The following is a 54,674-nucleotide window of genomic DNA, read 5'->3' on the forward strand; positions in this document are numbered from 1 at the left end:
TTCAATGAATCGAGGCATGCCATCTCCTGAAACCGAGATGAATTGACTTTATTCAGGTCATGGGTTGGCTACGAGAGGGTTTTCACACAGCCTCGGTCGATCTCCGCCATTGCGTCTGCCTTGCAGAAAGCGCCCTTGCAAATAAGCGGGCGCCTTCTTTTTGCAGCATGCCGCTCAGGCCTTGTGCAGCTCAGCCGTCTGCGCCAGGTTCAGCAGCGCGGCCTCCATCCTTCATGATTACGAAGGACAAGTTGGGAGGGCTGATGCAGATAGTGAATAAGGCATAGCGCAGCCTCCTGATCATAGAGCGTCCACTTCTAACGCTGCTCCAGTACATAACGCGATAGCGTCTCATTTTACTTGTTTTAAATAGCATGAAGTCAGTTATGGAAAAATCAGATGGAATAAATCCATGATTTATTCATCGATGGGTATAAAAAATAGATATTCACCAGGCCCCATTTCCGGTTTTATGGTGTACCCTTCGCAGTGCTTGTTTTTGCATTTGACCACTACAGCGCGGGGCCAGATGGTTGCGGACGTCGGATAGCCTGGCAAATACTGAGGTACATGCCATACGCCATAATCACCAACCGGCTGTGCGGTTTCTTCCCCTGGAATACCCTGTTGGCCGCTTCCTAGTGGCATGCGGTTAATGCTAAGAGGCGCGTTACTGATAGCCATCTGCGCCGGCCATGTCGGCAGTACGTAGGAACAGGATATCAGGACTATCAGATGGACAAGATATTTTGGCATGGTGGCCTCCGCATGAGCAAATAGGCCAGTTATCAATTGTCATAGAGTTTCGAAGTGCGAGGATCTTCCGTCACGGACGTAATACCTGCGCTGCGAGAACTCACCGGAGTGGATATTGCAATCGAAGAGGGTGCAGGCCGTACGCTGACAGTGGGCGCACCTTCACCAGAAACATCCGCTCCATAATTCGCCCGCCGCTCTTCCAATGTCATGGATTGCGGGCACTTAGTACCTGTGATTTCAAGTGCAAGCCGAGCTGATGGATCCATGCAGTCCATGGCCAAGGAGGCTGCTTTCATCCCTTTGTTCCAAAGTTCCCGGCTCATTTTAAGCCGTTTGCAATGTTCATCAGTCCAGGTACTTCCGAAGCTGACGCCAAAACCTGGGCCATTGGCACTTCCACTACTGCTACCCATGCAGGTGTCATTACTGGTAGTTAGATTCGGCCCATTTACGCTGGGTACGTTCTTCATCGTATAGCTACCTGTATATTCGACTATATTTTTTGATGTGCCACCTAAAGTGGTATTCAGATTTTGCGTAGTGGTGCCACTTGTTGTGGTATTGAGATTCTGTGTCGTGGTTCCGCTAGTAGTCGTGTTGATATTCTGTGTACTTGTTCCAGTGGTATTGATATTTTGGGTTGTGGTACCACTTGTATTTATATTCTGTGTAGTCGTTCCGCTCATCGTGACATGTTGGTCCGAGAAAGTGCTAAGCGTCTGTGGTGCAGCTGCTGCTTGTGGAGTCACGATCGTCACTGTCTGCTGGTTTCCAACTGCAGAGGTATATGCAGAACTCTGGGCGTTACTGCCATTGGTATTCGCATAACTTTCGGTGTTGCTGCTAGAGGTTTGAGCAAAGCTACCCGATATGGCGCAAAGACCAAGCAGACCTATTAGTACTTTCATAGCTCTCTCCTCATCCCCTTGACCGACTTCTTTGCCGGTCAAGGGGAAGGCGTGGCAGCAGAACTTTTTCAGTGAGCGTTTGCGCCCGAGACCGCACCTGCAGATCCCGATGTGCCGCCTCCGTTGGTCCAACCTCCGGCGTTGCCCAGGGCGATGCCGTTCTGAACGACATTGCCGGTAGAACCGGCGCCCGATGTAGTGTTGGTCCAGGTGCCGCCGGGGCCGGAAACTGCTCCAGAGGCGGCGCCATAGCCCGACTGGGTTCCTGCAGTGCTATTGACCGCGGCAAAACCGCCGCCAGGGCCGGCTGCAGTGCCTGCAGCATCCGCTGTATGGGAGGTTGCCTGCCCTGCCGCACCGCCGCTTACCGAAGCGCCGGGAGCGCTCGCGCCATAGCCCACAGCTGCACCGGAACTTGCATTCGCATTGGTGCCTGCAGCGCCTGCGGCCATGCCGTTGCCGGACGTGGCGGCCAAGCTATGGACTGAACCGGATGTACTGGCGGTTCCGCCAACGCTTGCGCCACCTGCGGCAAACCCAGGAACAGCAAATGCACCTCCACTACCATTTGCCGTTGCGTTTGCTGCAGACGTAGCGCTGTTGATACTTAGGGCACTACCGTTGCCGGCACTCGATGCAGAAGACACAGTTCCAGAAGAGGCACTGGAAGATGTGTTCGTTGCCGCGATGCTGGAGCTGCTGACGGCGGCAGAAGCCATGCCAGCCAGAGCAATAACGGCCATAGCGATCAGAGATTTTTTCATGATGGTCCCTTTAAATGCCGATTCCCAGTTTTTTGGGAGTTAAGGTGGCAGAGCGCTCTTACTACCTGTACAGAGCGATCCCTATTCAACCGCCAGCAAAAATGAAGAGCTTGGATGTTTTCAAAATCGCCTTTGGTCGGTGCCAGTTTCGGCAGACACATCAAAAATAAAAATCCCGCATTTAATCAATATTCATTGACCGACTCATTGGGTAAATATCTCGGGGAAGGGCCTGCCAAGAAACAAGTTAATGCTATAGTTTTTGCAATACTTTAAAGATGCAAGATAGGTGAAATTAAATGTAAATTTATTCATTTATTGTGTTTCTTATGAAAGAAAGAAAATATGTTTCATTTAGCTGCTTCTTGTTATTGCATAGGCAATTAAGAATTATATTTTTTAGGGCAATGAAAAAATTGAGACTTATTGTTGAGTACACCAATAAAAATACCCCATTTAAATGTTGTAAAATGTAATTTATGTAATACAAGCAAGGTTGTTGACATTTTTTATAGATTTCTTCTTGCTTTCAGTTAGCTTGGTGGCACTCGTGAAAAATCCTCTTTCAGGAGGCCGCATGTCGCTCCTAGCTAACACGTTGCAAGCCAACCCTGGTTCTCAACCCGGTCCATTGCGCTTTACCAGCAAGGCGCTATGGCCTTTGGATATGGTAGGTCAGGAGAACAAGCCTGTCAGAGTATTTGTTGTAGACGATGACTCACATATCCGGCGCGTCATTACGCAAGGGTTGATGGCGGATTCGCGCACCCTTCTTGTCGGACAAGCGGGGAGTCTGCGGGAAGCACGAAAGAGCATATGCCTACAAGAATTCGATGTATTGCTTGTCGATTTGAACTTGGGCGACGGCGAAGGCTTGGAGTTACTGGAGTTCACTCGTAATATCTATCCACATGCGCTAGCGATCGTTATATCTGTGACAGAGCGCGACGATGAAGTGATGCGGGCCTTTGAACAAGGAGCCGTCGGATATTTGCTTAAGAACTCTTGGTTTGATGATTATCCTCAAGCGGTCCTAGAAGTTGCCAATGGGGGGGGCATCGATCACTCCTGTGCTGGCCAAAAAATTATTATCACGTCTAGGCAAGTGTCTTGAAAAGCGTCAGCTTTCCGAATTTTCGTTAAAAAAAGAGCAGCTTACCGAGCGAGAGATAGAAGTTTTAAGATTCATTGCCTGCGGTTACACAAATCCAGAAGTTGCCAAGGCACTTAATATTGGTGTGATGACAGTTAATACCCACATTAAAAGCATCTATCGAAAGCTTCAAACCCATACAAGAGCTCAAGCTGTACGTGCAGCCTCTTCACGCGGATGGATCTAAAAATTCCATTTTGTAATTCCACTATCTAGTTTCCTTATTTTGGAGACTATTATGGAAAAGCTCTACAGGTTGAGCTTTAGCTTAGGAAAAAATATTTTCCAAGCCGCCATTTTGCTTTTCTTATGCTTTGATCTCTTTTGGAAAATCAATCCATGGATGCAAATGATAACCTTGCTAGCGGCAACGGGGAACTTGGTAAGCATAATAAGAGATATTCCGCCATTTTACTATTGCATTAGATCGGAAATCAGGTCTAAGAAAAAAGAAAATTCCCAGGTACAAGCGGAACGGAATCGCATTGCATCTGATTTGCATGACATGTTGGGGGGGCAATTGGTGTATGCATTGAGCTTAATAGATTCAGATGATCAAAGAGGACGCAGTCTTGCAAAAGAAGTGTTGGAGCAATCGCTGCTCAATCTCAGACTAATAGTCGATTCGATGGATGCGCACGACGATGGTTTTGTCACTGGCTTGGCTAGATTAAGACATCGCTTGGAACCCGTTATGCGGCGTAAGGGCGTTGCATTGTGGTGGCACGTGAACGCGCCGGATTTGACGGGAAAAGTAGGTGCATGCTCGCCTTTGCCAGTAGGGAGAATGGCCACACAATTACTTGCCGTGGTCCAAGAGGCCTTGTGCAACGCACTTTCTCATGCTGATGCGACCGAGATCTGGGTTACGCTGGAACCGTATGAGAAGGGCGATGTTCAAGGCCTAGACTGGAATTGGAGCCTTAGCATTGAGGATAATGGGAAAGGATTTGATCTCAATTCCGTCTTAGCTGATGCGTCGAAATGTGGCCATGGGATGGCAAGCATGTTTCGCCGTATGAAAGACGTAGGTGGTGATTTACACCTTCATCCCCGACAAGGCGGGGGCACACGAGTGCAACTTAGATGGCAAAACAGTTAAGAGTGTCTAACACACTGGCTGAAATTGGCTGCGGCAATCACCTGTGCTTGCCTCGTGAACAGATGGTGTTAATTGCTCCACCGGGAATATACCCTCACCGCAAGAAAGAGCCTTTCATACAAGGACTTTTTTCTTTTTGCAGGAAGCTCAAGCCTTGTGAATGCCCGCCGTCTGCGCCAGGTTCAGCAGCGCGGCCTCCATTGCCGCGGCCGTGGCTTCGGGCCGCTCCATGGGGAACAGGTGGCCGCCGTCCAGCATCATGATGCGCCCGCGCGTGACGCGTTCGGTCAGTTCCATGCCCACCTGGCGCATCTCCACCGAGGCACGCCCGCCGATGAAGGCGGCCGGGCAGCGCAGCGGGTGGCGGCGCAGCTGGCTGGCGAAGTTGCTCGGCAGGGTGTTGTAGATGGCGGTTTCCACTTCGCGCGTGAACAGCAGCGTGCGCTTGCCGCTGGCATCGGCCAGGCCGTTTTCCACATAGTCCTGCAGTACCTGCGGATGCCATTGGGCAAAGGCCTTCTTGCTGCGAAAGTGCTCCAGCGCCTCCTGCGTGCTGGCCCAGGTGGTGCGGCGGCGCTGGCTGATCTTGCCGGGCGAGATGGAGCCCACGAGCTGGGTGCGCTTGGCCAGGTCCAGCGCGTTGGCCTTCCAGCCGCCGATCAGCGGCGAATCAAGCATGAGCACGCCGCGCACCAGCTCGGGGTGGCGAGAGGCTGTCATCACGCTGAGCAGCCCGCCCAGCGAGTGGCCGGCCAGGAATACGGGCTGGCCCAGGCGCTCGAACTCGGCGCGCACGAACTGGTGGAGCTGCTCCACCAGATGGGGCCAGTTGTTGCTGACCGGGTAGCGCGGGTCGTGGCCGAAGCGCTCCACGCCGCGCACTTCCATGCCGCGCTGCTGCAGCAGTGAGATCAGCAGCCGGTAGGTGGGCAGCGGAAAACTGTTGGCATGGGAGAACACCAGCGGCAGCGGCTTGCCATGCAGGAATGCAGGAGGGTCTGCAGGTGTGCGGGTACGGAGCTTGGTCATGGCAGGAAATGGCTTTGCAAGCGCGCAGGAAGGCCGGCGGTGCCGGTCAGTGCCCACCCTGGCGCTGCAGGCGCGCCTGCTCTTCCTGGTCGTGCAGGCGCTGGTAGGCCTGGGCCGTGCTCAGGCCCTGCTGCACGGGCTGGCGGGGCTGGCGCAGGGCGGCGGGTGGCAGGGCGCCCGCGCGGCGGTCGACGGCCTCGGTATCGCCCTGCCGCGGCGAGGCCGGCGGCGCGCCCACCTTGGTCAGCGGGCGCGCGCGCATGCTGTGCACGCGTATCGGTGTCTGGGTGTCGCCTCCGCTCCAGGCGGGGTCCTCGATGCTGTCGAACACGTTGCGCAGGCGTTGGCCCCAGCTGTCATGCAGCATGCGCAGATAGGGGTTGGATTCGTCCAGGCAGACGATCTTGTCGGTGGCAAAGCGGTTGTTCTCATAGACGATCAGGTCCAGCGGCAGGCCTACCGAGAGATTGGACTTGAGCGTGCTGTCCATGGAGACCAGCGCACATTTGGCGGCTTCGTCCAGCGGGGTTTCGGCGGTGATCACGCGGTCAAGCACAGGCTTGCCGTACTTGGATTCGCCGATCTGGAAATAGGGCGTCTCGCTCGTGGCCTCGATGAAATTGCCGGCCGAGTACACCTGGAACAGGCGCATGCCTTCGCCCTGGATCTGGCCGCCGAAGATCAGCGAGACATTGAAGTCCACGCCCGCGCGCTGCAGCGCAGCTGCCTCGCGGTCATGCACATGGCGCACGGCCGCGCCCAGCACGCGCGCGGCGTCGAACATGCTGCGCACGTTCCAGATGGTCAGGGCCTCGCCCGTGGCGCTGTCCTGCAGCTGGAAGCTCTCGAGCAGCTCGCGCACCGACTGGGTGATGGACAGGTTGCCCGCCGACTGCAGCACCATGAAGCGGTCGCCCGGGTTCTCGTAGATCATGACCTTGCGGTAGCAACTGATCTGGTCCAGCCCCGCATTGGTACGCGAGTCGGACAGGAACACGAGACCGGCGTTGAGCTTGAGGGCGACGCAGTATGTCATGGGTGATAACAACAATAATGAAAAACGTATGAAGGCCAGGCGCAGCAAGCGCTTGATGCTTTCATTTGAGTAGCAATAAACGCTGGCTGCAACGCGATTCTAGAAGGGTTTGAATATTGGCGGCGGCGGCTCTGGAACTGCCGGCGCTGCCTAGTCTGTTCCCTGCGCCGGATGCAGGCTGAGGAAGTCCCTGAGACAGGCTGCCTGGAGGCGTGAGAAGATGCCGCCCCTTGTTGGAACACTTGCTTACAGTCGGTTGGAGGAGGGAGCCCATGCACGCATTTCGCAATCTGTCGATACGGACCAAGCTCATGGCCAGCATGGTGGCCTGCCTGCTGCTGTTCGTGGGCATTTCCACGGCGCTGGGTTTTGTGCTGACGGGCGTCAGCCTGCGCGAGCGCGTGGTGGGCCAGGAGCTGCCGGCCGTGGTGGGCGAGATCCGCAACGACATCCTGCGCCAGATCGGCACGCCGCTGGCCGTAGCCCGGTCGATAGCCGGCAACAGCTTTGTATTGGACTGGGAAGCCGCGGGAGAGCTGGAAGAAGGCAACGCGGCCTGGGCCCAGTACGCCCACGCGGTCAAACAGCAGGCCGGGGCCTCCTCGGTGTTCTGGGTCTCGGGCTCCACGGGCCGGTATTTCGGCGAGCAGGGGCCGGTGCGCAGGCTGGCGCCCAAGGGCGAGGGGGACCAATGGTTCTACGACCTGCTGGCCAGCGGCAAGCAGCAGGTGCTGGAGATCGACAAGGACGTGAGCTCCAGCGTCTACATGCTGTTCATCAATGTCAGGTTCGACGCGGGCCAGGGCCGGCAGGGCATTGCGGGCCTGGGCCTGTCGGTGGATGGACTGGCCCAGGCTGTGCGCGGATACAAGGTGGGCGAATCCGGCTCGGTCTCCCTGGTGCGTGGCAACGGCAGCATCCTCGTGCACCGCGATCCGGCCCTGGTGGACGGCAAGCACTGGCTCAAGGACCGGCCCGGCTTCAGTGCCGATCGCAGCGCCGCGCTGCTGAATCGCGAGCGCTTTGCCCATGCCATGTACGAGGCGCCTTCGGGCCGCCAGATCATCGCTTCCTCCTACGTGCCCGAACTCGATGTCTATGTCATCGCCGAGCTGCCCGAGGCCCAGGTGCTGGGCGGCGTGCGCCGCACGATTGCGCTGACCTCGGCCGTGGCCGGCGTGGTGGGCGGTGGCATCGGCCTGCTGGTGATCTGGCTGGTGAGCCGGGCCATTGCGGCACCCGTGGGCCGTGCGGCGCGGATGCTCGAAGAGATTGCCGACGGCCATGGCGACCTGAGCCGGCGCATGCCCGTGGAAAGCCATGACGAGGTGGGCGCGCTGGCTGCGGCCTTCAACCGCTTTGTCTCCTCGCTGGAGCGCATGGTGGGCGCGGTGCGCCAGGCGGCCGATTCGATTTCCGTGGCCAGCTCCGAGGTGGCCCAGGGCAACCAGGACCTGAGCCAGCGCACCGAGCAGGCGGCCAGCGCCCTGCAGCAGACGGCGGCATCGCTGTCGGTGCTGACGAACAGCGTGCAAGCCAATACCGAGGCCACGCGCAGCGCGGGGCAGCTGGCGCAGTCGGCGCGCGGCGTGGCCGAGCGTGGCGGCGCGGCCTTCCAGCAGGTGGTGGTGACCATGGAGGGCATCCACCATGCGTCGCGCAAGATCGCCGACATCATCGGCGTGATCGACGGCATTGCCTTCCAGACCAATATCCTGGCGCTCAACGCGGCCGTGGAGGCCGCGCGCGCCGGCGAGCAGGGCCGCGGCTTTGCCGTGGTGGCGGCCGAGGTGCGCAGCCTGGCCCAGCGCTCGGCCGAGGCGGCCAAGGAAGTGCGCCAGCTCATCACCGATTCCGTGACCCAGGTGGGTAGCGGCTCGCAGCAGGTCGAGCATGCGGGCGCCACCATGCATGAATTGCTGGATGCCGTGGCCAAGGTGGCGCGCATCATCGAAGAGATCAGCGATGCCTCGCAGACGCAGGGGCGCGGCATTGCCGAGATCAACCAGTCCGTGGCCGGCCTGGACGACGCCACGCAGCAGAACTCCGCGCTGGTCGAGCAGTCGGCCGCCGCCGCGGCCAGCCTGCGCGAGCAGGCCGCGCGCCTGATGGGCGAAGTCTCGGCCTTCAAGCTGGGCGAAGGGCCCCAGCGGAGCCAGTCCTCACAGCATCGGCAGAAACTGCTGGACGCCTGAGGATCAGGCGGCGCTGGCGCTCAGCTTCTTGAGCTGATACAGCGCCTCCAGCGCCTCGCGCGGGGAAAGCTGGTCGGGGTTGATGTCGGCCAGGGCCTGGGCCAGCGGGTTGTGGGCCGGAGTCTCTTCCACCAGCTCCGGCGCGTCGAACAGATTGACCTGCAGGTCGTCCTCGCCGGCCTTGGCCTCCAGGGCTTCGAGCGCATGGCGCGCATGGTGCAGCACGGCGGCCGGCATGCCGGCCAGCTTGGCCACCTGGATGCCGTAGCTGCGGCTGGCAGGGCCGGCCTGGATCTCGTGCAGGAACACGATGTCGTGCCCGGCTTCGACCGCGCCCACGTGCACGTTGACGGCGGCCCTGGCCCGGGCGGGCAGCTCGGTCAGCTCGAAGTAGTGGGTGGCGAACAGCGTGAAGGCCTTGGTCTTGTCGTGCAGCTGGGTGGCAATGCCGCTGGCAAGCGCCAGGCCGTCGAAGGTGCTGGTGCCGCGGCCGATCTCGTCCATCAGCACCAGGGAGTGGGGCGTGGCCGCGTGCAGGATCTGTGCGGCCTCGGTCATCTCCATCATGAAGGTGGACTGGGCATTGGCCAGGTCGTCGGCCGCGCCGATGCGGGTGTGGATGGCATCGATGGGCCCCAGGCGGCAACTGGCCGCCGGCACATAGCTGCCCATGCTGGCCAGCAACACGATCAAGGCTACCTGGCGCATATAGGTCGACTTGCCGCCCATGTTCGGGCCGGTGATGATCTGCATGCGCGTGTTGGCGTTCATGCGCGTGTGGTTGGCGATAAAGCTGCCGCTGGAGGTCTCGGCCATGCGCGCCTCCACCACGGGGTGGCGGCCGGACTCGATCTCTATGCAGGGCTGGCTCACGAACTCGGGCTCGGCCCAGTTCAGCGTGAGCGAGCGCTCGGCCAGCGTGCAGAGGACGTCGAGCGCGGCAATGGCCTGGGCCACGCGCGAAAGCGCGGGCACATGGGGCTGGAGCTGGTCCAGCACCTGCTCGTACAGCCATTTCTCGCGCTGCAGCGCGCGCTCCTGGGCCGACAGGGCCTTGTCCTCGAAGGCCTTGAGCTCGGGCGTGATGTAGCGCTCGGCGTTCTTCAGCGTCTGGCGGCGGCGGTAGCGCTCTGGCACCGCATCCTTGTAGCTGTTGGTGATCTCGATGTAGAAGCCGTGCACTTTGTTGAACTGCACGCGCAGGTTCGGAATGCCGGTGAGCAGTTTTTCCTTGGCTTCCAGCTCCAGCAGGAATTCGTCGCAGTTGTTCTGGATGGCGCGCAGTTCGTCGAGCTCGGTGTCGAAGCCCGAGGCGATCACGCCGCCGTCGCGCACCAGGGCCGCGGGCTCTTCCATGATGGCCCGGGCCAGCAGCTCGGCGCAGCCTTCGGGCGGCACCAGATCGGTGAAAATCTGCGTCAAATAGGCCACAGGCGCTTGCCCGGACTGCGCCAGCAGCTTCGCTTTCTGTAGCGTCTTGCCCAGGCCCACCAGCTCGCGCGGGCGCACCTGGCGCAGCGCCGTGCGCGCCGTGATGCGCTCCACGTCGCTCACGCCCTTGAGCTCGGCGCGCAGCGCCTGCCAGGGGGCGGCCACGGCGTTGCCCGCGCCGCGCAGCACGCGAATGGCTTCCAGCCGCTGCATGGCGCTCCTGCGGCTGCGCTCGGGCTCCAGCAACCAGGTCTTGAGCAAACGGCTGCCCATGCCCGTCATGCAGGTGTCCAGCAGCGAGAACAGCGTGGGCGAATCCTCGCCGCGCAGCGTCTTGACCAGCTCCAGATTGCGGCGCGTGGCCAGCGGCAGCGCGATCAGTTCATCGTCGCGCTGGACTTGAATGGCGTGGATGTGCGTGAGATTGCGCCCCTGCGTGTGCTCCGCATACGAGAGCAGGGCGGCGCTGGCGGCGTGGGCCAGCGCCAGGCCCTCGGCCTCCCAGGCCTTGAGGCTGGCGGCGCCCAGCAGCTCCAGCAGCTTGCGCTCGCCCAGGCCCGCGTCGAACTGCCAGTCCGGGCGGGGCGACAGCGGGCATGCGATGGAGCCGGCATGCTTGATGGCAAACAGGCTCTGCTCGAAACGCTCGGTCACGCCGGCGCTGTAGATCACCTCGCTGGGCGCGATGCGCGACAGCCAGGCACCCAGTTCGTCGGCCGCGCATTCGGCCATGTGGATGCGGCCTTGCGTCACGGCCATCCAGGCCAGGCCCACGCGCTGGCGTCCCGCCGTGTGCAGGGCCAGCAAGATGGCTTCGCTCTTGTCCGACAGCAGCTCGCTGTCCGTCAGCGTGCCGGGCGTGACCACGCGCACCACCTTGCGCTCCACCGGGCCCTTGCCCACGCCGATCTCGCCGACCTGCTCGCAGATCGCCACCGATTCGCCCATCTTGATCAGGCGGCCCAGGTAGTTCTCCAGCGCATGGAAGGGCACGCCGGCCATGGGAATCGGCATGCCGGCCGTCTGGCCGCGCGTGGTGAGCGTGATGTCCAGCAGGCGCGTGACCTTTTCTGCATCGCCGAAGAACAGCTCGTAGAAGTCGCCCATGCGGTAGAACACCAGCGTGTCGGGATGCTGGGCCTTGAGCTGCAGATATTGCTGCATCATGGGCGTGTGCTGCTCAAGGGGGACTGCGCTAAGTGTTTGATTTATCCAGGAATCACTCATAACAAAAACTCAAATCAATCACTTAGTTGGATTTGTCGGGGATCGCCAGCCCTGTGGCCCGGATCGCCCGCGGCACGGGCTGGCCGAGGCCGCGCCGGGCACTGGCAGGGAGGCAGTGCAGCGGCTGGCAGAGGGTGAGCATTATTGTCCATGCACGGGCTGCGGTCGGCTTGCGGGGTGTTGCGGGCAGGTGGCTGTTACGGTGCTAGTTCTGGGCCGGCATGGCGGATCGGGATGGCACCGTGGCAGGCCGTGCTGTGATCGGTGGGATCGGCCCCGGCGGTTCCTGCATCTCCTGCCGCGCGATCATGCGCAGCCCCTGGCGGGCGCGCGATAGTGCTTCCTCGTCGTGCTCGGCCGCATAGACCGCGCAGACCGAATGGGAGAACTGCGGCGCATGGTGAACGGCGAACAGCTGGCCGCTTGCGATGAAGGGCGCCACCGTGCCCGAGCGGAAATAGCCGGCGCCGCCCACGGTCAGCAGATAGGTCAGGGCCAGCGGGCCCAGCGAAATGGTGACCGGCGCATGGGGCAGGTCGGGAAAGGCTGCACGGTGGCTGGCCGCAAAGCCCGGGCCCCAGTCCACATGGATATAGCGTGCGGGGTCGAGCCGGCCGTCGGCGCTGCTGGTGACCATGACCAGCTTTTCCTCCAGCAGCAGCTCGCAGACCAGGCGCGGCCGCTGCGGCGGGCTGTAGAGCACGGCCATGTCGAGCGAGCCGTCCTCCACGCGGTCCAGCAGCCGGGCCGGCACATCGACATCGGCGCGCAGCGCGACCTCGGGGCAGACATGGTGCATCCAGACCAGCCAGTCGGCCAGCAGCGGGTGCCAGATGCTGGGCTCGCCGCCCACGCTGATGACCTGCTCGCGCCCCGGCGGCAGCGCCACATGCTGGCGTGCGCGCTCCCAGCCCTGCACCAGGCTGGCGGCATGGCGCACGAAGCGCTCGCCGGCCGGCGTCAGCCGGGCGCCGGCCTTGTTGCGCACGAACAGCGGCCGCCCCAGCTGCTGCTCCAGCGTGCGCACGCGGGCACTGATGGCGGTCTGGGTCAGGTGCAGGCGCCCGGCGGCCGCCACGAAGCTGCCGCTGTCGGCGATTTCGAGAAAGGTGCGGGCCAGGTCGATGTCCATGAAATCAGAGCAAAAAAATTGATTTGAAATCAAATAATAATTTGTTTGTGTGCATTGAAGCGAGGGTCCATCATGGGGCTGTCTCCGTTTTTTCCGCAGGAGCCCGTCCATGCACCGATCTTCACCACAAGCTTCACCCTTGCCGCGCACGGCGCTGTGCGAGCTGCTGGGCTGCCGCCATCCCGTGCTGCTGGCGGGCATGGGCGGTGTTTCGCGCGCGGAACTGGTGGCCGCGGTGACCGAGGCCGGTGGCTTCGGCTTTCTGGGCATGGTGCGCGAGCCGCTGGCGCTGATCCGCACCGAGGTGGAGCACGTGCGTCGGCGCACGGACCGGCCCTTCGGCGTGAACCTGATTCCCGCGGCCACCGATCCGCAGCTGTTGCATGAGCAGGTGGCGCTGTGCATTGCGCTGCGGGTGCCGGTGGTGGGGCTGTTCTGGGATGTGCATCATGCGGTGATCGCCCGGCTGCGCGAGGCAGGCACCGTGGTCGTCCACCAGGTCGGCTCGGCGGGCGAGGCGCTGCTGGCGCAGGAGGCGGGAGCCCAGGCATTGATTGCCCAGGGCGTGGAAGCCGGCGGCCATGTGCGCGGGCGCCTGCCGCTGGCGCAGCTGCTGTCCCAGGTGCTGTCGGTGACCGGCGTGCCCGTGGCGGCGGCGGGCGGCCTGGCCGACGGGCGCGATATGGCGCGCGTGCTGGCCCAGGGAGCGCAGGCTGCCGTGCTGGGCACGGCCCTGCTGGCCACGCAGGAGTCCTTTGCGCACGACTACCACAAGCAGCGCGTGGTGCAGGCCCGTGCGGGGGACACGGTGCTGACCGAGGATTTCCACATCAACTGGCCGCCGCATGCGGCCGTGCGGGTGCTGGCCAACAGCGTGACGCGCTGCGAGCGCGGCGATCCTTGCGCGGCCGGGCGCACCGTGATCGGCGAGGAAGAGGGGCGGCCCATCTATCTGTTCAGCACCGATTCGCCGCTGCGCTCCATGACCGGCAACTTTGAAGCCATGGCCTTGTATGCGGGCAAAGGGGTGGACCGCATCACCTCGGTCGAGCCAGCAGGCGAACGCGTGTCGCGAATCGTGGCCGAGGCGGCCCGGCACTGGCGGCTGCTGGAAGGCGAGCCGGTGGAAGTGGCCTCGCCGGTCTGCTATGCGGCCGATGTGGAGCGCGACCGCCATGCGCCCGTCATCGCGCGGCTGGACGAGCTGCTGGAGGCCGAACGCGCCGGCGCGCGCGTGACGCTGCGCAGCGCCGCCCAGGCGCAGGACGGTGAGATGCGCGAACTGATCGAGGCCGTGCACCGCGACGAGGTCCAGTGGTGCGCCATGCTGATGCGCGCCATCCGCAGCCTGCAGGGCACGCCCAGCTCGCGCACCGGCGATTTCTACGACAAGGCCATGGCCTTCGAGAAGCTGGACGAGCGCCTGGCCTTTCTGAACCGCGGCCAGGGCTGGGTGGTCAAGAAGCTGCGCGAGCTGCTGCCCATGGTGGACGATGCGTCCATACGCGAAGGCCTGGCCGAGATGCTGCGGGCCCACGAGGCCAACCTGGACAAGGTCAACCGTCGCCTGGGACTGGTGCGTCCTGCACATTGACGCGGTTCCGTCACAGGCGGGTGCAAGACTTGAATGAATCGGGGGTGGGCTTGGCATCAAGGAGGTTCCGGATGTTCTGGGAGAAAAAGCTTGCGCAATGGGCGCAGCAGGTGAGGGCGCAGACCAATGTGCCGGCCCGGCTGGTGCTGTGGAACGGGCAGCAGCTCGACTTCGGCCAGTTCGCCGCGCCCCGGGTCACGATCAAGGTCCGCAGCGCGACCGCGCTGCCCATGCTGCTGGCTCCCAGCCTGGACCACCTCGGCGAAGCCTACGTCAAGGGCCTGCTCGACATCGACGGGAGCCTGGCCGACATCATCCACGTCAGCTATGCGCTGGCGCGCAGCTCGGTTGCGGGGACGTCGGGGGCCACGGGCCGGCTGGCGCGCGTGGCGCGGCATTGGAGCCACAGCAAGGCCAGCGACCGCAAGGCCATCCAGTACCACTACGACGTCTCCAACGACTTCTACCAGCTCTGGCTCGACGAGAGCATGGTGTATTCCTGCGCCTATTTCGAAAACGGCGACGAGGACCTGGCAACCGCCCAGCGCAAGAAGATCGACCACATCCTGACCAAGATCCGGTTGCAACCCGGTCAGCGTCTGCTGGACATAGGCTGCGGCTGGGGGGCGCTGGTGCTGCGCGCGGCCAGCTGCTTCGGCGCGCAGTGCGTGGGCGTGACGCTGTCGCGCAATCAGTTCGAGCTGGCGACCGAGCGCGTGAAGGCCGCGGACCTGCAGGACCGCGTCGAGATCCGCCTGCAGGACTACCGCGACGTGCCGGGACAGTTCGACCGCATCACCAGCGTCGGCATGTTCGAGCATGTGGGGCGCGAGCACCTGCCGCTGTATTTCTCGCGCATGCATGACCTGCTGGCCGACGACGGCATGGCGCTCAACCACGGCATCACCCTCACCGATGCGGACAGCGGCGCAGTCGTGCCGGAAGGCGGCGATTTCATCGACCGCTATGTGTTTCCCGACGGCGAGCTGCCGCATATCAGCCTGGCTCTGGAATGCATGCAGCGCGGCGGCCTGGAAGTGCTGGACGTGGAAAACCTGCGCCGGCACTATGTGCGCACGCTGTCGATCTGGTCCGGGAATTTCGAGTCGCATGCGCAGCAGATCCGCGCGCTGGTGGATGAGCAGAGGTTCCGCATCTGGCGCGTGTACCTGGCCGGCTGCGCCCATGCGTTCGAGAACGACGATGTGTCCATCTTCCAGGTCCTGTGCCGCAAGGCCGGGCGCAGCGCGCAGCAGATTCCCTGGTCGCGCCGCTACATGTACGACAGCGGCAGGCCGCCGGGCCAGCCTTGAGGGCGGGATTGTTCGCGCTTGCTGGATGATCCATCCCGGCACCGGCGGTTTATCGCCGGGGCCCGTCTGCCTAAGCTGGGAGCCGTCTTCAACAGTTCCCATCGACATGCAAGGAGCATCCATGGCAGACCATTCCATCCGCAACAAGGTCGTATTGATTGCCGGCGGCGCCAAGAACCTGGGCGGGCTGGTTGCCCGCGATCTGGCGGCCCAGGGCGCCAAGGCCGTAGCCATCCACTACAACAGCGCGTCCTCCCGGGCCGATGCCGAGGCCACGGTGGCCGCCGTGCAGGCTGCCGGTGCGAAGGCCGTGGCGCTGCAGGGCGACCTGACAAGCGCGGCTGCGGTCGAGAAGCTGTTTGCCGACGCCGTGGCAGCCGTGGGCCGTCCCGACATCGCCATCAACACGGTGGGCAAGGTGCTCAAGAAGCCGCTGGTGGAGATTTCCGAGGCCGAGTACGACGAGATGACAGCCGTCAACAGCAAGACGGCCTTCTTCTTTCTCAAGGAAGCCGGCAGGCATGTGAACGACAACGGCAAGATCGTGACGCTGGTGACCTCGCTGCTGGGCGCGTTCACGCCGTTCTATTCCTCGTATGCGGGCACCAAGGCCCCGGTCGAGCATTTCACGCGCGCGGCGGCCAAGGAGTTCGGCGCGCGCGGCATTTCGGTCACGGCCGTGGGGCCGGGCCCCATGGACACGCCGTTCTTCTACGGCCAGGAAGGCGCGGATGCCGTGGCCTACCACCGGACGGCTGCGGCGCTGTCGCCGTTTTCGCCCTCGGGCCTCACGCACATCGAGGACGTGGTGCCTTTCATCCGCCACCTGGTCAGCGACGGCTGGTGGATCACCGGGCAGACGATCCTGATCAATGGCGGCTACACCACCAAGTAGGAACGTGCTGCAGCGGACCGGTGCCGGTTATGCTGCATTGCCATGGACAGAATCGACCGGTATCGCATCTTCGTGCAGGTGGCAGAGATGGGCAGCTTCATCAAGGCGGCCCATGCGCTGGAGCTGCCGCGCGCCACCGTATCGGCGGCCGTGCAGCAGCTGGAGGCCCAGGTCGGCGCACGGCTGCTGCACCGGACCACGCGCCAGGTCAGCCTGACGGCCGACGGCGCGCTGCTGCTGGCGCGGGCGCGCGCCCTGCTGGCCGAGGCCGAGGACATGGAGCAGATGTTCCATGCGCGCGTGCGCCAGGCCGCGGGCCGGCTGCGCGTGGATGTGCCCAGCCGCATTGCGCGCCGCCTGCTGGCTCCCGCATTGCCGGGCCTGCTGCGTGCGCATCCGGCGCTGCGGCTGGTGCTGGGCTCCAGCGACCGGGCGGTGGACTTGGTCCAGGAGGGCGTGGACTGCGTGGTGCGCATAGGCGCTTTGCAGGACAGCAGTCTGGTCGTGCGCCCGCTGGGCCGCATCGCGCTGATCAACTGCGCAAGCCCCGCCTATCTGCGCGAGCATGGCCGCCCCGATGCACCTGCCGATCTGGCGCATGGCCACTGGAGCGTGGGCTATGCATCGCCGCATACGGGGCGCGAACTGCCCTGGAGCTATGTGGAGCACGGCTGCGGGCCCGAGGGCGAGCAGACGCTGGCCCTGCCAAGCCGCGTGGTGGTCAACAATGCCGAAAGCTATATCGCCTGCTGCGAGGCCGGGCTGGGGCTGATCCAGATCCCGCGCTACGACGTGCAGCATCTGCTCGATGCGGGCCGCCTCGTCGAAGTCATGCCGGCCTGCCGCTGCGCGCCCATGCCCGTGGCTCTGCTGTATCCCCATCGCCACCAGCGTTCGCGGCGGCTGGCGGTATTCATCGAATGGTTCGAGGCGCTGATGCGCCCCCACCTGGAACCCTGAAGGCTCCGGCTCACGGCCCTATTGCAGTTCGGGGCGCGATCCCGCAGGAGAGGGCGCGGGCTGGACGGGGTCCTCGTCGTGGATGGGCCGGTAGCCGGGCCCGAACGACACATCGCCCAGGCGCCAGCCCGCGCGGCAGGTGAAGGCGCCCCAGAAGCGGCGCAGCGTGTACCACTGCATGCCGATCAGGCCGCGTTCATTGTCGGCATCCACCTCGGGATCGCTCACGCCCGTGGGGCGCAGTTTCTCTCCATGGTAGAGCGCGGTGCCGAACAGCTGGTCCCACCATGGCAGCACCTGGCCGAAGTTGCAGTTGTGGCGCTCGGGCCGGTCGGGGTCGCGCAGCATGTGGTGGTTGCGGTGAAAGCGCGGTCCCACCAGCAGGCGCTCGCCGAGCCGGCCCAGCCAGCCCAGGCGCAGTGCCACGTTGGCATGCGAGAAGTTCTGCACCAGTTCGCTGAGCAGGCCCAGCAGCGCGAACTCCGAGGGCTCCACGCCCATTGCCAGGCCCACGGTGGCGAGGATGAACGATTGCAGCATGCCGTCCAGGTAGTTGCTGCGGTCGTTGCTCCAGCAGCTCATCTGGCGCTGGCTGTGGTGCATGCTGTGCATGGCCCACCACCAGGGAATGGCGTGCTGGGCGCGGTGCATCCAGTAGTACACGCAGTCGTAGACCACGTAGTACACGGCAAACAGCACATAGGGATGCTGCTCGAACCAGGGAAACCAGGCCTTGAGGCCGCTGGCTTCCTCGGTGGACGGCCCACCGCCGAGCAGATGGGCAAAGGGCATGAGCACCAGGAAACTGAACAACGGAAACAGCCCCAGCAGCATGAGCAGGGTGTAGTGGCGGTCCACCGTGGTGTGGCGGCGGTCGGCCCAGCGCTCGGCCGGCATCAGGCTCTCCAGCGGGCGCATCACGCCGGCGATCAGCAGCAGCTGCAGCGCCGCGATCAGCACCGCCTCAGCGATCTCGCGCGGATCGCCTGCGGCCTGCGCGATGTCCAGCGCGGAAACCACGGGAATCACTGCGTGCGTGGAAATCCAGTGGATGGCCGAAGCCCAATGCTGGCTGAAGAAATCGGTCATGAACCCCATACCTGTCGCGTATTTCAAGAATGGCCCGCCATGCTTGCGCACTGGCGTGCAGCCGCAGTCCCTGTGCGGCCCCCGACGGGGCGCTTTTGCCCTGGGGCGGCCCGGCGGCAAAAACAGCGGCGCCGCCCGGGGCGGCAAGAGCGCAATTCTTGCCGGGGTTTTTGCGGATTGTGTGGAGATGGCGGTGCGCTGCCGCAACAAAAAAGCCCAGTCCGGGGACTGGGCTGGGCGGCCGTGGGCGACCTTGTCCTTATTCGGCGTCGCCGTCCGGGCCTTCGGCTTCAGCGGGTTCGGCAGCGGCGTCCAGGGACTGGCGCACCTCGGCCTTTTCGCCGGCACTGGCGAATTTGCTGTACTTGCCGATCACGGGAATCAGGGCACCGTAGATGCGCGGGTTGGCGGCCAGGCATTCCTTCTGTTCCAGGAAGTCGGCTTCGCCCGTGAAATTGCCCACCAGGCCGCCGGCCTCGGTCACCAGCAGCGAGCCGGCGGCCACGTCCCAGATCGACAGGCCGGACTCGAAGAAGCCGTCGGCAAAGCCGGCGGCCACATAGGCCAGGTCCAGCGCCGCGGCGCCGGGACGGCGCACGCCGGCGGTGCGCTGCATCACGTCGCCCAGCATCTGCATGTACTGCTTGAAGTTGTCGCCGCGGCGGAAGGGGAAGCCCGTGGAGATCAGGCAGTCCTTGAGCTGGGTGCGCTTGGAGACGCGGATGCGGCGCTCGTTGAGGAAGGCGCCGCGACCGCGCGTGGCCGTGAACAGGTCGTTGCGCGAGGGGTCGTACACCACGGCGTGCTCGATCTTGCCCTTGTAGGCCAGCGCAATGCTCACGCAGTACACGGGGAAGCCGTGGATGAAGTTGGTGGTGCCGTCCAGCGGATCGATGATCCAGACGTAGTCGGAGTTCCGGGAGCCATGCTCGCTGCCCGATTCCTCGGCCAGGATGGCGTGCTGGGGATAGGCGCCCAGCAGCGTCTCGATGATGACGCGTTCGGAAGCCTGGTCCACCTCGGTCACAAAGTCGTTCACCTGCTTTTGCGCAACGCGCACCGATTCCACATCGAGTGCGGCACGGTTGATAAGGGCGCCAGCGGCGCGTGCAGCCTTGATGGCCACGTTGAGCATGGGGTGCAGGTTGGACGACATAAATTGTGAGGGCGTTGGCGGGGCAGCCCGCGGCAAAGGCGGGCCGTACTACGCGGGTAAGAGCGGGAAACGCCACCACCGGCGATGCGGGGCGGCGACAATAGGGCGCAATTGTAGCCAGAGTGCGATTTTTTTGCTGCGCTGGCCGCATGCCCATGAGCGTCGCACAAAAGGCTTGCCCGGCAGGCCGTTTTTTTGCTAGGCGCCATTCTGCCCGAGGGCCGCAGCGGCCCTGCCTCGATTCCTACTTTGATGAAAACCCGATTCGTACTGATTGAAACCAGCCACGCCGGCAATGTGGGCGCTGCGGCGCGCGCGCTCAAGACCATGGGCTTTGACGACATGGTGCTGGTGCGCCCGCGCTACGGCAACGTGCTGCGCAAGGAGGAAACCATACAGCGCGCCAGCGGCGCCCTCGATGTGCTGGGCAATGCCCGCGTGGTGGAGACGCTGGACGAGGCCCTGGACGGCGTCAGCCACCTGTGCGCCACGGCCATGACGCCGCGCGATTTCGGCCCGCCCACGCGCACGCCGCGCGAGCATTTCGAGCTGCTCCTCAAAGGGGAGCTGGATACGCGCTCCACGCCTGAGGTTGAGGGCGATTCGACCGATAACCAGCCCACGGCCGGTGCGGCCTGCAACCAGAAGGGCGTGGCCTTTCTCTTCGGCTGCGAGCGCTTCGGCATGAGCAACGACGACGTGTACCGCTGCGACGTGGCGCTGTCGATTCCCTCCAATCCGCAGTTCGGCTCGCTGAACCTGGGCGCGGCCATCCAGGTCGTGGCCTACGAATGGCGCCAGGCACTGGGCGGCTTTCCCGTGGTGGAGCACACGCCAGAGGCACACCGCGCCGACGCGGCCCAGGTGCAGGGCATGCTGGGCCACTGGCAGGAGGCGCTCACGCATATCGGCTTTCTCGATCCGGCCGCGCCCAAGAAGCTCATGCCGCGCCTGAACCAGCTTTTCAACCGCGCGCAGCTGACGCAGGAGGAAATCCACATTCTTCGCGGTGTTGCCAAAGCCATGCTGCAGAGCCAGCCGCCAACCCGCTAGACTTCACAAGCTAAACATTTCCTCACGTTGTTATTTGATGCTTGATCGCCTGCGCTCCGACATCCAGTGCATTCTCGACCGCGACCCCGCGGCCCGCAGCACCTGGGAGGTCATCACCTGTTATCCGGGGCTGCATGCGATCTGGCTGCAGCGGCCCGCGCACTGGTGCTGGACGCACGGCCTCAAATGGCTGGGGCGCTTCATCTCCCACATGGGCCGCTGGCTGACCGGCATCGAGATCCACCCCGGCGCGGTCATTGGCCGCCAGGTCTTCATCGACCACGGCATGGGCGTCGTGATCGGCGAGACGGCCGTTGTCGGCGACGGCTGCACCATCTACCACGGCGTCACGCTGGGCGGCACTTCGCTGTACAAGGGTGCCAAGCGCCATCCCACGCTGGGCAAGAACGTGGTGGTCAGCGCCGGCGCCAAGGTGCTGGGCGGATTCGAGGTGGGCGACAACGCCAAGATCGGCAGCAATGCCGTGGTCATCAAGCCCGTGCCCGAAGGTGCGACGGCCGTAGGCATTCCCGCGCGCATCATCCCGAGCAAGAACGGCCACAGCGCCGATGTGACCGAGCACGACCACGCGAAGGCCGAAGGCGGGCAGTCCGTGCCCAAGGCTGAGGGCTTCACCGCCTACGGCGTGACGGCCGAAGTCGACCCCGTGGCCCAGGCCATGCGCAGCCTTTCCGAGGGCGCGGCCTGCCATGAAAAGCAGATCGCGTTGCTGTGGGAGGCGCTGGAGAAGCTCTCGGCGCGCAGCAAGATGGACGATTGCGTGCCCTGCGAGTCCGAACGGCCCCAGGCCTTCGAGAAGGACAAGATCGACCAGATCATGGGCAAGTAAGCAAGGACCACCCGAAATGGACGTCAGCCAGGCATTGCAGCAGCGCCGCTCGGTGCGCGCATTCCTTTCCTGGCCCGTGGACGCGGCCCTGGTGCGCGAGTTGCTGGAGGGCGCCGCGCAGGCACCGTCCGGCGGCAATCTCCAGCCCTGGCGCGTGACCGCGTTGGGCGGCAGCGCGCTCGAAGAACTCAACGAGCAGGCGCGCGTGGCCGAGCCCCGGCCGCGTCCCGGCCTGTCCTATCCGCCCCAGCTCTGGGACCCGTACCGCACGCGCCGTTATGCCAATGGGGAGGACCTGTACCGCTCACTGGGCATCTCGCGCGAGGACAAGGCCGCGCGGCTCGCGCAATTCGCCAAGAACGGCGAGCTGTTCGGTGCGCCCGTGGGCGTGTTCGTGGCCGTGGAGGAACGCATGGGCCATGCGCAGTGGGTGGATCTGGGCATCTATCTGCAATCGCTGATGCTGCTGGCCTGCGAAAAAGGCTTGGCCACCTGCGCCCAGGGCTTCTGGCGCATGTACAACGACCTGCTGGTCAGGCACCTGGACCTGCCCGAGGGCTACCAGATCGCCTTCGGCATCGCACTCGGCTACGAGGACACCGCGGCGCCCATCAACCAGTGGCGCTCCACGCGCGCGCCGGCGGCCGAATGGTGCGTGCTGCGCGGCTTCGATTGAAGCGCCGCAGGTCAGGAGTGTTGCAACACCGCCACCCGATGCCGGCCGGCGCGGCCGTGGCCTATACTGGCGGCTGCTCCGGGGTGTGCGCAAGCACTGAGATGCCTGTGGCGGCGAAAGCCGCTGCATGAGGCGAACCCGACGAACTTGATCCGGTTCATACCGGCGGAAGAAGAGCGGGACCCTGCAGCAGGGCCCATGTGGAAGAAGAGGGCGCAGGCCGTTTTCCCCCGCATGTGCCGTGCCACCCCAGGCAACTCGCGCTTCGGGGAGGGTCCATGGACGGCCACCCCGGGGCGTGGCTATCCAGGGCGAAACCCCCAGCGGTTTCGGGCCAGGAGGATGACGGCGGCAAGCCGCTCAGGCCTCGGGCAGTGAAGGAGGCCAAAGGCCTCGGCACAAGGGCAGCGAATTCCTCGGAGCGTTTATCCACGCACAGCTCTTGAGGAGACCGCCATGAACGCCCCCGATCCCATCTTCACCCCGGCTGCCGGCAATGCGCCCGACTCCGCGCGCTTCGCAGAACTGCTGGCCCAGTCGCGCCAGCCCTTTCCGGCTTCCACCAAGAGCTACCTGACCGGCAGCCTGCATCCGAATGTGCGTGTGCCCGTGCGCGACATCGCGCTCACCAACGGCGAGCAGGTCAGCGTGTACGACACTTCGGGCCCCTACACAGATCCCTCGGTGACCATCGACGTGCGCCAGGGCCTGCCCAGCGTGCGCAGCACCTGGATCGAGCTGCGCGGCGACAGCGAGTACTACAGCGGCCGCCAGCGCGTGGCGCTGGACGACGGCGGCAAGCGCGGCGAGGAGGATGCGCGCGTGGCCCAGCTGCGCGCCGAGGCGGCCGCGCTGCAGCGCCAGCCGCGCCGCGCCAAGAGCGGCGGCAATGTGACCCAGATGCACTACGCCCGCCGCGGCATCATCACGCCCGAGATGGAATATGTGGCGCTGCGCGAGAACGGCCGCCGCGAATGGATGGCCGAGTACCAGAGGGATGCGGCCCGCGAGGCGCGCCTGGCCGGCAACGGCATGGGCGCCGCCATCCCCAGGATCATCACGCCCGAATTCGTGCGCGACGAAGTGGCGCGCGGCCGCGCCATCATCCCGGCCAACATCAACCACCCCGAGATCGAGCCCATGGCCATCGGGCGCAACTTCAAGGTCAAGATCAACGCCAACATCGGCAACTCGGCCGTCACCTCCAGCATCGAGGAGGAAGTCGAGAAGCTGGTCTGGGCGATCCGCTGGGGTGCCGACAACGTGATGGACCTGTCGACGGGCAAGAACATCCACACCACGCGCGACTGGATCATTCGCAACTCGCCCGTGCCCATCGGCACCGTGCCCATCTACCAGGCGCTGGAGAAGGTCGGCGGCATCGCCGAGGACCTGACCTGGGAGATCTTCCGCGACACGCTGATCGAGCAGGCCGAGCAGGGCGTGGACTACTTCACCATCCACGCCGGCGTGCGCCTGGCCTACATCCACCTCACGGCCCAGCGCCGCACCGGCATCGTCTCGCGCGGCGGCTCCATCATGGCCAAGTGGTGCATGGCCCACCACCGCGAGAGCTTCCTGTACGAGCACTTCGAAGACATCTGCGACATCATGAAGCAGTACGACGTGAGCTTCTCGCTGGGCGACGGCCTGCGCCCCGGCTGCGCGTCCGACGCCAACGACGAGGCCCAGTTCGCCGAACTGCGCACGCTGGGCGAGCTGACCCAGACGGCCTGGAAGCACGACGTGCAGACCATGATCGAAGGCCCCGGCCACGTGCCCATGCACATGATCCAGGCCAACATGACCGAGCAGCTCAAGCACTGCCACGAGGCGCCGTTCTACACCCTGGGCCCGCTGACCATCGACATCGCGCCCGGCTACGACCACATCGCATCGGCCATCGGCGCGGCCATGATCGGCTGGTTCGGCACCGCCATGCTGTGCTACGTGACGCCCAAGGAGCATCTGGGCCTGCCCGACCGCGACGACGTCAAGCAGGGCATCATCGCCTACAAGATCGCGGCCCACGCCGCCGACGTGGCCAAGGGCCACCCGGGCGCGCGCTCGCGCGACGATGCACTGAGTCAGGCGCGCTTCGACTTCCGCTGGGAAGACCAGTTCAACCTGGGCCTGGACCCCGACACGGCGCGGGAATTCCACGACGAGACCCTGCCCAAGGACAGCGCCAAGGTGGCGCACTTTTGCTCCATGTGCGGGCCCAAGTTCTGCTCGATGAAGATCACGCAGGAAGTGCGCGACTTCGCCAAGGCCAGGGGCGTGGCCGAAGAGCAGGGCATTGCCGTGGGCATGCAGGCCAAGGCCGAGGAATTCAACAAGGCGGGCGGAGATTTCTATATCCCGATCGTGTCGGATACCACGGCGCGTTAATCGATATCTGCTATTGGGTAAATATGGATTCTGTAAGGAAATATTTCAATTAAATTGGCTGCCAAGTACAGGCACGCTCATCAAGCCGCAGGCCTATCGAAGGCTTGCGGCTTTTTTACTTATTCATGACTGATTTCTTTGCGCATTCCACGAAGGACTTATCCCGATCCGATTGGCAAACTCTTTCCGGACATTTGCATGCAGTAGGTTCGCTGGCTGGGAAAAATGCCAAGGTATTCGGGGCAGAAATGTTGGCCCAGGTACAGGGCTGGCTGCATGACCTTGGTAAATACACCTTGCCGTTTCAGGCACGTTTGAATGGAAGCCCTTTGCGGGTGGATCACTCCACCCATGGGGCGCGCATTGCGTTGCAGCGTTATGGATTGGAGGGCCAAGTGCTTGCCTATGGCATTGCCGGACACCATGCAGGACTGGCCAATGGCGCGGGAGAGGGTGAGCGCACATCGCTTGCCGACCGGCTGGAGGCCGACTTACCAACCCTGGAGGCGGCATGGGAGAGGGAAATTGACCTGCCGGAGAAACTGTCCATGCCTGCGGGATTCAAGCCCTATGGCGAAAACAGGCTGCAAGCCAGGGAGCGTAAGCCCTTTCAGTTGGCATTCCTGACACGCATGCTGTTTTCCTGCCTGGTAGATGCGGACTTCATCGACACCGAGCGTTTCTATAACCAGGTGGAAAATCGCTCTGACCACCGCCAGGCTGGCGAGACGCCATCGTTGCCGCAGCTGCGTGAGCAGCTCGACATTTATCTGGGCCAGTTCAAGGCCGATAGCGATGTAAACCGCCTGCGCGCCGGGATTCTGAGCCATGTGCGTGCGCAGGCCGGGCATGTGCCGGGACTTTTCTCGCTCACGGTGCCCACGGGCGGCGGCAAGACCCTGGCATCGCTGGCCTTTGCGCTGGACCATGCAATCCGGCATGGCCTGCGGCGCGTGATCTTTGTGATTCCGTTCACCAGCATCGTCGAACAGAACGCGGCCGTATTTCGCAAAGCTCTGGGGCCATTGGGTGAGGCGGCCGTGCTCGAACACCACAGCGCCTTTGTCCAGCCTGAGCCGCCGCGCGACGACCCGGAGCGCTATCAGTCTGTCGAAAAGCTCAAGCTGGCCATGGAAAACTGGGACGCCCCCATCATCGTCACGACGGCTGTGCAGTTCTTTGAAAGCCTGTTCGCGGCCAAGCCTGCGCAGTGCCGCAAGCTGCACAACATCGCGGGCAGCGTGGTGGTGCTGGACGAGGCGCAGACCATGCCGCTCAAGCTGCTGCGGCCCTGCGTGGCCGCTATCGACGAACTGGCGCGCAACTACCGTGCCAGCGTGGTGCTGTGCACGGCAACCCAGCCCGCGCTGAAGGCACCCGATTTCGAGGGCGGACTCATGCAGGTGCATGAATTGGCTCCCGAGGTCGGCCAACTGTTCAAGCAACTGGAGCGTGTGCGTGTGCGGCATCTTGGCGTTCTCGACGACGAAGCGCTGGCCGAACATATGCGCTCGCGTGAACAGGTGCTGTGCATTGTCAACAACCGCCGCCATGCGCGCGCCGTCTACCAGGCCATGGCCGATCTGCCAGGCGCGCGCCATCTGACCACTCTGATGTGTGCCAAACACCGCAGCGCGGTATTGGCCGAGGTGCGGCAGATGCTCAAGAGTGGGCAGCCCTGCCGGCTGGTCTCCACGAGTTTGATTGAAGCTGGTGTCGATGTTGATTTTCCAACAGTGCTGCGAGCAGAAGCAGGTCTGGATTCCATTGCCCAGGCTGCAGGGCGCTGTAATCGCGAAGGTTTGCGAGCGCTTGCTTCTAGTGAGGTGCTGATATTTGGGACAAAAAACAGTGATTGGGCGCCACCGAAGGAAATCGAACAATATGCAAACAAGGCGCGTGAGATGTTGCGCAAGTTTGAAAATGATCCTTTGTCGCCCGAGGCGATTTATCACTATTTTTCAGGGCTGTATTGGCAAAAGGGAAGCGACGAGTTTGATAAGCCCGCTCTTATGGGACAACTCAAGGATAGCCGGCCCGAAAACCTGCCCATGGAAATGCTGGCGGCCAAATTCCGCATGATCGACAACGTGCAGATGCCGGTCATCGTGCCTTATGACGAGACGGCCAAGAAGGCATTGGAATGCTTGAAACATGCCCAAGGTTGCAAGAGCTTGGCGCGCGAACTCCAGCCTTATCTGGTGCAACTGCCGCCCCAGGGCTTCGACGCTTTGTACAAGGTGAGAGCTGTTGAACCTGTGGAGCCCGAAAAGTGGGGGGATCAGTTCATGGTGCTGGTAAACGAAGACTTGTACAACAACATGTACGGTTTGACTTGGGATGATCCAACCTTCATAGAGGTGAGTAGAACGATACTCTAAAAAATTAAACAGTCCTTTTTCTTGGAACTAATCTAATGTATGCTTGTGCCTGCCATCAGAGCAGGAGCAAGCAATGGACGATCACAACAAGCAGTCGAGTGACTTTGACCTAGAACTGAAGTTGCGCATTAGGCGTCGTCGGATGCTCTTACCCTGGGTGGCTGTCGCTGGCTTGACACTTATCAGCTCGTCTAAATTTTGGGGCGTAGTTGAAAAGCTTCTAGGTGGCGTGGGTTGAAACCAAGAGAAAGGCCTGTTGGCTGGAGAGAGTAGGCACCCCGAGGGTTCGCCTTCGGGGTGCTCATATGGGAGAAAAGTACATGGCTTTTGGAATTCGCCTTTTTATTAAGGGACAGCGTGCCTGCTTTACAAGACCTGAGTCCAAGGTTGAACGTTATTCATACGATGTGATCACTCCCTCTGCAGCGCGAGGCATTCTGAGCGCAATTCACTGGAAACCTGCTATAGCCTGGAGCATCGACCGTATCCATGTGCTGCGGCCCATCCGGTTTGAATCGCTGCGCCGCAATGAGGTCGGCAGCAAGATTTCTCCAGCCAGCGTGACCAAGGCTATCAAGGCTCAATCCACTGCGGGGCTGGCCAATTATGTGGATGAAGACCGCCAGCAGCGCGCAGCCACCATACTGCGCGATGTGGCCTATGTGATCGAGGCGCACTTCGAGTTGACGGCCAAGGCGGGCGCTGAAGATTCCGTGGGCAAGCATCTGGATATCTTCAACCGGCGTGCGCGCAAGGGGCAGTGCTTTCAGATGCCGTGCATGGGCGTGCGGGAGTTTCCGGCGGATTTTTCGTTGTTGGAGGATGGGGAACCCATTCCGGAAAAGCATGCCAGCCTGAACGGCGAGCGCGATCTGGGCTGGATGCTGCATGACATCGACTTCGACCGCAACATGACGCCGCGATTCTTTCGTGCGCGCATGGTTGATGGCGTGATCGAGGTTCCGCCCTGGCACAGCGAGGAGGTGAGGGCATGATCCTCCTGGCGCTGAACCATTACTACCAGCGTCTGCTGGCGCGCGGTGAAGAAGGGCTGGCGCCGTTCGGCTACAGCCCCGAAAAGATCAGCTACGAAATTCTGCTGGCGCCCGATGGCCGAGTGGTGGATGTGAACGATATCCGCGACAACACGGGCAAGAAACCCATGCCGCGCCTGATGAACGTGCCGCAGCCGGAAAAGCGCACGGTGGGCATCAAGTCCAATTTCCTCTGGGACAAGACCAGTTATGTGCTGGGAGTGAGCAGTACCAGCAAGCGCGCCGACAAGGAACATGAAGCCTTCAAGGCGCTGCATCAGCAGGCTTTGGGCGGTACGCAAGACGCGGGATTGAAAGCGCTGTTGGCATTTCTTGCGGACTGGGTGCCCGAGCGTTTTGCGCAATTTCCATTCAAGGAGGACATGCTCGACACCAATATGGTGTTCCGCCTGGATGGTGAACAAGCCTATCTGCATGAACGCCCGGCGGCGCAGTCCATCCGCGCGAAATTGCTGGCGGGCGACGAAGGCGGCGAAGTGGCGCAGGCCACTTGCCTGGTGACCGGAGAGCGCCTGCCGGTGGCACGCTTGCACCCGGCCATCAAGGGCGTGAGCGGTGCGCAAAGCTCGGGTGCGTCCATCGTGTCGTTCAATCTGGAGTCATTCACGTCCTATGGCAAAAGCCAGGGCGAGAACGCGCCCGTATCCGAGCAAGCCGCATTTGCCTACACCACGGTGCTCAACCATCTGCTGCGACGCGGCGAGCACAACCGCCAGCGCTTGCAGATCGGCGATACCAGCGTGGTGTTTTGGGCCGAGGCAGCCAGCGATGATGAAGCTACGGCCGCTGAAGATTGGATGGCGGATGTATGGGCCTGGGACGACGGCCCCACCGATGGCCAGGAAACCCAGTCCATGCGCCAGGCACTCGAAAAACTGGTGCAGGGCAAACCGTTGAAGGACATCGATCCACGCCTGGATCCCGCGACACGGATTTATGTGCTGGGTCTGGCGCCGAATGCTTCGCGCATTTCCATCCGCTTCTGGCATGTCGACACCCTGGGGGCGTTGGCGGACAACGTGGCCTGGCATGCACGCGACATGCAGTTGGAGCCGGCGCCGTGGAAGCTGATGCCGGCGCTGTGGCGCCTGGTGCTGGCCACGGCGCCTTCGCGCGACGGGCGTGGCAAGTCCGAGGACGTGCCGCCACAGCTGGCCGGCGAGCTGATGCGCTCCATCCTGAATGGCACGCGCTATCCGGGCAGCCTGCTGGCCAGCACCTTGATGCGCATGCGCACCGATGGTGACCTGTCGGGTGTGCGGGTCGCCATCTGCAAGGCGGTGCTGACACGAAACAAGCGTCTTGGAAACAACGAAATCAAAGAGGAGGTGCCCGTGAGTCTTGATAAGGAATCGCTAAGCCCCGGCTACCGGCTGGGTCGCTTGTTCGCCGTGCTGGAGGATGTGCAGCGAAGTGCATTGGGCGGGCAGGTCAATGCCACGATCCGCGACCGCTACTACGGCGCGGCCTCGGCTACGCCAGCGTCCGTGTTCCCCGTGTTGCTGCGCAATACCCAGAACCATCTGAGCAAGCTGCGCAAGGAGAAAGCCAAGCTGGCAGGCTTTTTTGAAAGCGAAATCCGCGACATTGTCGACGGCTTGCCCGAGCATTTTCCGCGCAGCCTGCGCATAGAGGCACAGGGCCAGTTCGCCATCGGCTACTACCACCAGTCCCAGGCCCGCTTTGACAAGAGCGGGAAAGATACTGCATCCAATGCAGATACGACAGACACCTCCGAGGGAGACACCGAATGACCGTCATCACCCACCGCTACGAATTCGTTTACCTGTTCGACATCACCAACGGCAACCCCAATGGCGACCCCGATGCGGGCAATCTGCCGCGCCTGGACCCCGAGACCAATCGCGGATTGGTCACCGATGTGTGCCTGAAACGGAAGATCCGCAATTTCGTGAGCCTGGACAAGGAAGACAGCCCAGGCTACGCCATCTACATGCAGGAAAAAGCGGTGCTGAACAACCAGCACCGCAAGGCTTATGACGCCGTCGGCATCAAGCCCGAGGACAAGAAGCTGCCCAAGGACGAAGCCAAGGCGCGCGAGATCACGGCCTGGATGTGCGCCAACTTCTTCGATGTCCGTACCTTTGGTGCCGTGATGACCACGGGCACCAACGCAGGCCAGGTACGCGGCCCCATTCAGATGGCGTTTGCCACCTCCATCGACCCCGTGGTGCCGCTGGAAATCTCCATTACCCGCATGGCCGTGACCACCGAGAAAGAGGCCGAGGCGCAGAGCGGCGACAACCGCACGATGGGCCGCAAGCACATCATTCCTTACGGTCTCTACCGTGCCCACGGCTTTGTCTCGGCCAAGCTGGCCGAGCGCACGGGCTTCTCGCAGGACGACCTGGAGCTGTTCTGGCGCGCCCTCGCCAACATGTTCGAGCACGACCGCTCGGCCGCGCGCGGCGAGATGGCGGCGCGCAAGCTCATCGTGTTTGAGCATGAAAGCGCCATGGGCAATGCACCGGCGCATGTGCTGTTTGACGCCGTCAAGGTACAGGCCTGCGACGGGACGGCGGCACCACGCGCTTACACGGACTATCGGATCAGCATTGACCAGGCCGCGGTGCCTGCGGGCGTAACGGTGCGCGAGCTGATTTGATTCCGTCAAGACAATGCTTTAAAGAACATAGCTGTTAGCGCGCTTGAATAAATGGCTTTAGATATTTATCTATCTGAAACCATTGCAATTCAAGCGTTTGCAGCTATTGTTTTATCTGGTTACTGCCGGCATGGCGGCAATCGATGCACTGGATACAAGCGGAGATACCGCCATGCTGGATGACGATGTCATTGCCCTGTCTGCCTTGCAGCACTATCTGTACTGCCCACGCCAATGTGCACTCATCCATGTGGAGCAGCTCTGGGAAGAAAGTCGCCATACAGCGGAGGGCCGAGTGCTGCATGAGAAGGCCGACAAGCCCAGGATCGAACGCCGCAAGGGGATACGCACCGTGATGGCCATGCCACTGGCAGCGCCGGAACTGGGCATTACCGGCATTGCCGATGTGGTGGAGTTCCACCAGACGGAGCAGGGTGAGTGCGCGTTTCCCGTCGAGTACAAACTCGGCCGGCCCAAGGCGCATCGGGCCGATGAGGTGCAGCTCTGTGCCCAGGCCTTTTGCCTGGAGTCCATGCTGGGGCAGGAAATTGCGGCTGGCGCACTGTATTACGGACAGACGCGCCGCCGTACTGAAGTGCAGTTCGATGCCGAGCTGCGCCAGTTGACACTGGACACTATCGCTGCCGTGCGTCGCATGATTGCGGCGGGGGTAACGCCCACGGCCCAGTACAGCGCAAGGCGCTGCGATGCATGTTCATTATTGGACCTGTGCCAACCCAAGCTGCTGGGGCGTACGCGCAGCGTCAATGACTGGTTGGCAGTGCAATGGCGCAAGGATTCTGACGCTGAAGGCAAATCATGCGAAGACAACTGAACACCCTGTATGTGACGACCGAAGGCGCTTGGTTGCACAAGGATGGGGCCAACATCGTGATGGAGGTTGAGCAAAAGGAACGTGCTCGCCTGCCAGTGCACATGCTGGAAAGCCTGGTTTGCTTTGGGCGTGTGCTGGTGTCGCCGCCTTTGCTGGGTTATTGCGCAGAGCAGGGCATTTGCACCAGCTTTTTCACCCCCAATGGGAGGTTTCTGGCGCGTGTGGAAGGGCCGGTTTCCGGCAACGTGCTGCTGCGCCGCCAGCAATACCGTGCCAGCGACCATCCTGAGCTTTGCGCAGCCATCGTGCGCAACGTGCTGCTGGGCAAACTGCACAACCAGAGAGCCGTGCTGGGCCGCGCCCTGCGCGATCATGGCGACAAGCTCCAGACCGAGGACGAGGCTGCGCTGGCCCATGCCCACAGGAGATTGGACCGTATCGCCGAAAAGCTCATGCCTGAAACGGATCTGAATCTGTTGCGCGGCTACGAGGGGGAAGCTGCCCAGGCCTACTTTGGCGTCTTTGACCATCTGATCCGGGTGAATAGCCCAGCCATGCGCTTCAAGGGGCGCAGCCGGCGCCCGCCGCGCGATGCGGTGAATGCGCTGCTGTCCTTTCTCTACACCTTGGTCACGCACGACTGTCGCTCGGCCCTGGAAAGCGTGGGCCTCGACCCTGCCGTAGGCTTTCTGCACCGCGATCGGCCCGGCCGGCCCAGCTTGGCGCTTGATCTGCTTGAGGAGTTTCGCCCGTTGCTCGCCGACCGGCTGGCTCTGTCGCTGATCAATCGCAAGCAGGTAGGAGAGCGTGATTTTCAGTACATGGACAACGGTGCGGTGCTGCTGACGGAGGCATCGCGCAAGACCGTGCTGACAGCCTACCAAGAACGCAAGCGCGAGGAACTGCGCCATGTGTTCATCGAAGAAAAAGTGGCCATTGGGCTCTTTCCCTTCATCCAAGCCCAATTACTGGCGCGCCATCTGCGTGGCGATCTGGATGCCTACCCGCCATTCCTGTGGAAGTGAGAATTGCGCAATGATGGTATTGGTCAGCTACGATGTCAGCACGCAGGACAAAGCCGGGGCGAGGCGCTTGCGGCACATTGCCAAAGCATGCCTGGACTTTGGCCAGCGCGTGCAATTTTCCGTCTTTGAAATCGAGGTCGATCCAGCGCAGTGGGTAGCCTTGAAAGCCAGATTGACGCAGATTATTGACCCAGTGCAGGACAGCCTGCGCTTTTACTATCTGGGACGGCAGTGGCAAAGCAAGGTCGAGCATATCGGCGCCAAGCCGGTGCTGGACCTGAACGCGCCGCTTGTTTTCTGACTGCTGTTTGCGAATCTGAAGTGGTTGCCGGAATCCTTCAAGGTTCGCGGTGCTGTAGCCTTTTGTTTTTATTCAATATTTTCACTCTTCCAAAAACGAAGGCCGTACTTTTGCGGCTCTCGCAGAGCGGTTCGCAAAACAACGCATTTTTCTCTTTGGCTGAAAAGTCGCTATAACCACGCCGTCGCGCCTTCACGGGCGCGTGAATTGAAACCGTTTACAAGGCTCGGCTCATGATCAACGGCCTGGGTCGCGCCTTCACGGGCGCGTGAATTGAAACGAGAAAAATTGAAGCTGTTCAGCGGTCATCGCCAGTCGCGCCTTCACGGGCGCGTGAATTGAAACGACGATTGAAGCAGTCCAGTTTTATACGACGTATTGTCGCGCCTTCACGGGCGCGTGAATTGAAACACGCGCTGCGGCGCGGCCACCCAGACCACCAACACGTCGCGCCTTCACGGGCGCGTGAATTGAAACTGGTGCATGGCCATGCCGCTCGCCACCTTGTTCAGTCGCGCCTTCACGGGCGCGTGAATTGAAACGTTGCCGTGATCGGTGAATCCGGCGCGGGCAAGTCGTCGCGCCTTCACGGGCGCGTGAATTGAAACCACGCTCCCCACACAGCCAGCACCAATGCCACAGGGTCGCGCCTTCACGGGCGCGTGAATTGAAACTCTTTTGCCGTGTAGAAGGTTTTGCCATTCACGTGTCGCGCCTTCACGGGCGCGTGAATTGAAACAATCGTCGTCCCGTTACCCTGCTTGCTAGGGCCAGTCGCGCCTTCACGGGCGCGTGAATTGAAACCTTGATGGCCGGCTTGCTCAGCGCATAGACGTGGGGTCGCGCCTTCACGGGCGCGTGAATTGAAACGCTTTCAATGTGGGGGATGACGCTTTCTGTCGAGTCGCGCCTTCACGGGCGCGTGAATTGAAACACCCCGAGGATCTGCGCCGCCGTCTGCGTGGCGCGTCGCGCCTTCACGGGCGCGTGAATTGAAACATTGACGGCCGTGGATACATTGGCCGCATTGAAAGTCGCGCCTTCACGGGCGCGTGAATTGAAACCGTGTCAGGCCATCATGCAATTGCCCGAGTGGTGTCGCGCCTTCACGGGCGCGTGAATTGAAACACTATCCCGGTGAATACCGTTGTGGCGATTGGCGTGTCGCGCCTTCACGGGCGCGTGAATTGAAACAGCAATTGGGCGGGGAGCAACATCCTCTGGACATCGTCGCGCCTTCACGGGCGCGTGAATTGAAACACCCGCTCCAGAGCCACTTCCAGCCATTCCGAAGTCGCGCCTTCACGGGCGCGTGAATTGAAACAATCAAACTCGTGCCATCGCTCGTCAGTACGGTGGTCGCGCCTTCACGGGCGCGTGAATTGAAACTATGCGAACACGAACAGCTTTTTCAAAACCATCTCCGTCGCGCCTTCACGGGCGCGTGAATTGAAACGGAATCGCGCCACGTCGCTGGTGTCGATTTATGGGTCGCGCCTTCACGGGCGCGTGAATTGAAACGTCAAGACCAGCGCGTTTAAGCGACTGCAAGCCATGTCGCGCCTTCACGGGCGCGTGAATTGAAACGTGCTCAAGGGCATCACCGAGGAAGCGCTGCACGGTCGCGCCTTCACGGGCGCGTGAATTGAAACCGAGGCGTCCAGTTAATTCCGTCAGTTGAAGTGTGTCGCGCCTTCACGGGCGCGTGAATTGAAACGTGCTCAAGGGCATCACCGAGGAAGCGCTGCACGCGTCGCGCCTTCACGGGCGCGTGAATTGAAACTTTCGCAAACCAGGGTATCAGCCCCCACTGCCCTGTCGCGCCTTCACGGGCGCGTGAATTGAAACGAGTAACTGCATAGTCATCCCCTAGTGAGCGCGAGTCGCGCCTTCACGGGCGCGTGAATTGAAACTACGAGAATTTTTACTCGGAGGACGAACGCATGGCGTCGCGCCTTCACGGGCGCGTGAATTGAAACGTCAAACCAGCAAAGCCAGCGACTATGTGATCCAGTCGCGCCTTCACGGGCGCGTGAATTGAAACGTATGCCTGAAAGGTCAACCATGATCCCAGCACGTCGCGCCTTCACGGGCGCGTGAATTGAAACGGAGGCCGCGCCCACATCGGCAGTAGCGAGGACCGTCGCGCCTTCACGGGCGCGTGAATTGAAACCCTTCCACTTTGATGTTGACGCGGGCCGTACTCCGTCGCGCCTTCACGGGCGCGTGAATTGAAACCTGGCGGAAGTGATCGGTCAAAGCATGTACCCGAAGTCGCGCCTTCACGGGCGCGTGAATTGAAACCACTGCAGGCTCGGCACGCGGTGCATGGGCCCGGGTCGCGCCTTCACGGGCGCGTGAATTGAAACGAGGCTAAGGCAGAGGTTTGACATGAGCGATACCGTCGCGCCTTCACGGGCGCGTGAATTGAAACCGGTAGTGTTACGTCTTGTGTGTACCCGGGTACGTCGTCGCGCCTTCACGGGCGCGTGAATTGAAACCAGTGATAGTCCTTGGGAATGTTGATGAGCTGGCGTCGCGCCTTCACGGGCGCGTGAATTGAAACCCGAAAGCAGACCACGACGACGGGCCGGACATGGGTCGCACCTTCACGGGCGCGTGAATTGAAACCACCGCGGAGGTCTTCGACCTCCCCGCCAGAATTTGTCGCGTCTTCACGGAAGGGCTGTACCGTGGCCAGCTTCCAGCGAAAAATCGGGCCAAGCTAGCGCCAATACTGGCACTTGCTCTCCGCCTTGGTGGTCCAGATCTGGTCGGCGGGCAGCTTCTTGACGACCTTGTAGTAGTCCCAGGTGCCCTTGGATTCGGCGGGGCTCTTGACCTGCATGAGGTACATGTCGTGCACGTAGCGGCCGTCCTCGCGGATGTAGCCCTGGCCGAAGAAGTCGTCCATCTTCATGCTCTTCCAGGCGGCCATGACCTTGTCGGCGTCCAGCGTGCCGGCCTTTTCCACGGCCTTGAGGTAGTTCATGGTGGCCGAGTAGTCGGCGGCCTGGATCTCGCTGGGGCGGCGCTGGGTCTTGGCCATGAAGGCGTCGGCGAACTTGCGCGAGGCGTCGTTCATGTCCCAGTACCAGGGGGCGGTGAACTGCATGCCTTCGGTGGTCTTGAGGCCCAGGCTGTGGATGTCGGTGAAGAAGATCAGCAGGCCCGCCAGCTTCATGTTCTTGGTCACGCCGAATTCGCGCGCGGCCTTGATGGAGTTGATGGTGTCGCCGCCGGCATTGGCCAGGCCCAGGATCTGGGCCTTGGAGTTCTGGGCCTGGAGCATGAAGCTGGAGAAGTCGCTGGCGTTGAGCGGCGTCCTGACCGAGCCCAGCACCTTGCCGCCCTTGGCTTCGATGACCTTGCTGGTGTCGGCTTCCAGCGCGTGGCCGAAGGCGTAGTCGGCCGTCACGAAGAACCAGGTCTTGCCGCCGGTATCCACCACGGCCGAGCCCGTGCCCTTGGCCAGGGCCACGGTGTCGAAGGCGTAGTGCACGGTGTAGGGGCTGCATTGTTCGTTGGTGAGGGCGGAGGAGCCCGCGCCGTTGTCGACGAAGACGCGCTTTTTCTCCTGCGCCACCTTGGCCATGGACAGGGCCGTGGCCGAGTTGGTGCCGCCGAACACCAGGCTGATGCCTTGCGTGTCTATCCATTCGCGGGCCTTGCTGGCGGCGATGTCGGCCTTGTTCTGGTGGTCGGCCGTGAGCAGTTCGATGGGCTTGCCCAGCACCTTGCCGCCGAAGTCGTCGATGGCCATCTGGATGGCCACGGCGCCGTTCTTGCCTTCCACGTCCGCATAGAGGCTGGACATGTCGGTGATGAAACCGATCTTGACCTTTTCCTGCGCCATGGCGGGCTGGGCGAATGCGGCGGCCAGCGCCAGGGCCAGTAGCGAAGCGGAGGGGGCGGACATGGACAAGCGATGCATGAAGTCTCCTGTAAGTGACTGAGGACCGGCGGCAGGGCCAGATAGTTGCCCTGCTAAGCGCCGCGCTGCATCAGGCATGCTAGGGGCGGGCTGCGACCCTTGCATCGGGGCAAGCACTTGCGGGAAATCCCAGATTCCCCGGTGGGGGCTGCTTTGTTTTCAGGAGCTGGCAGCGCCTGTGGATTCAGGTATTCAGGATGAAGCGATATGGAATGCAGCGAGTCGCTTGCGCAAGATGCTTCTCTTTCAAGAGCGGAGGCTGGTGTTTGCCAAGGCAATCAATCACTTGCGCTGGGGATTCGCGGCAACAAAAAAGCAGCCCGTGGGCTGCTTTGCGGAAGGCGTGAGCGGCAAGCTCAGGCCGCCGGTGTGGCGCGGATGGCGCTCTTGGGGCGGAAGGCCTTGCAGACCTCGTCATGGGTTTCGAGGTAGGGCCCGCCGATCAGGTCGATGCAGTAGGGCACCGCCGCGAAGATGCCGTTGACCTTTTGCGTGCCGTCGGCGTTTTTCAGGCCTTCCAGCGTTTCGGCAATCGCCTTGGGCTGGCCCGGCAGGTTGATGATCAGGCTGCGGCCGCGGATCACCGCGACCTGGCGCGACAGGATGGCCGTGGGCACGAAGGCCAGGCTGATCTGGCGCATCTGCTCGCCAAAGCCCGGCATTTGCTTGTCGGCCACGGCCAGCGTGGCCTCGGGCGTCACGTCGCGCAGCGCGGGGCCGGTGCCGCCCGTGGTCAGAACCAGGGAGCAGCCGGCGTCGACCAGCTCGACCAGCGTGGCGCTGATGCCGGCCTGTTCGTCGGGGATCAGGCGCGGCACGAACTCGATGGGGTTCTTGAGCGCGCGGGTCAGCCACTCCTGCAGCGCGGGCAGGCCCTTGTCCTCGTAGACGCCGCTGCTGGCGCGGTCGCTGATGGAGACGATGCCGATCTTCACGGCATCATGGGTCTCACGCATCGTCGGCCTCCTCGTCGTCCGCGGCTGCATCGCTGTCGGCCTTGCCGGCCTTGTCGGTACTCGCCAATTGCTCGCGCACGAGCTGGAACAGCTCGCGGTAGGCGCGGCCCTTGCCGGTTTCCCTGGGCGCGGCATCGGGGCCGGCGGCCTCGGCGGCTGCAGCGGCTTCCGCCCGGGCCTTGTCCAGGTCCTTGCGGGCCTGGCGGATCAGCGAGCGCAGCTGCTGCACGTCGGTGCCGGGGAAGTGGTCCAGCCAGATGGACAGGGCCGATTCCTCGGCGACCAGGCGGTCGCGCCATTGCTCGGCCACGTGCAGGGCCATCTTCTCGCCGGCCGAGCCGTTGCGCTGTTCGTCCATGGCCTGGCGGATGGCCTCTACCTGCTCGTCATGCAGCTTGCGCATGAGCTTGCCGACGAACTGCATCTGGCGGCGCTTGCCTTCGAAATTGGTGATGCGCTTGGCCTCGGCCAGCGCGTCCACGAGCTGGTCGGGCAGCTGCAGGCGCTTGAAGAGGTCGGCGCGCAGCGTGAGCAAATCCTTGCCCAGGTCCTGCAGCGCGTCCATTTCGCGCTTGAGGTCGGTCTTGGTGGATTCGGTCGTGCCTTTGAGTTCGGCCTTGAGCTGAAGATCAAGCTCGCTGCCTTCGGCGACGAACTTGCCCTTCACGAAGTAGCCTTTTTTGGGTTTGCGTGACATGGTTAGGGGGCAATGGGGGTGGCAGCACAGGGCGTGCCGCAGTGGCGGCTATCATAGCCGCCGCTATGAAAAAACCTCGTTCCAGCACCGCAAGCACTTCGAGTGCGCAGGCCCAATCCGAACCGCAGACCGGTTTCAGCTTCAGCCAATCCTTTTTTGAAGGCCTGGTGGACCAGGCTCTGGCGCATGCCAAAAAGCTCGGTGCCACCGATGCCGGGGCCGAGGCGTCGGAGGGCTGCGGCCTGTCCGTGAGCGTGCGCAAGGGCCAGCTGGAGACCGTGGAGCGCAACCGCGACAAGTCGCTGGGCGTGACCGTCTACCTGGGCCAGCGCCGCGGCAATGCCAGCACTTCGGACTTTTCCGAGGCCGCCATCCAGCAGACCGTGCAGGCCGCCTACGACATAGCGCGCTTCACGGCCGAGGACCCGTTCGCCAGCCTGCCCGACAGCGCCGACATCGCCCCGCCCGGCACCCACCGCGACCTTCAGCTCTTCCACCCCTGGGACATCTCCAGCGAGGAGGCGGCCGAGATGGCGCTGCGCTGCGAGGAGGCGGCCTTCAAGACGCACAAACGCATTGCCAACAGCGAAGGCGCGGGCGTATCGGCCCAGCAAAGCCATTTCTTCACGGCCCATACCAACGGCTTTCGCGGCGGTTATGCCAGCTCGCGCCACAGCATGTCGGTGGCGCCGATCGCCAAGCTGCCCGGCAGGAACGGCGAGATGCAGCGCGACTACTGGTACACCTCGCAGCGCCGCGCGGCCGACCTGGCCTCGCCCGAAGCCGTGGGCCGCTATGCGGCCGAGCGCTCGCTGTCGCGCCTGGGCAGCCGCAAGATTCCGACCACCGAATGCCCGGTGCTGTTCGAGTCCCCGCTGGCTGCCGGCCTGCTGGGCAGCTTCGTGCAGGCCGTCAGCGGCGGCGCGCTGTACCGCAAGAGCAGCTTTCTGCTCGATTCCCTGGGCAAGCCTGTCTTCCCCAGGCACATCGACATCGACGAAGACCCGTTCATCCTCGGCGGCAAGGGCAGCTCGCCCTTCGACGAGGAAGGCGTGCGCGTGCAGGCGCGCAAGGTGGTCGATGCCGGCCGCGTGGAGGGCTATTTCCTCTCCAGCTACTCGGCGCGCAAGCTGGGGATGAAGACCACCGGCAATGCCGGCGGCTCGCACAACCTGACCATGACTTCGCGCCGTACCAAGGCCGGCGACGATCTGGACGCCATGCTCAAGAAGCTGGGCACGGGCCTGTTCGTGATCGAGCTGATGGGCCAGGGCGTGAACTACGTGACCGGCGACTATTCGCGCGGCGCCTCGGGCTTCTGGGTGGAGAACGGCGAGATCGCCTTCCCGGTGCAGGAGATCACCATCGCCGGCAACCTCAAGACCATGTTCAAGGGCATCGAGGCCATCGGCGCCGATGCCTACAACTACGGCGCCAAGACCGTGGGCTCCATGCTGATCAACCGCATGAAGGTAGCGGGGAGCTGAGCCAGCCATCGGCTTCACCGCACGGAACAAAAAGGCAGCCTTCAAGGGCTGCTTTTTTTATAGCTGCCTGCGCTTGATGGACAATGGATTGAGGCTTTTTGGGAAGGGAAATCCTGGGTGGCGGGGGCGCCGTGTTTCCCGCCCGGGCGATTGCCGCGGAACCCGCGCGGGGCACCGGCCGGCGCGAAGATTTTCTTTGCATCGCAACAAGTGGCGCGCTCCCGCGCCATACTCGGCGGGTTTGCCGCCAAAGACAACAGCCCGTTCCAGGAGATCCATGCGCAGCGCTTCCCCTTCTTCCTCTCCCTCCGGCATGAGCCGGGCCGACTGGCTCAGCGCCCTGATCGTCATCGTGGTCTGGGGGCTGAACTTCATCGCCATGAAGTGGGGGCTGGAGACGCTGTCGCCGCTGCTGCTGTGCGCGCTGCGCTTTGTCGCAGCGTCGCTGCCGTTCCTGCTGTTCGTGCGCCCGCCCATGAACCTGTCCTGGGGACTGCTGGCCGCCTACGGCCTGGTACAGGGCGTGGGCCAGTTCGGCCTGCTGTTCACGGGCATGAAGCTGGGCATGCCGGCCGGCATGGCCTCGGTGGTGCTGCAGACCCAGGCCTTCATCACCATGCTGATGGCCGCGGCCATGCTGGGCGAGAAGCCGCGGCGCTGGCAGTGGCTGGGGCTGACGATTGCCATCGGCGGGTTGGTCTTCATCGGCGCGGCGCATGGCGACAGTGCCACGGACATGACGCTGGTGGGTTTTGTGCTGACCGTGGGCGCGGCCGCCATGTGGGCCGGCTCCAACCTGCTCACGCGCCTGGCGGCCCGGCAGGGCCCGTATGAGCCCGTGCCCTTCATCGTCTGGACCAGCCTGTTCCCCATTGTTCCGCTGCTGCTGCTCTCCGTCTGGGTGGATGGCGCGGACTCCGTGCAGCGCCAGCTGCAGGGCATGGGCCTGCGCGAGCTGGGCGTGGTCGCCTATCTGGCCCTGCTGTCCACCCTGCTGGGCTACGGCCTGTGGACCCGGCTGCTGCAGCGCTATGCCGCCAGCACCGTGGCCCCGCTGTCGCTGCTGGTACCCGTGGTGGGCCTGCTGTCGGCCATGCTGATCCTGGGCGAGCGGCCGAATTCCATGCAATGGCTGGGCACGCTGGCCGTGCTGGCCGGCATGGTGATCAACCAGTTCGGCGGGCGCTGGATGGGCGCGCGGTCCTAGCTTCGGCCCTGGCTCTGGCGCTGCTGGCGGCGCAGGGTGTAGAGGTACAGGCTTTCGGTCTTCTCGCGCGCCCAGGGCGTCTTGCGCAGGAATTTGAGGCTGGAGCTGATGCTGGGATCCACGCTGAAGCAGCGCAGGGGAATGCGCTCGCTTAAGGCCTCCCAGCCGTAGTAGTCCACGAGTTCGGTCAGCAGGCGCTCCAGCGTGATGCCGTGCAAGGGGTTGCGTGGTTGCGCAGGCGTATTCATGCCGCGATTGTCCTGCAGGGCCGGTGCGGCCGTGGCCTGCGGGGTCTTGCCTGCGCCGGTGCGCCTGCTATCAGTAGGCCGCACCGGGGGCGCCGGGCGCCATGGCCGGCGTGCCGCCGAACTGCGTGCGCAGCCTGCGCGCCGCGTTCACGAACATCAGCACATCCACGCCCACGGCCACGAAGGTGCAGCCCAGGTCCAAGTAGCGCTGCGCCAGCGCCGGGTCCGAGGTCAGCGTGCCGGCCGCCTTGCCGCTGGCGATGATGGTCGTCATCGCGCCTTCGATGGCGGCCTGCACCTCGGGATGGCCGGGGTTGCCGCGGTGGCCCATCGAGGCCGCCAGGTCGGCCGGGCCGATGAAGACGCCGTGCACGCCGTCCACGGCGCAGATCGCTTCGAGGTTGGCCAGCGCCGTGGTGGTCTCGGCCTGCACCAGCAGGCAGATTTCGTCGTCGGCGACCTGCAGGTAGTCGGCGCGGCTGCTCCACTGCGAGGCGCGCCCCACGGCGCTGCCCACGCCGCGCACGCCCCGGGGCGGGTACTGCGTGGCGGCCACGATGGCGCGGGCCTGCTCGGGGGTGTCCACCATGGGCACGAGCAGCGTCTTGGCGCCTATGTCCAGCATCTGCTTGATGAGGGCCGTGCTGCCCTCCACCACACGCACCACGGGCTGGCCGGGGTGAGGGGCCACGGCCTGCAGTGCGGCCAGCGTGCGGCGCAGGTCATTGGGCGCGTGTTCGCCGTCGATGAGCAGCCAGTCGTAGCCGCAGGTGGCGGCGGCTTCGGCCAGGTAGGGGTCGGCCATGGACAGCCACAGGCCGATGCGGGGCTGGCGCGCGGCCAGGGCGGTCTTGAAGGGATTGAGGGCGGGCATAGGGCAGGGGAAAAGGTCAGAGCAGATGGCCGGGGGGCAGGGGCCGGCCCGCGAGGTGGTCGACGATGTTGGCGGCGGTGAGGGTGGCCACGCGCAGTGCGGCCTGGCGCGTGACGCCGGCCACATGCGGCGTCAGCAGCACCTGGGGCAACTGGGTGAGCGGGTGGCCCTGCGGCAGCGGCTCGATGTCGAAGGTGTCGAGCCCGGCGCCGGCCAGATGGCCGCTTTCCAGTGCCGCCAGCAGCGCGGCCTCATCGACGACCGGGCCGCGCGCGGTATTGACCAGCAGGCTGCCGGGGCGCAGCAGCGCCAGCTCGGGCTCGCCAATCAGGCCGCGCGTGCGCTCGCTCAAAGGGCAGTGCAGGCTCAGGATGTCCACCTGGGGCAGCAGCCGGTGCAGCTCGGGCTCGCAGCCAAAGCCGTCGGCCTGGCCCGCGGGGCGCAGCACCAGCACCCGGGCCCCCAGGGCCGCGGCCAGCTGCGCGGTGGCGCGGCCTATGGCGCCATAGCCCACGATGCCCACGGTGGAGCCGCGAAAGTCGCGTCCCTGCCAGTGGCTGCCGGGCCAGTTGCCGTCCCAGCCGCCGGCGCGCACCTGCCGGTCCAGCTGAGGCAACTGGCGCACCAGGGCCAGCATCAGCGCCAGCGCATGCTCGGCCACGGCCGGGGCATTGGCGGCCAGCGCCACGGCCACGGCCACGCCTTGCGCGCGGGCGGCTTCGAGGTCCACGCTGTCCACGCCGGCGCCGTTCTTGGCGACGATGCGCAGTGCCGGCGCCGCGCGCAGCACGGCGGCCGTCACGGGCTTGGAGCCGCGCAGCACCAGGGCCTGGGCGCCGGTCTGCGCCAGCCGCCCGGCCAGGCTGGCCTCGGTGACGGGCTCGGCCATGAAGTGGATCTGCCCGCCGGCGGCCTGCACCAGGGCCTGGGCCTCGGGCGCCCAGTGCTCGGCGGTGACAAGAACATTGAATGGAGTATGTGTGGCGGTCATGCTTGTTGGGTCACCCAGTCCGGCTGCACGCGCACATGGCGGATGTGCTGGCGGAACACGGTATAGGCCAGGTGCAGAGCGCCGTCGGCGCCCTGGCGGATGGAGGGGTAGGAGTATTCGCGGTTGCGGCCGCGCTCGGAGTCGTTGCTCATGCACCAGCCGTCGCCCACCTCGAGGTTGCGCTGCCAGGGCCAGGTGAGGCCGTCGTCCGCCGACAGCGCCAGCGTCATGGGCGCACGGGGCGCGCCCCAGAACGCGCGGCGCTCGCCGGCCGTTGCCTTGGCAGGCGTTGCCGAGGCGTCGCCCAGCTCGTCATACAGCGACTCGCGCCGCTCGGTGGCATCGGCGGCGCTGCTGGCATTGAAGACCATGGCCAGGCGCCCGTCGGCCAGGCGCAGCGCCTGGATGGAGGAGTTGTTGTTGGGCAGGGCCGTGGGCTCGGGCGCCTGCCAGCTCAGGCCGCCGTCGTCGCTGCGGCTGCGGTAGACGTGGTCGGCCCAGCGGCTGCGGAAGAACGCCAACAATCCACCATTCGCGCCGCCGTCCGATGCCGCCACGATGTTCATGTGCACGCAGCCCAGGCTGCCGGGCACGGCGATGCGCTGCCAGCTGCGGCCCTGGTCGGTGGAACGCAGCACGCCGCTGTCGTCGTGGCTGCCGTCCCAGGCCTGGCCGCCCTGGCTGCGGCAGTGGAACACCGGCAGCAGCCAGCTGCCATCGGTGTGGACGTGGATGGGCTGGCGCACGAAGGTGCCGGCCGGCGCGTCGGCCAGCGTCTCGGTGGGCTCCCAGCTCAGGCCGTGGTCGCGCGACAGGCGCCGGCGCACGACCGAGGTGTCCTGGTGGCCCGAATGCTGGGCCGTGTGCAGCAGCCATAGCGTGCCGTCGGGGGCCGGGAACAGCACGGGGTTCTGCTCCGAGCGCTCGGCGTCGTGCGACAGCTGCACGGGCTCGGACCACTGCGTGGCACCGGGGGCGAGGCGTGACAGGAAGACCGAGATGTCGGAGCGGCCTTCCATCGAGCCGCCGAACCATACGCAGGCCAGGGCGCCGTCGCCCAGCACCATCAGGTTGGCGGCATGGGCCTGCACACGCGGCGAGGGCAGGTCGGCCACCTGGCGGGCCGGGTCTTCGGGGTGGGGGCGCAGCAATCCATCGGGCATGGGCTTCTCCTCAATCGGCCTTGATCTTGGCGCTCTTGATCAGCTCGCCGACGCGCTGGTATTCGCCAGGGATGAAGGCGCGCAGCTCGCCGGCATCGCCGTTGCCCGGGGTCACGCCCAGGTCGCGCAGCTTGGAGGCCACCTCGGGTTGCTTCAGGGCCTTGGCCAGCGCGCCGGAGAGCTTGGCGCTCACGTCGGCGGGCGTCCTGGCCGGGGCAAACAGCGCATACCAGGCCGAGAACTTGAACTGCGGGTAGCCGGCCTCGGCAAAGGTCGGCACATTCGGCAGTTCGGGCAGGCGCGCGGGCGCGCCCACGGCCAGGGCGCGCACCTTGCCGCCGCGCAGCAGCGGCATGGAATTGGTGGCCGTGTCGAAGATGACCGGCACGCGGCCGCCGATCAGGTCCACGATGTGGGCGTTGCCGCCCTTGTAGGGCACGTGCGTCATCTGGACCTTGGCGATGGAGACGAACAGCTCGCCCGCCAGGTGCAGCGGCGAGCCGTTGCCCGAGGAGCCGTACATCACGGCCTGCGGGTCCTTGCGCGCCGCGTCCACCACGTCCTTGAGCGATTGGTAGGGCGAGTCGTTGGCCGTGATGGCGATGATGGGCGCGCTGCCGATCATGCCTATGGGCTCGAAGTCCTTGACCGGGTCGTACTCGGCCTTGATCAGGTGCGGGCTGGCGGCATGCGTGGCCAGGCCGCCGACCAGCAGCGTGTAGCCGTCGGCCGGCGCACGCGCCACGATGCCTGCGCCCAGCAGCGCCCCGGCGCCGGGCCGGTTGTCCACGACACTTGCCGTGCCCAGCACCTCGCCCATCTTCTGGCCCACCAGCCGGCCCAGCATGTCGTTGGCGCCGCCCGCGGGGTAGGGCACCACGAAGGTGATGGGCTTGCTGGGGAACGGGCCCTGGGCCTGCGCCAGCGGCACGGCGCCGGCCAGGGCCAGTGCCGCCAGCGCGCCCAGCACGGGCCTGCGGGTGAGGGATCGGGAATGGCTCATGGTTTGTCTCCTGTGGTGGTGTGGTTCTAGCGACCGGGGGGCGTCAATCCAGTTGTCCCTGGCAGACGTATTTGGTGTGCAGGTAGTCGTCGAGTCCGTGCGTGGAGCCTTCGCGGCCGTAGCCCGATTCCTTGACGCCGCCGAAGGGCGCGGCCTCGGCGGCGAGCGCGCCCTCGTTGATGCCGACGATGCCGGTCTCCAGCGCGTCGGCCACGCGCCAGATGCGGCGCACGTCCTGGCTGTAGAAGTAGGCGGCCAGGCCGAAGGGCGTGTCGTTGGCGGCGGCCAGCACCTCGGCTTCGTCGTCGAAGACGGTCAGCGGCGCCACGGGGCCGAAGGTCTCCTCGCAGGCGCAGGTCATGCGGGCGTCGGCGCCGGTGAGCACGGTGGGTGCGTAGTAGTGGGGGCCGAGTTCGGCCAGGCGCTTGCCGCCGACCAGGACCTGGGCGCCCTTGGCCACGGCGTCCTGCACGTGGCGCTCGATCTTCTCGACGGCGCGGGCATTGATCATGGGGCCGATCTGTGAGGCCGGGTCGCTGGCCGGGCCCACCTGCAGCGCGGCCACGCGCGCGGCGAGCTTGTGCGCAAACGCATCGAACACGCCGCGCTGCACGAACACGCGGTTGGGGCAGACGCAGGTCTGGCCGCCGTTGCGGAACTTGGCGGCCATGAAGCCGTTGACGGCGGCATCGATGTCGGCATCGTCGAACACGATGAAGGGGGCGTTGCCGCCCAGTTCCAGCGAGAGCTTTTTCAGCGTATCGGCGCTGCGGCGCGCCAGGTGCTTGCCCACGGGCGTGGAGCCGGTGAAGGTGATCTTGCGCACGCGGGCATCCTGAAGCCACACGTCCACCACCTCGGGCGTCTTCTCGCGCGAGGCGGTGACGATGTTGAGCACGCCGGCCGGCACGCCGGCCTCGTGCGCCAGCAGCACCAGGGCCAGCGAGGTCAGCGGCGTGTCCTCGGCGGGCTTGCAGACCACGGTGCAGCCGGCGGCCAGCGCGGGCGCGATCTTGCGCGCGATCATGGCGGCGGGAAAGTTCCAGGGCGTGATGGCGGCCACCACGCCCACGGGCTCCTTGAGCGCGAACATGCGCCGGCCCGGCACGGGCGCGGGAATCACCTCGCCGTTCATGCGCGTGGCCTCTTCGCCGAACCATTCGATGTAGCTGGCGGCATAGGCCACCTCGCCCTTGCCCTCGGCCAGCGGCTTGCCCTGCTCCAGCGAGATCAGCTTGCCCAGGTCATCCTGGTGGGCCAGCACCAGGTCGTTCCAGCGCTTGATGATGGCGGCCCGCTGCTTGGCCGGAACCTTGCGCCACGCGGGAAAGGCGGCATGGGCGGCATCCAGCGCGGCGCGGGCTTCGGGGGCGCCCGAGTCTGGCACTTCGATGATGACATCGCCGGTGGCCGGATCGGTCACGGCCAAACGGGAAGCCGGTGCGGCGGGCGCGTCGCTCCACTGGCCGGCGATGAAGTTGGCGCTGCGGATCAGGTCGGGGCGGGTGAGGGTCAGGGGCATGGTTTTGAATGAAATTGGCATCCAGGGCTTATGTAGAAAGCGCTGAAAGCTATGGTTTTATTTCGGCTTTCCAGGGCGCTGTGCACGAAACCGGCGCAGCCCAGGCGCGGGCAGCCGAGCAAGGGCCGCCCCGCAGCGAGGGCTGCGTTCCCCTCCCATAGCGCGCAGCGCGTAGAGAGAGGGGGAAGGCGCGAAGCGACTCAGGGGGTGTTGCATCTCAGCTCACGATGCCCAGGTGCCAGGGCACGAACTCGTGGTCGCCCAGGCCGAGCTGCTCGCTCTTGGTGGCTTCGCCGCTGGCGTGGCGCAGGATCTGCTCGAAGATGCGCTCGCCCATCTCGGGCACCGTGCATTCGCCGTCCACGATCAGGCCGCAGTTGATGTCCATGTCCTCGGACAGGCGCTGGTACATGGGCGTGTTGCTGGCCAGCTTGATGGTGGGCGCGGGCTTGCTGCCGAACATGGAGCCGCGCCCGGTGGTGAAGCAGATCAGGTTGGCGCCGCTGGCAATCTGGCCGGTGGAGGCCACGGGGTCGTAGCCCGGGGAGTCCATGAAGACAAAGCCGCTCTCGGTGATGGGCTCGGCGTATTCATAGACCGCGCGCAGCGGCGTGGTGCCGCCCTTCATGGCCGAGCCCAGCGATTTCTCGAAGATGTTGGCCAGGCCGCCGGCCTGGTTGCCATGGCCCACCACGCCGTTGAACTGGGCGTTCTGGCCGGCCGTGTACTTTTCCCACCAGGCCAGGCGGTCGAGCAGCTTCTGGCCGACCTCGGGGCTGATGGCGCGGCGCGTGAGCATGAACTCCACGCCGTGGATCTCGGGCGTTTCGCTGAGGATGGCCGTGCCGCCGTGGCGCACCAGGATGTCCATGGCCGCGCCCAGGGCCGGGTTGGCCGTGATGCCCGAGAAGCCGTCCGAGCCGCCGCATTCCAGGCCGATCTTGAGGTGGCTCGCGCTCACCGTGCTGCGCTGTGCCTGGTTGGCGATGGGCAGCATCTCCTCGATGGCGGCAATGCCGGCGGCGATGGTGGCGCGCGTGCCGCCCACGTCCTGCATCACGAAGCTGCGCAGCAGCCGGCTTTCGTGCAGGCCCTGCGACTCCATCAGGCCATCGACCTGGTTGCGCTCGCAGCCCAGGCCCACGATGAGCACGCCCGCCAGGTTGGGGTGGCGCGCATAGCCGGCCAGCGTGCGGCGCAGCACGTCGAAATGCTCGCTGGGCGAGGACATGCCGCAGCCGCTGGTCTGCGCGAAGGCGGCCACGCCATCCACGTTCGGGAAGGCCGCCAGGCGCTCGGGCGTGAAGTGCGCGGCGATGTTCTTGATCACCGTGGCCGAGCAGTTCACCGACGACAGGATGCCGATGAAGTTGCGCGTGCCCACGCGGCCGTCGGCGCGCACAAAGCCCTGGAAGGTGGCGCGCTGCTCTTCGGGCACATAGTTCACCGGCCGCACGTCGGCGCCGAAGGCGGGGTCGCGGTAGTAGTCCACCAGCTGCAGGTTGTGGCTGTGCACGTAGTCGCCGGGCTCCAGCTCGCGCGTGGCCACGCCGATCACGGTGTCGTACTTCTTCACCTGCTCGCCGGCGGCGATGCGGCGCGCGGCGATCTTGTGGCCGGCAGGCACCTGGGCGCGCGTGCGCACGCCCAGGCCGGGGATTTCCTGGCCCAGCGCCAGCGCGGTCTTGGCGACGAAGACATTGTCGTTGGGATGCAGGTGCAGCAGCGGGCTGGCGGGGGGGGCTGGAGGTCATGGTCAACCCTTCATCAATTCACGGAGTTTGAGCTTGTCGATCAGCACGGTCTCCTTCTGGTAGACCGTGTTCACGTATTTTTCGTAGTCGGGGCCGTCCAGGTACATCACCGGCGCGTCGATCTTGTCGGTCACGGCCTTGAACTCGGGGCTGGCCACGGCCTGCCTGAAGGCTGCGCGCAGCTGGGCCAGGATGGCCGGGTCCACACCCTTGGGGGCGCCGATGCCGTTGGGCGCATCGACGACGACGTGGTAGCCCAGCTCCTTGAGCGTGGGCGTGTCCTTGAAGCGCGGCGGCCGCTGCTCGCCCCAGGTGGCCAGCAGGCGCAGCTTGCCGGCCTGCACATGCGGCGCCCACGAGCTGGAGTCGGCCAGCACGTCCACATGGCCGCCCAGCACGCCCGCCAGCGCCTCGGCACCGCCCTTGTAGGGCACCTGGTTGAGGCGGATGCCGGCCGCGCCGGCGAATTCCTCCATGCCCACGTGCGTGGCGCCGCCCACGCCGGCGTGGGCATAGGTCACCTGGCCGGGTCGGGCCTTGGCGGCGTCCACCAGGTCCTGCAGCGTCCTGAACGGCGAGTCGGCCTTCACGGCGATGCCGAAGGTCTGGCCCGAGGTGCGGGCGATGTAGCTGAAATCCTTGCGCGGATCCGCCTGCAGCATGCCCAGCTGCGCGAAGCGCGTGACCGAGATCGGGATCTGGCCGATGGTGTAGCCGTCGGCCTTGGCCGAGGCCAGCGCCTTGGCGCCGATCATGCCCGAGGCGCCGGCGCGGTTCTCCACCACGATGCTCTGCCCCAGCACCTTGCCGGCCACGGTGCACAGCGCGCGCATCGACTGGTCGGCCGTACCGCCCGCGGGCCAGGGGCAGATGAAGACGATGGGGCGCTCGGGCCAGGCCTGGGCCCGCAGCGGGCCGGCGGCCGCCAGCGCGGCGGCGCCCAGCGTGGTGTAGAGAAAGTCGCGGCGGTTGGGGCGATCGGGGGGCATGTGTGTCTCCGTATTGTTCTCAGGCCCGGGGCCGTGGATGCCAAAGGCCGGTGCCGCCGGAAGCGGAAGGCCTGCGACAACCGGATTGCCCGAATCCTGGTGGTGCAGCCGCGATTGTTCAAAATAGCACCATGACAATCCAATGAGAATGTGGACTATCTTCATAACCAAGAGGTAATGATGAGCAAGATCGACCGCGTGCTGCGCAGCAACCTCAAGCTTCGCCATCTGCAACTGCTGGTGGCGCTGGACCAGTTCCGCCACGTGGGCCGGGCGGCCGAGTTCCTGTCGGTCACGCAGCCGGCCGTCTCCAAGACCCTGGCCGAGGTGGAGCGCATGCTGGACACGCCGCTGTTCGAGCGCGGCCCGCGCGGCACCGAGCCCACGGCGGCCGGCGTGAGCCTGGTGCGCTTTGCGCGCTCGGTGCTGGCGGGCTTCGAGCGCACGCGCGACGAGATCGCCGCCGAGGCCAGCGGCGCGCGCGGCCGCACCAGCGTGGGCGCCATGGTCGTGGCCACGCCGGTGCTGCTGGCCCAGGCCGTGGAGCGGCTGAAAGGCCGCTCGGCCCAGACCACGGTGCTGGTCGAGGAGGGCGACCTGACGCGTCTGCTGCCCAAGCTGCGTCTGGGCGAGCTGGACCTGTTCGTCGGCCGGCTCGAGCCCGGCTATGCCGCGCCCGACCTGGAGACCGAGGCCCTGTACGAAGACCCCATGGTGGCCGTGGTGCAGGCCGGCCATCCGCTGGCGCGCAAGCGCCAGGTGCACTGGGCCGACATCGCCGGCCAGCCCTGCGTGCTGCCGCCGCCATGGGCGTCGCTGCGCGTCAAGCTCGAGCAGCAGTTCTTCGCGCACGGCCTGCATCCGCCGGCCGACATCGTGGAGTCGGCCTCATTCCTGTCGCAGATCACCTTCCTGCACCAGCGCGGTGCCGTCGCCTTCATGGCGCGCACGGTGGCGCGGCACTTCGCGCAGCAGGGGCTGCTGGCGGTGCTGAGGCTCACGGTGCCGGTGGAGCTGCCGCCCGTGGGCCTGATCACGCTGCGCGGCCAGCCGATGACGCCGGTGACCCAGGGGCTGCTGGAGTGCCTGCGCGAGGTGGGCGGCTCCATTCGCTGAACGTTTCCGTCGCGCCTATTTCTGCTGCGGGACGCCCGGGGCGTGCGCAGGTTCGGGCGGGTCCTGTGGACTGGCCGGCCCGGGCAGGGCACTGGCCATGTGGTGGGCAAGCGTTTCGTACAGCGGGCGCGCCAGCATGCGCGAGATCAGGCTTGCCAGCATGGCGGAGGCCATGAGGCTGAGCACCATGGCATGTCCGTCTACCATTTCCATGACGATGATGAAGGCGGTCAGGGGCGCCTGGGTCACCGCGGCCAGAAAGGCTGCCATGCCCATGGCGATCAGCGCGGGAGCAATGGAGTCCGAGCCCGTGAGCGTGGCCACGTTGTGGCCCACGCCCGCGCCGATGGACAGCGAGGGCGCGAAGATGCCGCCCGGCACCCCCACCCAGGCGGACAGCCAGGTGGCGACGAATTTCAGCGTCACGTAGAACGACGGCACATCGGCCTCGCCTGCCAGCATGTGCTTGACGGCTTCGGAGCCGGCGCCGAAGGTGGCGCCGCCCGTCACCAGTCCGATCACCGCGATCACCAGGGCGCCGCCTGCCGCAAAGCGCAGCGGAAAGCGCGCGCGCCAACGGTTCATGCGCTCCGCCGGGGAGGTCAGCGAGGCGGCCATCACCTTGGCGAACAGGCCGCCCAGCACGCCGGAGGCCAGGGCCACGCACAGGCCCGGCAGCAGGGCATTCCAGGTCAGACTGGGCACGCGGATGCGGCCGAAGTAGCTCAGATTGCCGAAGGCGGAGACGCCCATCAGGCCTGCAAGCACGATGGCGGCAATGATCAGGCCGCTGGAGCGCGACTCCAGCTTGCGCGAAAGCTCTTCGATGGCAAACACCACGCCGGCCAGTGGCGCGTTGAAGGCCGCGGCAATGCCCGCCGCGCCGCCGGCCACCAGCAGGGCATGGCTGCTGATGCCCGAATGGGGGCCGAGCCAGCGGCGTGCGCTGTGCATCACGCCGGCCGCCACCTGGACCGACGGACCTTCGCGGCCGATCGACAGGCCCGCCGCAAAGCCCGCGCTGGCCAGCGCCATCTTGGAAAAGGACAGCCACAGGGATACGAAGCGGCTGCGCTGGTGTTCGCTCACGGCCGGGTCCAGCGTCACCATGACCTGGGGAATGCCGGAGCCGGCTGCACCTGGCGCCCAGCGCCGGGTGGCCCAGACCGCAGCCACCGTGATGGCCGGCAGCCACAGCAGCACGGCCCAGCCGCCTTGCCAGCGGTAGATGCGCTGGAACAGCTCGAAGCCCGCATCGGCCATCAGCGTGAATGCCACCACGCAAAGGCCGGCGGCCGCTGCATAGGCCAGCACGATGCTGCGGTCCAGCCAGCGCCTTCCGTCCCGGAATTCCTGATGCAGGTTGTGGAGAAAGTCTGGCTCTTGGTGCATCGCGCAGTGGATTCGGCCGGGGCCGCGGGAAATGGCTGAAAGCTGCTATTGTGCGCCGTGCCGGAAAAGTGCCGGCTCAAGAGATTTACTGGTTCACCAGATTGCTCGCCTATCCGCCGGTTGGGCGGCGGCAGGAAGAACCGCTGCAAGCGGCATCTCTCTTCATGGCAGGGCGGCCAGCTGCTCATCCAGCACGCGGACCGTCTGATACAGCACCCGGGTGCCGTCGAGCAGCTGTGCGGGCTCTATCCATTCTTCCGGTGCGTGGCTGCGTCCCTGCAGGCAGGGAATGAAGATCATGCCGATGGGGCCGGTGGCCGCCATGTAGACGGCATCATGGCCTGCGCCGCTGGGCATGCGCATGCTGGCGTAGCCGAGCCGCTTGCAGGCCTGCTCTATGCCCTGCATCACCAGTTCCTGGCAGTCGGTGGGCTGGGAACGGCTTACCTCATGCATGTCGGCCTGCACGCGCAGGCCGACCAGCGCGGGCCGGACCTCGGCAAACAGTTCCTCGGGAAAGGATGCCAGCACGCCGGCGTTGTCGCTGCGCACTTCCATCGTCATCTCGACCAGGCCGGGCACGGCATTGGAGGCGTTGGGCGTCAGCGACAGGCGCCCCACGGTGGCCACCACATAGTGCGGTTGGCCGGCCAGCGCCGAGGCCTTGCGGTTGGCTGCGCCGATGATGCAGGCGGCACCGGCCAGCGCGTCCTGACGGATGTCCATGGGCGTGGTGCCCGCATGGTCGGCCTGGCCGCGCACGGTGAACGCGACGCGGCGTATGCCCACGATGTTGGTGACCACGCCGATGGGCAGCTGGCTGCGCTCCAGCACCGGGCCCTGCTCGATGTGCAGTTCCACGAAGGCTGCCGTGCTGCCCTTGCCGCGCAGCGGGCCGATCAGGGCTTCGGGCTTGGCGCCGATGCGGCGCATCCCCTGCGCCAGCGTTTCGCCCTGCGGGTTCGTTGCGGCCAGCATGTCCGGGCCCAGCTTGCCCGAAATGGCACGGCTGCCTATGCAGGAGATGCCGTAGTCGCTGGGCTCCTCGGAAAGAAAATCGATCACCTCGAACGGGTGCTGCAGCGCGATCCCGTTCTCGTGCAGCGTGTGTGCGACCTCGATGCCGGCCAGCACGCCGATGATGCCGTCGAAGCGGCCCCCCATCATCACGGTGTCGCAGTGCGAGCCCGTGACGATGGGCGCGCGCGGGGCGGCGCCGGCTGCCGCGGGCAGGCGGCCCACGAGGTTGCCGCCCTCATCCAGGCGGACCGCCATGCCGGCGTTCCTGAATTCTTCGGCCAGCCAGCGGCGCGCCTGTTCGAATTCCGGCGAGAAGGCCCGGCGGGTCCAGGGTACATCAGGCCGCGTGAAGGTGGAAAGTGTCTCGATGCGGCGCCACAGACGCTCTGCGTTCAGTGGAGGGAGGCCGGTGGTGTGAAGCGTCATGTTTGCGTATCCGTTGGCGCATGCGGCGATTTCCCGGGACGGGCGGCGTGCATGCAGATGCCCGGCTCCATGTGTCCAGGGAGAAGCGGGCCGAAGGATTTTAGGCACTGGCCTGCGGGAAAAACGCCGGAATATCCGTTTGCTGCACAAGCGGGTAATTCCCGGGTTTCCCGCTTTCCCTTGCCCCGTCCGGCCAAGCCGGAGTTTTCATGCCCGGCATGCAGGAGGGGAAGGCGGGCCGGGGTCAGGGTTTCTGCCCGGCGGTAGGAACCGGCTCCGGGACAATCGGCTTCCAATGCGGCCGAAGGAGCAGCGACATGACTTCCATCCCTCATTGGTCTTGCCGCATGAGCGTGCAGGACCCTGTGCTGGATGCCCAGCATATTGAGCTTCTGGAAATGTGCAGATCCATCCAGTCCGACCTGGAGCAGGGCGGCGCGCAGGGCTGGGCCTTCCAGCAGAGGCTGGATGAATTCGCCTTCCTGCTGCGCGAGCACGATTGCGCGGAAGCCAGCGCCTTGCGGCTGCGTGGCCAGGACCTGCCGCATGGCTTGCGCATGCAGCGTGCGCAGGCCTTGCGGGACATAGAGGCGCTGGCCGGCCAAAGTCCGTCGCAGCCGTTTGATCCGGCCATGGCGCGACACATGCTGTGCCGCTGGATTCAGTACCATTTCTGAATTTCAAGGCAGGCCTGCATGGCGCAGGTGCCTGCCCCTTGTTGCCGGGGCCGCGCTTTCCAGGGCGGCCATTGTGAAGGGCTCTGCGGCATGGCGGATGTGGCGGTACTGGCATGGATTCCCTGATCGCGGCGGCGGCCCGCGCGCTGGCGGCCGGCGACCCGTTCGGCGCGCTGAACCGGATTGCCCTGCGCAGCGATGCACCGGCGCTCGCGCTGCGCGGCATCGCCATGGCGCAGCTGGGCGACCTGGAGCGGGCCAGGGCCCTGGTGCGCAGCGCGG

Annotated in this window: 42 protein-coding genes, 2 pseudogenes, 1 CRISPR repeat array and 1 riboswitch; of the genes and pseudogenes, 24 read left to right on the forward strand and 20 right to left on the reverse strand. The window is 64.6% G+C overall.

The genetic code is table 11. From position 1 onward, the window contains the following. Positions 1-788: 788 nt before the first annotated feature. Positions 789-1,667, reverse strand: coding sequence for a hypothetical protein (locus V8Z74_RS21995; RefSeq protein WP_349711179.1), 879 nt, complete (start codon positions 1,665-1,667; stop codon positions 789-791). 450 nt (positions 1,668-2,117) lie between these two features. Between V8Z74_RS21995 and V8Z74_RS22000 the strand changes: the two genes are divergently transcribed. The 3 genes and pseudogenes from V8Z74_RS22000 (at position 2,118) to V8Z74_RS22015 (ending at position 4,686) form a co-directional block, all read left to right on the forward strand. Then, positions 2,118-2,474 (forward strand): hypothetical protein, encoded by a 357-nt coding sequence (locus V8Z74_RS22000; RefSeq protein WP_349711180.1) that lies wholly within the window; start codon positions 2,118-2,120, stop codon positions 2,472-2,474. 624 nt (positions 2,475-3,098) lie between these two features. Next, a pseudogene (locus V8Z74_RS26310) lies at positions 3,099-3,771 on the forward strand (LuxR C-terminal-related transcriptional regulator). A gap of 51 nt (positions 3,772-3,822) precedes the next feature. Continuing rightward, positions 3,823-4,686 carry a sensor histidine kinase gene (locus V8Z74_RS22015; RefSeq protein WP_349711184.1) on the forward strand — a complete coding sequence of 288 codons (864 nt, stop codon included), beginning with the start codon at positions 3,823-3,825 and terminating at the stop codon, positions 4,684-4,686. A 147-nt stretch (positions 4,687-4,833) separates the two neighbouring features. Here V8Z74_RS22015 and V8Z74_RS22020 read toward each other — a convergent pair whose 3' ends face one another. After that, entirely contained in the window at positions 4,834-5,715 is an 882-nt protein-coding gene (locus tag V8Z74_RS22020; protein ID WP_349711186.1) for an alpha/beta fold hydrolase, read from the reverse strand. Positions 5,716-5,761: 46 nt separating this feature from the next. Continuing rightward, positions 5,762-6,751, reverse strand: a complete 990-nt coding sequence (locus V8Z74_RS22025) for a proteasome-type protease (RefSeq protein ID WP_349711188.1) — start codon at positions 6,749-6,751, stop codon at positions 5,762-5,764. A gap of 272 nt (positions 6,752-7,023) precedes the next feature. On the opposite strand from V8Z74_RS22025, the gene V8Z74_RS22030 reads away from it, so the two are divergent. Further along, positions 7,024-8,946, forward strand: coding sequence for a methyl-accepting chemotaxis protein (locus V8Z74_RS22030; protein WP_349711190.1), 1,923 nt, complete (start codon positions 7,024-7,026; stop codon positions 8,944-8,946). 3 nt (positions 8,947-8,949) lie between these two features. Here the strand turns inward: V8Z74_RS22030 and mutS are convergent, their stop codons facing one another. Both mutS and V8Z74_RS22040 read right to left on the reverse strand, forming a co-directional pair. After that, a complete protein-coding gene (mutS, locus tag V8Z74_RS22035; protein WP_349711192.1) occupies positions 8,950-11,544 on the reverse strand; it encodes a DNA mismatch repair protein MutS in 2,595 nt (864 codons plus the stop codon). Positions 11,545-11,809: 265 nt separating this feature from the next. Further along, a complete protein-coding gene (locus V8Z74_RS22040; protein ID WP_349711195.1) occupies positions 11,810-12,736 on the reverse strand; it encodes a LysR family transcriptional regulator in 927 nt (308 codons plus the stop codon). Positions 12,737-12,845: 109 nt separating this feature from the next. On the opposite strand from V8Z74_RS22040, the gene V8Z74_RS22045 reads away from it, so the two are divergent. From V8Z74_RS22045 to V8Z74_RS22060, 4 genes are all read left to right on the forward strand, one after another. After that, positions 12,846-14,330, forward strand: a complete 1,485-nt coding sequence (locus V8Z74_RS22045) for a nitronate monooxygenase (RefSeq protein ID WP_349711197.1) — start codon at positions 12,846-12,848, stop codon at positions 14,328-14,330. 71 nt (positions 14,331-14,401) lie between these two features. Beyond that, positions 14,402-15,643, forward strand: a complete 1,242-nt coding sequence (locus V8Z74_RS22050; protein WP_349711199.1) for a class I SAM-dependent methyltransferase — start codon at positions 14,402-14,404, stop codon at positions 15,641-15,643. 121 nt (positions 15,644-15,764) lie between these two features. Next, positions 15,765-16,538: an SDR family oxidoreductase gene (locus V8Z74_RS22055; protein ID WP_349711201.1), complete on the forward strand. Its 774-nt coding sequence runs from the start codon at positions 15,765-15,767 to the stop codon at positions 16,536-16,538. A gap of 42 nt (positions 16,539-16,580) precedes the next feature. After that, the gene (locus tag V8Z74_RS22060; protein ID WP_349711203.1) at positions 16,581-17,498 is read left to right on the forward strand and encodes a LysR family transcriptional regulator; all 918 of its coding nucleotides are present in this window, start codon (positions 16,581-16,583) and stop codon (positions 17,496-17,498) included. 18 nt (positions 17,499-17,516) lie between these two features. On the opposite strand, the gene V8Z74_RS22065 is transcribed toward V8Z74_RS22060, so the two are convergent. Together V8Z74_RS22065 and V8Z74_RS22070 are read right to left on the reverse strand one after the other, a co-directional pair. After that, positions 17,517-18,587: a sterol desaturase family protein gene (locus tag V8Z74_RS22065; RefSeq protein WP_349711205.1), complete on the reverse strand. Its 1,071-nt coding sequence runs from the start codon at positions 18,585-18,587 to the stop codon at positions 17,517-17,519. Positions 18,588-18,846: 259 nt separating this feature from the next. Beyond that, positions 18,847-19,743, reverse strand: a complete 897-nt coding sequence (locus V8Z74_RS22070; RefSeq protein WP_066476422.1) for an inositol monophosphatase family protein — start codon at positions 19,741-19,743, stop codon at positions 18,847-18,849. A 252-nt stretch (positions 19,744-19,995) separates the two neighbouring features. Here V8Z74_RS22070 and V8Z74_RS22075 point away from each other — a divergent pair, with 252 nt between their 5' ends. From V8Z74_RS22075 to cas2, 11 genes are all read left to right on the forward strand, one after another. Then, entirely contained in the window at positions 19,996-20,796 is an 801-nt protein-coding gene (locus V8Z74_RS22075) for an RNA methyltransferase (RefSeq protein ID WP_349711207.1), read from the forward strand. Between the two features lie 37 nt (positions 20,797-20,833). Further along, complete coding sequence (gene cysE / locus V8Z74_RS22080; RefSeq protein ID WP_349711209.1) at positions 20,834-21,646, forward strand: serine O-acetyltransferase; 813 nt, start codon at positions 20,834-20,836, stop codon at positions 21,644-21,646. 16 nt (positions 21,647-21,662) lie between these two features. Then, a complete protein-coding gene (locus V8Z74_RS22085) occupies positions 21,663-22,322 on the forward strand; it encodes a nitroreductase (protein ID WP_349711211.1) in 660 nt (219 codons plus the stop codon). Positions 22,323-22,391: 69 nt separating this feature from the next. Beyond that, positions 22,392-22,513, forward strand: a riboswitch (TPP riboswitch). 265 nt (positions 22,514-22,778) lie between these two features. Further along, the gene (gene thiC / locus V8Z74_RS22090; protein WP_349711213.1) at positions 22,779-24,713 is read left to right on the forward strand and encodes a phosphomethylpyrimidine synthase ThiC; all 1,935 of its coding nucleotides are present in this window, start codon (positions 22,779-22,781) and stop codon (positions 24,711-24,713) included. A gap of 125 nt (positions 24,714-24,838) precedes the next feature. Beyond that, a complete protein-coding gene (locus tag V8Z74_RS22095; RefSeq protein ID WP_349711215.1) occupies positions 24,839-27,094 on the forward strand; it encodes a CRISPR-associated endonuclease Cas3'' in 2,256 nt (751 codons plus the stop codon). A 320-nt stretch (positions 27,095-27,414) separates the two neighbouring features. Beyond that, positions 27,415-28,089, forward strand: coding sequence for a type I-C CRISPR-associated protein Cas5c (gene cas5c / locus V8Z74_RS22100; protein ID WP_349711217.1), 675 nt, complete (start codon positions 27,415-27,417; stop codon positions 28,087-28,089). Continuing rightward, complete coding sequence (cas8c, locus tag V8Z74_RS22105) at positions 28,086-29,903, forward strand: type I-C CRISPR-associated protein Cas8c/Csd1 (RefSeq protein WP_349711220.1); 1,818 nt, start codon at positions 28,086-28,088, stop codon at positions 29,901-29,903. The genes cas5c and cas8c overlap by 4 nt, the downstream gene beginning before the upstream one ends. Then, a complete protein-coding gene (gene cas7c / locus V8Z74_RS22110; RefSeq protein ID WP_349711222.1) occupies positions 29,900-30,775 on the forward strand; it encodes a type I-C CRISPR-associated protein Cas7/Csd2 in 876 nt (291 codons plus the stop codon). The genes cas8c and cas7c overlap by 4 nt, the downstream gene beginning before the upstream one ends. Before the next feature lie 82 nt (positions 30,776-30,857). Further along, positions 30,858-31,610: a CRISPR-associated protein Cas4 gene (gene cas4 / locus V8Z74_RS22115; protein ID WP_349711224.1), complete on the forward strand. Its 753-nt coding sequence runs from the start codon at positions 30,858-30,860 to the stop codon at positions 31,608-31,610. Beyond that, positions 31,595-32,635, forward strand: a complete 1,041-nt coding sequence (gene cas1c, locus V8Z74_RS22120; RefSeq protein WP_349711226.1) for a type I-C CRISPR-associated endonuclease Cas1c — start codon at positions 31,595-31,597, stop codon at positions 32,633-32,635. The genes cas4 and cas1c overlap by 16 nt, the downstream gene beginning before the upstream one ends. A gap of 10 nt (positions 32,636-32,645) precedes the next feature. Then, positions 32,646-32,936: a CRISPR-associated endonuclease Cas2 gene (gene cas2, locus V8Z74_RS22125; RefSeq protein ID WP_349711228.1), complete on the forward strand. Its 291-nt coding sequence runs from the start codon at positions 32,646-32,648 to the stop codon at positions 32,934-32,936. A gap of 183 nt (positions 32,937-33,119) precedes the next feature. Beyond that, positions 33,120-35,567: a CRISPR direct-repeat array (repeat unit 31 nt; unit sequence GTCGCGCCTTCACGGGCGCGTGAATTGAAAC). 94 nt (positions 35,568-35,661) lie between these two features. Here the strand turns inward: cas2 and V8Z74_RS22130 are convergent. From V8Z74_RS22130 to yjgA, 3 genes are all read right to left on the reverse strand, one after another. Beyond that, complete coding sequence (locus V8Z74_RS22130) at positions 35,662-36,870, reverse strand: ABC transporter substrate-binding protein (protein ID WP_349711230.1); 1,209 nt, start codon at positions 36,868-36,870, stop codon at positions 35,662-35,664. Between the two features lie 356 nt (positions 36,871-37,226). Next, positions 37,227-37,826, reverse strand: a complete 600-nt coding sequence (gene mog, locus V8Z74_RS22135) for a molybdopterin adenylyltransferase (RefSeq protein WP_066476398.1) — start codon at positions 37,824-37,826, stop codon at positions 37,227-37,229. Further along, on the reverse strand, positions 37,819-38,523 hold the full coding sequence (gene yjgA, locus V8Z74_RS22140; protein WP_349711233.1) for a ribosome biogenesis factor YjgA: 705 nt from the start codon (positions 38,521-38,523) through the stop codon (positions 37,819-37,821). The genes mog and yjgA overlap by 8 nt, the downstream gene beginning before the upstream one ends. A gap of 65 nt (positions 38,524-38,588) precedes the next feature. On the opposite strand from yjgA, the gene pmbA reads away from it, so the two are divergent. Next, complete coding sequence (gene pmbA / locus V8Z74_RS22145; RefSeq protein WP_349711235.1) at positions 38,589-40,010, forward strand: metalloprotease PmbA; 1,422 nt, start codon at positions 38,589-38,591, stop codon at positions 40,008-40,010. Between the two features lie 313 nt (positions 40,011-40,323). After that, positions 40,324-41,217, forward strand: a complete 894-nt coding sequence (locus V8Z74_RS22150; RefSeq protein WP_502879594.1) for an EamA family transporter — start codon at positions 40,324-40,326, stop codon at positions 41,215-41,217. Here V8Z74_RS22150 and V8Z74_RS22155 read toward each other — a convergent pair. From V8Z74_RS22155 to V8Z74_RS22190, 8 genes are all read right to left on the reverse strand, one after another. Next, positions 41,214-41,465: a VF530 family protein gene (locus tag V8Z74_RS22155; protein WP_349711240.1), complete on the reverse strand. Its 252-nt coding sequence runs from the start codon at positions 41,463-41,465 to the stop codon at positions 41,214-41,216. The genes V8Z74_RS22150 and V8Z74_RS22155 overlap by 4 nt on opposite strands. 70 nt (positions 41,466-41,535) lie before the next feature. Continuing rightward, positions 41,536-42,339 carry a 4-hydroxy-2-oxoheptanedioate aldolase gene (hpaI, locus tag V8Z74_RS22160; RefSeq protein WP_349711243.1) on the reverse strand — a complete coding sequence of 268 codons (804 nt, stop codon included), beginning with the start codon at positions 42,337-42,339 and terminating at the stop codon, positions 41,536-41,538. A gap of 16 nt (positions 42,340-42,355) precedes the next feature. Then, a complete protein-coding gene (locus tag V8Z74_RS22165; protein WP_349711245.1) occupies positions 42,356-43,330 on the reverse strand; it encodes an NAD(P)-dependent oxidoreductase in 975 nt (324 codons plus the stop codon). Then, a complete protein-coding gene (locus V8Z74_RS22170) occupies positions 43,327-44,493 on the reverse strand; it encodes a sialidase family protein (protein ID WP_349711247.1) in 1,167 nt (388 codons plus the stop codon). The genes V8Z74_RS22165 and V8Z74_RS22170 overlap by 4 nt, the downstream gene beginning before the upstream one ends. A gap of 10 nt (positions 44,494-44,503) precedes the next feature. Continuing rightward, entirely contained in the window at positions 44,504-45,496 is a 993-nt protein-coding gene (locus V8Z74_RS22175) for a Bug family tripartite tricarboxylate transporter substrate binding protein (protein ID WP_349711250.1), read from the reverse strand. 43 nt (positions 45,497-45,539) lie between these two features. Then, the gene (locus tag V8Z74_RS22180; protein WP_349711253.1) at positions 45,540-47,018 is read right to left on the reverse strand and encodes an NAD-dependent succinate-semialdehyde dehydrogenase; all 1,479 of its coding nucleotides are present in this window, start codon (positions 47,016-47,018) and stop codon (positions 45,540-45,542) included. A 217-nt stretch (positions 47,019-47,235) separates the two neighbouring features. Next, entirely contained in the window at positions 47,236-48,744 is a 1,509-nt protein-coding gene (locus tag V8Z74_RS22185) for a UxaA family hydrolase (protein ID WP_349711267.1), read from the reverse strand. 30 nt (positions 48,745-48,774) lie between these two features. Then, entirely contained in the window at positions 48,775-49,761 is a 987-nt protein-coding gene (locus V8Z74_RS22190; protein WP_349711255.1) for a tripartite tricarboxylate transporter substrate binding protein, read from the reverse strand. 180 nt (positions 49,762-49,941) lie between these two features. Between V8Z74_RS22190 and V8Z74_RS22195 the strand changes: the two genes are divergently transcribed. Further along, complete coding sequence (locus V8Z74_RS22195) at positions 49,942-50,877, forward strand: LysR substrate-binding domain-containing protein (RefSeq protein ID WP_349711258.1); 936 nt, start codon at positions 49,942-49,944, stop codon at positions 50,875-50,877. A 15-nt stretch (positions 50,878-50,892) separates the two neighbouring features. Here the strand turns inward: V8Z74_RS22195 and V8Z74_RS22200 are convergent, their stop codons facing one another. Both V8Z74_RS22200 and ertE read right to left on the reverse strand, forming a co-directional pair. Further along, the gene (locus V8Z74_RS22200; protein ID WP_349711260.1) at positions 50,893-52,269 is read right to left on the reverse strand and encodes a chloride channel protein; all 1,377 of its coding nucleotides are present in this window, start codon (positions 52,267-52,269) and stop codon (positions 50,893-50,895) included. 162 nt (positions 52,270-52,431) lie between these two features. Further along, entirely contained in the window at positions 52,432-53,715 is a 1,284-nt protein-coding gene (gene ertE, locus V8Z74_RS22205) for an N-carbamyl-l-glutamate amidohydrolase ErtE (protein WP_349711263.1), read from the reverse strand. 317 nt (positions 53,716-54,032) lie between these two features. On the opposite strand from ertE, the gene V8Z74_RS22210 reads away from it, so the two are divergent. Beyond that, positions 54,033-54,392 carry a hypothetical protein gene (locus tag V8Z74_RS22210; protein ID WP_349711265.1) on the forward strand — a complete coding sequence of 120 codons (360 nt, stop codon included), beginning with the start codon at positions 54,033-54,035 and terminating at the stop codon, positions 54,390-54,392. 113 nt (positions 54,393-54,505) lie between these two features. Continuing rightward, positions 54,506-54,674 (forward strand): annotated as a pseudogene (locus V8Z74_RS22215) (helix-turn-helix domain-containing protein); the annotation flags it as partial.

It is taken from the genome of Comamonas sp. w2-DMI, assembly GCF_040187735.1.
In the GTDB taxonomy this organism is placed as follows: Bacteria; Pseudomonadota; Gammaproteobacteria; order Burkholderiales; family Burkholderiaceae_C; genus Comamonas; species Comamonas terrae.

What these genes read in the sequence shown, in the direction of transcription:
- V8Z74_RS21995 (WP_349711179.1), bottom strand. Translation starts at nt 1,667, where the DNA reads ATGAAAGTACTAATAGGTCTGCTTGGTCTTTGCGCCATATCGGGTAGC.
- V8Z74_RS22000 (WP_349711180.1), top strand. Translation starts at nt 2,118, where the DNA reads ATGCCGTTGCCGGACGTGGCGGCCAAGCTATGGACTGAACCGGATGTA.
- V8Z74_RS22015 (WP_349711184.1), top strand. Translation starts at nt 3,823, where the DNA reads ATGGAAAAGCTCTACAGGTTGAGCTTTAGCTTAGGAAAAAATATTTTC.
- V8Z74_RS22020 (WP_349711186.1), bottom strand. Translation starts at nt 5,715, where the DNA reads ATGACCAAGCTCCGTACCCGCACACCTGCAGACCCTCCTGCATTCCTG.
- V8Z74_RS22025 (WP_349711188.1), bottom strand. Translation starts at nt 6,751, where the DNA reads ATGACATACTGCGTCGCCCTCAAGCTCAACGCCGGTCTCGTGTTCCTG.
- V8Z74_RS22030 (WP_349711190.1), top strand. Translation starts at nt 7,024, where the DNA reads ATGCACGCATTTCGCAATCTGTCGATACGGACCAAGCTCATGGCCAGC.
- mutS (WP_349711192.1), bottom strand. Translation starts at nt 11,544, where the DNA reads ATGATGCAGCAATATCTGCAGCTCAAGGCCCAGCATCCCGACACGCTG.
- V8Z74_RS22040 (WP_349711195.1), bottom strand. Translation starts at nt 12,736, where the DNA reads ATGGACATCGACCTGGCCCGCACCTTTCTCGAAATCGCCGACAGCGGC.
- V8Z74_RS22045 (WP_349711197.1), top strand. Translation starts at nt 12,846, where the DNA reads ATGCACCGATCTTCACCACAAGCTTCACCCTTGCCGCGCACGGCGCTG.
- V8Z74_RS22050 (WP_349711199.1), top strand. Translation starts at nt 14,402, where the DNA reads ATGTTCTGGGAGAAAAAGCTTGCGCAATGGGCGCAGCAGGTGAGGGCG.
- V8Z74_RS22055 (WP_349711201.1), top strand. Translation starts at nt 15,765, where the DNA reads ATGGCAGACCATTCCATCCGCAACAAGGTCGTATTGATTGCCGGCGGC.
- V8Z74_RS22060 (WP_349711203.1), top strand. Translation starts at nt 16,581, where the DNA reads ATGGACAGAATCGACCGGTATCGCATCTTCGTGCAGGTGGCAGAGATG.
- V8Z74_RS22065 (WP_349711205.1), bottom strand. Translation starts at nt 18,587, where the DNA reads ATGACCGATTTCTTCAGCCAGCATTGGGCTTCGGCCATCCACTGGATT.
- V8Z74_RS22070 (WP_066476422.1), bottom strand. Translation starts at nt 19,743, where the DNA reads ATGTCGTCCAACCTGCACCCCATGCTCAACGTGGCCATCAAGGCTGCA.
- V8Z74_RS22075 (WP_349711207.1), top strand. Translation starts at nt 19,996, where the DNA reads ATGAAAACCCGATTCGTACTGATTGAAACCAGCCACGCCGGCAATGTG.
- cysE (WP_349711209.1), top strand. Translation starts at nt 20,834, where the DNA reads ATGCTTGATCGCCTGCGCTCCGACATCCAGTGCATTCTCGACCGCGAC.
- V8Z74_RS22085 (WP_349711211.1), top strand. Translation starts at nt 21,663, where the DNA reads ATGGACGTCAGCCAGGCATTGCAGCAGCGCCGCTCGGTGCGCGCATTC.
- thiC (WP_349711213.1), top strand. Translation starts at nt 22,779, where the DNA reads ATGAACGCCCCCGATCCCATCTTCACCCCGGCTGCCGGCAATGCGCCC.
- V8Z74_RS22095 (WP_349711215.1), top strand. Translation starts at nt 24,839, where the DNA reads ATGACTGATTTCTTTGCGCATTCCACGAAGGACTTATCCCGATCCGAT.
- cas5c (WP_349711217.1), top strand. Translation starts at nt 27,415, where the DNA reads ATGGCTTTTGGAATTCGCCTTTTTATTAAGGGACAGCGTGCCTGCTTT.
- cas8c (WP_349711220.1), top strand. Translation starts at nt 28,086, where the DNA reads ATGATCCTCCTGGCGCTGAACCATTACTACCAGCGTCTGCTGGCGCGC.
- cas7c (WP_349711222.1), top strand. Translation starts at nt 29,900, where the DNA reads ATGACCGTCATCACCCACCGCTACGAATTCGTTTACCTGTTCGACATC.
- cas1c (WP_349711226.1), top strand. Translation starts at nt 31,595, where the DNA reads ATGCGAAGACAACTGAACACCCTGTATGTGACGACCGAAGGCGCTTGG.
- cas2 (WP_349711228.1), top strand. Translation starts at nt 32,646, where the DNA reads ATGATGGTATTGGTCAGCTACGATGTCAGCACGCAGGACAAAGCCGGG.
- V8Z74_RS22130 (WP_349711230.1), bottom strand. Translation starts at nt 36,870, where the DNA reads ATGCATCGCTTGTCCATGTCCGCCCCCTCCGCTTCGCTACTGGCCCTG.
- mog (WP_066476398.1), bottom strand. Translation starts at nt 37,826, where the DNA reads ATGCGTGAGACCCATGATGCCGTGAAGATCGGCATCGTCTCCATCAGC.
- yjgA (WP_349711233.1), bottom strand. Translation starts at nt 38,523, where the DNA reads ATGTCACGCAAACCCAAAAAAGGCTACTTCGTGAAGGGCAAGTTCGTC.
- pmbA (WP_349711235.1), top strand. Translation starts at nt 38,589, where the DNA reads ATGAAAAAACCTCGTTCCAGCACCGCAAGCACTTCGAGTGCGCAGGCC.
- V8Z74_RS22150 (WP_502879594.1), top strand. Translation starts at nt 40,324, where the DNA reads ATGAGCCGGGCCGACTGGCTCAGCGCCCTGATCGTCATCGTGGTCTGG.
- V8Z74_RS22155 (WP_349711240.1), bottom strand. Translation starts at nt 41,465, where the DNA reads ATGAATACGCCTGCGCAACCACGCAACCCCTTGCACGGCATCACGCTG.
- hpaI (WP_349711243.1), bottom strand. Translation starts at nt 42,339, where the DNA reads ATGCCCGCCCTCAATCCCTTCAAGACCGCCCTGGCCGCGCGCCAGCCC.
- V8Z74_RS22165 (WP_349711245.1), bottom strand. Translation starts at nt 43,330, where the DNA reads ATGACCGCCACACATACTCCATTCAATGTTCTTGTCACCGCCGAGCAC.
- V8Z74_RS22170 (WP_349711247.1), bottom strand. Translation starts at nt 44,493, where the DNA reads ATGCCCGATGGATTGCTGCGCCCCCACCCCGAAGACCCGGCCCGCCAG.
- V8Z74_RS22175 (WP_349711250.1), bottom strand. Translation starts at nt 45,496, where the DNA reads ATGAGCCATTCCCGATCCCTCACCCGCAGGCCCGTGCTGGGCGCGCTG.
- V8Z74_RS22180 (WP_349711253.1), bottom strand. Translation starts at nt 47,018, where the DNA reads ATGCCCCTGACCCTCACCCGCCCCGACCTGATCCGCAGCGCCAACTTC.
- V8Z74_RS22190 (WP_349711255.1), bottom strand. Translation starts at nt 49,761, where the DNA reads ATGCCCCCCGATCGCCCCAACCGCCGCGACTTTCTCTACACCACGCTG.
- V8Z74_RS22195 (WP_349711258.1), top strand. Translation starts at nt 49,942, where the DNA reads ATGAGCAAGATCGACCGCGTGCTGCGCAGCAACCTCAAGCTTCGCCAT.
- V8Z74_RS22200 (WP_349711260.1), bottom strand. Translation starts at nt 52,269, where the DNA reads ATGCACCAAGAGCCAGACTTTCTCCACAACCTGCATCAGGAATTCCGG.
- ertE (WP_349711263.1), bottom strand. Translation starts at nt 53,715, where the DNA reads ATGACGCTTCACACCACCGGCCTCCCTCCACTGAACGCAGAGCGTCTG.
- V8Z74_RS22210 (WP_349711265.1), top strand. Translation starts at nt 54,033, where the DNA reads ATGACTTCCATCCCTCATTGGTCTTGCCGCATGAGCGTGCAGGACCCT.